The organism is Kineococcus sp. NPDC059986 (genome assembly GCF_040702905.1).
Classification (GTDB): domain Bacteria; phylum Actinomycetota; class Actinomycetes; order Actinomycetales; family Kineococcaceae; genus Kineococcus.
In genome coordinates this window covers 1-57671 of sequence record NZ_JBFBND010000011.1, presented here as the reverse complement: position 1 = coordinate 57671, position 57671 = coordinate 1, and the positions used below count along the sequence as shown (strand labels likewise).

Annotated in this window: 50 protein-coding genes and 1 pseudogene (1 of these 51 running past the window's edge); 29 read left to right on the top strand and 22 right to left on the bottom strand. The window is 74.2% G+C overall.

Translation table 11 applies throughout. The annotated features are described in order from the left end of the window. The 9 genes and pseudogenes from AB0637_RS10595 to AB0637_RS10555 form a co-directional block, all read left to right on the top strand. Window positions 1–273: the end of a hypothetical protein gene (locus AB0637_RS10595; protein WP_366172013.1), read on the top strand. Its footprint begins 492 nt before the window's first position; 273 of the gene's 765 nt are visible here — the last part of the coding sequence; the start codon falls outside the window, past its left edge; it ends in the stop codon at window positions 271–273. Between the two features lie 59 nt (window positions 274–332). Next, on the top strand, window positions 333–1139 hold the full coding sequence (locus tag AB0637_RS10590; protein ID WP_366172012.1) for an AIM24 family protein: 807 nt from the start codon (window positions 333–335) through the stop codon (window positions 1137–1139). A 70-nt stretch (window positions 1140–1209) separates the two neighbouring features. Further along, a complete protein-coding gene (locus AB0637_RS10585) occupies window positions 1210–1785 on the top strand; it encodes a TerD family protein (protein WP_366172011.1) in 576 nt (191 codons plus the stop codon). A gap of 130 nt (window positions 1786–1915) precedes the next feature. Beyond that, a complete protein-coding gene (locus tag AB0637_RS10580) occupies window positions 1916–3064 on the top strand; it encodes a DUF475 domain-containing protein (RefSeq protein ID WP_366172010.1) in 1149 nt (382 codons plus the stop codon). Window positions 3065–3118: 54 nt separating this feature from the next. Further along, window positions 3119–4018: a hypothetical protein gene (locus AB0637_RS10575; protein WP_366172009.1), complete on the top strand. Its 900-nt coding sequence runs from the start codon at window positions 3119–3121 to the stop codon at window positions 4016–4018. Between the two features lie 74 nt (window positions 4019–4092). Continuing rightward, window positions 4093–4671 carry a TerD family protein gene (locus AB0637_RS10570; protein ID WP_366172008.1) on the top strand — a complete coding sequence of 193 codons (579 nt, stop codon included), beginning with the start codon at window positions 4093–4095 and terminating at the stop codon, window positions 4669–4671. 8 nt (window positions 4672–4679) lie between these two features. Continuing rightward, a complete protein-coding gene (locus AB0637_RS10565) occupies window positions 4680–5888 on the top strand; it encodes an HpcH/HpaI aldolase/citrate lyase family protein (protein ID WP_366172007.1) in 1209 nt (402 codons plus the stop codon). Between the two features lie 20 nt (window positions 5889–5908). Beyond that, window positions 5909–8412, top strand: a pseudogene (locus tag AB0637_RS10560) (phosphoribosyltransferase). Further along, the gene (locus AB0637_RS10555; protein ID WP_366172006.1) at window positions 8409–9227 is read left to right on the top strand and encodes an HAD family hydrolase; all 819 of its coding nucleotides are present in this window, start codon (window positions 8409–8411) and stop codon (window positions 9225–9227) included. The pseudogene AB0637_RS10560 and the gene AB0637_RS10555 overlap by 4 nt, the downstream one beginning before the upstream one ends. A 2-nt stretch (window positions 9228–9229) precedes the next feature. On the opposite strand, the gene AB0637_RS10550 is transcribed toward AB0637_RS10555, so the two are convergent. The 3 genes from AB0637_RS10550 to AB0637_RS10540 are packed head-to-tail and all read right to left on the bottom strand — an operon-like array spanning window position 9230 to window position 11563. Beyond that, a complete protein-coding gene (locus AB0637_RS10550) occupies window positions 9230–9745 on the bottom strand; it encodes a hypothetical protein (protein WP_366172005.1) in 516 nt (171 codons plus the stop codon). Window positions 9746–9794: 49 nt separating this feature from the next. Then, window positions 9795–10538: an alpha/beta hydrolase gene (locus AB0637_RS10545; RefSeq protein WP_366172004.1), complete on the bottom strand. Its 744-nt coding sequence runs from the start codon at window positions 10536–10538 to the stop codon at window positions 9795–9797. Continuing rightward, window positions 10535–11563: a PLP-dependent cysteine synthase family protein gene (locus tag AB0637_RS10540; protein ID WP_366172161.1), complete on the bottom strand. Its 1029-nt coding sequence runs from the start codon at window positions 11561–11563 to the stop codon at window positions 10535–10537. The genes AB0637_RS10545 and AB0637_RS10540 overlap by 4 nt, the downstream gene beginning before the upstream one ends. A 137-nt stretch (window positions 11564–11700) precedes the next feature. Between AB0637_RS10540 and AB0637_RS10535 the strand changes: the two genes are divergently transcribed. Next, complete coding sequence (locus tag AB0637_RS10535; protein WP_366172002.1) at window positions 11701–12216, top strand: hypothetical protein; 516 nt, start codon at window positions 11701–11703, stop codon at window positions 12214–12216. After that, window positions 12213–12770, top strand: coding sequence for a hypothetical protein (locus tag AB0637_RS10530; RefSeq protein WP_366172001.1), 558 nt, complete (start codon window positions 12213–12215; stop codon window positions 12768–12770). Before AB0637_RS10535 ends, AB0637_RS10530 begins: the two co-directional genes overlap by 4 nt. Window positions 12771–12850: 80 nt before the next feature. Here AB0637_RS10530 and AB0637_RS10525 read toward each other — a convergent pair whose 3' ends face one another. Beyond that, on the bottom strand, window positions 12851–14479 hold the full coding sequence (locus AB0637_RS10525; RefSeq protein ID WP_366172000.1) for a glycoside hydrolase family 13 protein: 1629 nt from the start codon (window positions 14477–14479) through the stop codon (window positions 12851–12853). Between the two features lie 83 nt (window positions 14480–14562). Here AB0637_RS10525 and AB0637_RS10520 point away from each other — a divergent pair, with 83 nt between their 5' ends. After that, a complete protein-coding gene (locus tag AB0637_RS10520; RefSeq protein ID WP_366171999.1) occupies window positions 14563–15777 on the top strand; it encodes an ROK family protein in 1215 nt (404 codons plus the stop codon). A 5-nt stretch (window positions 15778–15782) separates the two neighbouring features. Here AB0637_RS10520 and panB read toward each other — a convergent pair whose 3' ends face one another. Next, entirely contained in the window at window positions 15783–16610 is an 828-nt protein-coding gene (gene panB / locus AB0637_RS10515; RefSeq protein ID WP_366171998.1) for a 3-methyl-2-oxobutanoate hydroxymethyltransferase, read from the bottom strand. 1 nt (window position 16611) lies between these two features. Then, window positions 16612–18381, bottom strand: a complete 1770-nt coding sequence (locus AB0637_RS10510; RefSeq protein WP_366171997.1) for an NAD+ synthase — start codon at window positions 18379–18381, stop codon at window positions 16612–16614. A gap of 271 nt (window positions 18382–18652) precedes the next feature. On the opposite strand from AB0637_RS10510, the gene AB0637_RS10505 reads away from it, so the two are divergent. The 3 genes from AB0637_RS10505 (at window position 18653) to AB0637_RS10495 (ending at window position 24395) form a co-directional block, all read left to right on the top strand. Next, a complete protein-coding gene (locus AB0637_RS10505) occupies window positions 18653–19606 on the top strand; it encodes a hypothetical protein (RefSeq protein WP_366171996.1) in 954 nt (317 codons plus the stop codon). Between the two features lie 258 nt (window positions 19607–19864). Then, on the top strand, window positions 19865–21208 hold the full coding sequence (locus tag AB0637_RS10500) for a glutamine synthetase family protein (protein WP_366171995.1): 1344 nt from the start codon (window positions 19865–19867) through the stop codon (window positions 21206–21208). Window positions 21209–21257: 49 nt separating this feature from the next. Then, entirely contained in the window at window positions 21258–24395 is a 3138-nt protein-coding gene (locus AB0637_RS10495) for a bifunctional [glutamine synthetase] adenylyltransferase/[glutamine synthetase]-adenylyl-L-tyrosine phosphorylase (protein ID WP_366171994.1), read from the top strand. Between the two features lie 13 nt (window positions 24396–24408). Here AB0637_RS10495 and fgd read toward each other — a convergent pair whose 3' ends face one another. Continuing rightward, window positions 24409–25425: a glucose-6-phosphate dehydrogenase (coenzyme-F420) gene (gene fgd / locus AB0637_RS10490; RefSeq protein ID WP_366171993.1), complete on the bottom strand. Its 1017-nt coding sequence runs from the start codon at window positions 25423–25425 to the stop codon at window positions 24409–24411. Between the two features lie 181 nt (window positions 25426–25606). Here fgd and AB0637_RS10485 point away from each other — a divergent pair, with 181 nt between their 5' ends. The 3 genes from AB0637_RS10485 (at window position 25607) to AB0637_RS10475 (ending at window position 27869) form a co-directional block, all read left to right on the top strand. Then, on the top strand, window positions 25607–25993 hold the full coding sequence (locus tag AB0637_RS10485) for a PLDc N-terminal domain-containing protein (RefSeq protein ID WP_366171992.1): 387 nt from the start codon (window positions 25607–25609) through the stop codon (window positions 25991–25993). Window positions 25994–26068: 75 nt separating this feature from the next. Further along, the gene (locus tag AB0637_RS10480) at window positions 26069–27079 is read left to right on the top strand and encodes an acetamidase/formamidase family protein (protein WP_366171991.1); all 1011 of its coding nucleotides are present in this window, start codon (window positions 26069–26071) and stop codon (window positions 27077–27079) included. Window positions 27080–27110: 31 nt separating this feature from the next. After that, window positions 27111–27869 carry an SDR family oxidoreductase gene (locus AB0637_RS10475; protein ID WP_366171990.1) on the top strand — a complete coding sequence of 253 codons (759 nt, stop codon included), beginning with the start codon at window positions 27111–27113 and terminating at the stop codon, window positions 27867–27869. Here AB0637_RS10475 and AB0637_RS10470 read toward each other — a convergent pair. Further along, a complete protein-coding gene (locus tag AB0637_RS10470; protein ID WP_366171989.1) occupies window positions 27866–28747 on the bottom strand; it encodes a hypothetical protein in 882 nt (293 codons plus the stop codon). The two genes, AB0637_RS10475 and AB0637_RS10470, sit on opposite strands and share 4 nt — an antisense overlap. A gap of 167 nt (window positions 28748–28914) precedes the next feature. After that, window positions 28915–30339 (bottom strand): type I glutamate--ammonia ligase, encoded by a 1425-nt coding sequence (glnA, locus tag AB0637_RS10465; RefSeq protein WP_366171988.1) that lies wholly within the window; start codon window positions 30337–30339, stop codon window positions 28915–28917. Between the two features lie 195 nt (window positions 30340–30534). Here glnA and AB0637_RS10460 point away from each other — a divergent pair, with 195 nt between their 5' ends. Next, window positions 30535–30975, top strand: a complete 441-nt coding sequence (locus AB0637_RS10460) for an RDD family protein (RefSeq protein WP_366171987.1) — start codon at window positions 30535–30537, stop codon at window positions 30973–30975. 81 nt (window positions 30976–31056) lie between these two features. On the opposite strand, the gene AB0637_RS10455 is transcribed toward AB0637_RS10460, so the two are convergent. From AB0637_RS10455 to AB0637_RS10445, 3 genes are all read right to left on the bottom strand, one after another. Continuing rightward, window positions 31057–31791 (bottom strand): DUF4191 domain-containing protein, encoded by a 735-nt coding sequence (locus AB0637_RS10455; protein ID WP_366171986.1) that lies wholly within the window; start codon window positions 31789–31791, stop codon window positions 31057–31059. A gap of 35 nt (window positions 31792–31826) precedes the next feature. Beyond that, window positions 31827–32831 carry a lipoyl synthase gene (lipA, locus tag AB0637_RS10450; RefSeq protein WP_366171985.1) on the bottom strand — a complete coding sequence of 335 codons (1005 nt, stop codon included), beginning with the start codon at window positions 32829–32831 and terminating at the stop codon, window positions 31827–31829. Between the two features lie 147 nt (window positions 32832–32978). Next, window positions 32979–34427 carry a serine hydrolase domain-containing protein gene (locus tag AB0637_RS10445; RefSeq protein ID WP_366171984.1) on the bottom strand — a complete coding sequence of 483 codons (1449 nt, stop codon included), beginning with the start codon at window positions 34425–34427 and terminating at the stop codon, window positions 32979–32981. Window positions 34428–34476: 49 nt separating this feature from the next. Here AB0637_RS10445 and AB0637_RS10440 point away from each other — a divergent pair, with 49 nt between their 5' ends. Together AB0637_RS10440 and AB0637_RS10435 are read left to right on the top strand one after the other, a co-directional pair. After that, window positions 34477–35400 (top strand): LLM class F420-dependent oxidoreductase, encoded by a 924-nt coding sequence (locus AB0637_RS10440; RefSeq protein WP_366171983.1) that lies wholly within the window; start codon window positions 34477–34479, stop codon window positions 35398–35400. A 133-nt stretch (window positions 35401–35533) separates the two neighbouring features. Continuing rightward, complete coding sequence (locus AB0637_RS10435) at window positions 35534–36421, top strand: glycosyltransferase family 2 protein (protein WP_366171981.1); 888 nt, start codon at window positions 35534–35536, stop codon at window positions 36419–36421. A gap of 7 nt (window positions 36422–36428) precedes the next feature. On the opposite strand, the gene lipB is transcribed toward AB0637_RS10435, so the two are convergent. The 4 genes from lipB to AB0637_RS10415 form a co-directional block, all read right to left on the bottom strand. Further along, a complete protein-coding gene (gene lipB, locus AB0637_RS10430; protein WP_366172159.1) occupies window positions 36429–37076 on the bottom strand; it encodes a lipoyl(octanoyl) transferase LipB in 648 nt (215 codons plus the stop codon). 104 nt (window positions 37077–37180) lie between these two features. Beyond that, a complete protein-coding gene (locus AB0637_RS10425) occupies window positions 37181–37738 on the bottom strand; it encodes a hypothetical protein (RefSeq protein ID WP_366171980.1) in 558 nt (185 codons plus the stop codon). Between the two features lie 104 nt (window positions 37739–37842). Next, window positions 37843–38577: a peptidase E gene (locus AB0637_RS10420; protein ID WP_366171979.1), complete on the bottom strand. Its 735-nt coding sequence runs from the start codon at window positions 38575–38577 to the stop codon at window positions 37843–37845. Next, on the bottom strand, window positions 38567–39895 hold the full coding sequence (locus AB0637_RS10415; RefSeq protein WP_366171978.1) for an NAD(P)/FAD-dependent oxidoreductase: 1329 nt from the start codon (window positions 39893–39895) through the stop codon (window positions 38567–38569). Before AB0637_RS10415 ends, AB0637_RS10420 begins: the two co-directional genes overlap by 11 nt. Window positions 39896–39963: 68 nt before the next feature. Between AB0637_RS10415 and AB0637_RS10410 the strand changes: the two genes are divergently transcribed. Further along, window positions 39964–41763, top strand: a complete 1800-nt coding sequence (locus AB0637_RS10410) for a serine/threonine-protein kinase (RefSeq protein WP_366171977.1) — start codon at window positions 39964–39966, stop codon at window positions 41761–41763. Window positions 41764–41878: 115 nt separating this feature from the next. On the opposite strand, the gene AB0637_RS10405 is transcribed toward AB0637_RS10410, so the two are convergent. The 5 genes from AB0637_RS10405 to AB0637_RS10385 form a co-directional block, all read right to left on the bottom strand. Next, window positions 41879–42769 carry a TIGR01777 family oxidoreductase gene (locus AB0637_RS10405; RefSeq protein ID WP_366171976.1) on the bottom strand — a complete coding sequence of 297 codons (891 nt, stop codon included), beginning with the start codon at window positions 42767–42769 and terminating at the stop codon, window positions 41879–41881. A 79-nt stretch (window positions 42770–42848) separates the two neighbouring features. Beyond that, complete coding sequence (gene sucB, locus AB0637_RS10400; protein WP_366172157.1) at window positions 42849–44702, bottom strand: 2-oxoglutarate dehydrogenase, E2 component, dihydrolipoamide succinyltransferase; 1854 nt, start codon at window positions 44700–44702, stop codon at window positions 42849–42851. A gap of 67 nt (window positions 44703–44769) precedes the next feature. After that, window positions 44770–46149 carry a dihydrolipoyl dehydrogenase gene (gene lpdA, locus AB0637_RS10395; RefSeq protein ID WP_366171975.1) on the bottom strand — a complete coding sequence of 460 codons (1380 nt, stop codon included), beginning with the start codon at window positions 46147–46149 and terminating at the stop codon, window positions 44770–44772. 216 nt (window positions 46150–46365) lie between these two features. Continuing rightward, window positions 46366–46746 (bottom strand): hypothetical protein, encoded by a 381-nt coding sequence (locus AB0637_RS10390; protein ID WP_366171974.1) that lies wholly within the window; start codon window positions 46744–46746, stop codon window positions 46366–46368. Window positions 46747–47078: 332 nt separating this feature from the next. Continuing rightward, window positions 47079–48581 carry a leucyl aminopeptidase gene (locus AB0637_RS10385; RefSeq protein WP_366171973.1) on the bottom strand — a complete coding sequence of 501 codons (1503 nt, stop codon included), beginning with the start codon at window positions 48579–48581 and terminating at the stop codon, window positions 47079–47081. A gap of 22 nt (window positions 48582–48603) precedes the next feature. Between AB0637_RS10385 and AB0637_RS10380 the strand changes: the two genes are divergently transcribed. After that, window positions 48604–49308 (top strand): GNAT family N-acetyltransferase, encoded by a 705-nt coding sequence (locus tag AB0637_RS10380; protein WP_366171972.1) that lies wholly within the window; start codon window positions 48604–48606, stop codon window positions 49306–49308. Here AB0637_RS10380 and AB0637_RS10375 read toward each other — a convergent pair. Further along, the gene (locus tag AB0637_RS10375; protein ID WP_366171971.1) at window positions 49248–50468 is read right to left on the bottom strand and encodes a nicotinate-nucleotide--dimethylbenzimidazole phosphoribosyltransferase; all 1221 of its coding nucleotides are present in this window, start codon (window positions 50466–50468) and stop codon (window positions 49248–49250) included. The two genes, AB0637_RS10380 and AB0637_RS10375, sit on opposite strands and share 61 nt — an antisense overlap. A gap of 200 nt (window positions 50469–50668) precedes the next feature. Here AB0637_RS10375 and AB0637_RS10370 point away from each other — a divergent pair, with 200 nt between their 5' ends. The 6 genes from AB0637_RS10370 to AB0637_RS10345 all read left to right on the top strand — a co-directional run bounded on the left by AB0637_RS10370 (window position 50669) and on the right by AB0637_RS10345 (window position 57580). Further along, window positions 50669–51931 (top strand): GAF domain-containing protein, encoded by a 1263-nt coding sequence (locus AB0637_RS10370; protein ID WP_366171970.1) that lies wholly within the window; start codon window positions 50669–50671, stop codon window positions 51929–51931. A gap of 108 nt (window positions 51932–52039) precedes the next feature. Further along, complete coding sequence (gene adh / locus AB0637_RS10365) at window positions 52040–53563, top strand: aldehyde dehydrogenase (protein ID WP_366171969.1); 1524 nt, start codon at window positions 52040–52042, stop codon at window positions 53561–53563. 1 nt (window position 53564) lies between these two features. Next, window positions 53565–53933, top strand: a complete 369-nt coding sequence (locus tag AB0637_RS10360) for a DUF779 domain-containing protein (protein WP_366171968.1) — start codon at window positions 53565–53567, stop codon at window positions 53931–53933. Window positions 53934–53969: 36 nt separating this feature from the next. Next, window positions 53970–55004, top strand: a complete 1035-nt coding sequence (locus AB0637_RS10355; RefSeq protein ID WP_366171967.1) for a Gfo/Idh/MocA family oxidoreductase — start codon at window positions 53970–53972, stop codon at window positions 55002–55004. 157 nt (window positions 55005–55161) lie between these two features. Further along, window positions 55162–56472, top strand: coding sequence for an MFS transporter (locus AB0637_RS10350; RefSeq protein WP_366171966.1), 1311 nt, complete (start codon window positions 55162–55164; stop codon window positions 56470–56472). Between the two features lie 19 nt (window positions 56473–56491). Continuing rightward, window positions 56492–57580 (top strand): quinone-dependent dihydroorotate dehydrogenase, encoded by a 1089-nt coding sequence (locus AB0637_RS10345; protein ID WP_366171965.1) that lies wholly within the window; start codon window positions 56492–56494, stop codon window positions 57578–57580. The last annotated feature ends 91 nt before the right edge of the window (window positions 57581–57671 follow it).

The following is a 57671-nucleotide window of genomic DNA, read 5'->3' as shown; positions in this document are numbered from 1 at the left end:
GACCCGCAGGTGCGGCACGACCTCGAGACCCTCGCCGTCGAGCACCTTCCGCGGACCGTCGACGACTTCCTCTCCCTCCCCGACGACGTCGCCCGCGGGCACCGCGACGGCCGGGGGCTGACGCCCGCGGACGAGCTGCGCAACCAGCTGCTGCTGCTCGTCGAGGGGTGCCGGCGGCTGCGCGAGGCCGTCCTGGCCGCCGACGTCGACCGGCAGCGGCAGCAGAGCCGCTTCCTGGAGACGAAGTTCCGCAGCAGCGACCTGGACCTGTAGGTGACCGGGACCTCCGCGGTGATCCGCACGGGCACCGGCCGGTGCGGTAGGAAGGGATCATGACGCTCGACGTCCAGCTCGTGGGTTCCACCACCCAGATGGCCGTGGTGACCCTGCGCCCCGGCCAGACCGCGTACTGCGAGGCCGGCAAGTTCCTCTTCTCCTCCGGCGACGTCGTCATGGAGACGAAGCTGTCGGCGCCCAGCGACCCGCACGGCAAGGACTCCGGAGGGGGCGGCTTCGGCGGCCTCCTGCGCGGTGCGGCCAACGCGGGCAAGCGGATGCTGGCGGGGGAGTCCTTCGCCTTCCAGCACTTCCACACCCCCGGCGGGGACGGTCTGCTGGGTCTGGCGGGCGTCCTGCCCGGCGAGATGCGCCACCTCGAACTCGACGGGTCGACGACCTGGTTCGCCGAGAAGGACGCGTTCGTGGCCGCCGAGGCCGGCGTCCACTTCGACATCGCCTTCTCCGGGCTCGGGCAGGGCGCCATGGGCGGGGAGGGGTTCATCCTCGAGAAGTTCACCGGCCGGGGCTCGCTGCTCATCGCCGGGGCCGGGGACTTCATCGACATCAATCCCGCCGACTACGGCGGCACGATCCGCGTCGACACCGGCTGCATCGTCGCGTGGGACGACCGGATCACCTACGGCGTCGAGACCGTCGGCCGGCTCAACCGGCAGGGGATCATGAGCGCCGTCTTCGGCGGTGAGGGCCTGACCCTCGCCACGTTGCGCGGCAACGGTCGCGTCATCCTGCAGTCCGTGACCATCGAGGCGTTCGCCAAGGCCCTCGTCAAGAACAGCACCAAGCCCGACCAGCAGGGGCTCGGCGCGATCGGTGGTCTGTTCGGCGGATCGCGCGACTAGAACGGGCACTTCCCGGGGCCGGTGATCGTTGGCCCACCGTCAGCACTACTCGCAGAAGGAGCGACACACCATGGGCGTCAGCCTCAGCAAGGGCGGCAACGTCTCCCTGTCCAAGGAAGCGCCGGGCATGACCAAGGCGGTCGTCGGGCTCGGCTGGGACGCGAACTCCTTCACGGGCTCGGAGTTCGACCTCGACGCGCAGGCCATCATGGTCGGCGCGAACGGCAAGGTCCCCAACGACGGCTTCTTCGTCTTCTTCAACCAGCTGAAGTCCCCGGAGGGCTCCGTCGAGCACACCGGTGACAACCGCACCGGTGAGGGCGACGGCGACGACGAGGCGATCAACGTCAACCTCGCGACCGTGCCGGCCGAGATCGAGAAGATCGTCTTCACCGTCGCGATCTACGACGCGGACACCCGCAAGCAGTCCTTCGGCCAGGTCCGCAACGCCTACGTGCGCGTCGTGAACGCCGAGGGTGGCACCGAGGTCGCGCGCTACGACCTGTCCGAGGACGCCTCCACCGAGACCGCGATGGTCTTCGGCGAGCTGTACCGCAACGGCAGCGACTGGAAGTTCCGCGCCGTCGGCCAGGGCTACGCGAACGGCCTGCGCGGCATCGCGTCGGACTTCGGCGTCAGCGTCTGAGGACCCTCCGTGGCACCGCGCGTCCCGCCCGGGACGCGCGGTGCTCTGGTGTGCGCGCTGTGAGCGGCTCGTGAGAGCCTGTCGCGTCCGGCCCTGCCCGTGGGGCTCCGCTCGAACAGGAAGCTGACTGGTGATCCTCAAGACCTACCGCTGGTCGTTCGTCGTGACGGCCGTGGGCCTCGTGCTCGCCGCCCTGTACGGCCTCTCGGCCCACCTGGGGGTCTTCCAGGCCATCGCTCTCGTGCTGATCCTCTCGGTCCTCGAGATCAGCCTGTCCTTCGACAACGCCGTCGTGAACGCCACCATCCTGGAACGGATGAGCGACTTCTGGCGGAAGATCTTCCTGTCCGTCGGCATCATCATCGCCGTCTTCGGCATGCGGCTCGTCTTCCCGATCGTCCTCGTCAGCGTCACCGCGGGACTGGGGCCGATCGAGGTCGTGCAGCTCGCGCTGCGCGGCGGGAACCCCGACGACCCGGGCACCTACGGGTACGAGCTGAACCAGGCGCACCCCACGATCGCCTCCTTCGGCGGGATGTTCCTGCTGATGCTCTTCCTGAACTTCATCTTCGGGGAGAAGGAGCACCACTGGCTCGGGCCGGTCGAGCGCGTCCTGGAGAAGGTCGGCAAGCTCGAGTACGTCCAGGTCATCGTCGCCGGTGCCGTCCTGCTCGTCGTCGCCGAGACCTTCGCCACCGACCACGGCCGCACCGTCCTGGCCTCCGGCCTCGCGGGCGTCGTCACGTACCTGCTGGTCAACGGCCTCGGTGAGCTGTTCAACGTCGAGGAGCACCTCGACCACGGCGAGCACCCCGACGGGGCCGACGCGGGGTCCGAGCCGGCTGAGGGCCGCCGGGGTCCGAGCGGTGCGGCGAAGGCCACCGGCAAGGCGGCGTTCTTCCTCTTCCTCTACCTCGAGGTCCTCGACGCGTCGTTCTCCTTCGACGGCGTCATCGGCGCGTTCGCCATCACGTCCGACCCGGTCATCATCGCCATCGGCCTGGGCGTCGGTGCCATGTACATCCGGTCCATGACGGTCCACCTCGTCGAGGAGGGGACGCTCGCGCAGTACCCCTACCTCGAGAACGGTGCCCTGTGGGCGATCGGTGCGCTGGCGACGATCCTGCTGCTGAGCATCGAGATCCACATCCCCGAGGTCGTCACCGGCCTCATCGGCCTGGCCTTCATCGTGGCCTCGCTCATCAGCTCCATCCGGTACAACCGGGCCCACCCCGAGGCCGCGCACGTCGAGACCGAGGCGACCGCACAGGCCGGCTGAGAACGGTTGGGCGCGGGAGCGGGGGAGGACGGCGGAGCGGGACCAGGAGGCACGGTGGGCGGGACGCACGGGCGGCCGGACGAGGCGGTGCACAACTTCCTCGGGCATCCCGTTCCGCGGCGGAGCACGCGCACCTTCGCCGACCACCTGAACCCCACCCGCCGCCCGACCCCCGCCCCCACGCCGGCGGTCGCACCCCGTCCGGCGCCGGTTCCGCGCCCCGAACCCCGGCCCGAACCCCGGCCCGAACCCCGGCCCGAACCCCGGCCCGAACCCCGGCCCGAACCCCGGCCCCAACCCCGGCCCGTGGCCCCGCCGCCGGACGCCGTCGTGGGCCAGGCCCGGGCCAGCGAACGCCGCGTCGTCCTCGACGACGAACGCCCGAGCCTCACGGTCCCGGCCGCCGAGCGGGGCTCGGGTGCCCTTCGCTTCACGTTGCAGTGGGAGCAGCAGGTCACGTCCACGGGGTTGCACCGTTCGTCCGACGTCCACCTGGGGTGCTTCTGGGAGACGCGCGACCGTCACTCGGGTGCGTTGCAGTCCCTGGGTGAACTGCTCGCGGCCCCCGGGTTCGGCGCACGGCAGGTCCTGCGCCTGGGGGCGCGCAGCGAACAGGCCGGCGAGGAGGTCCTCGCCGACGCCGCGCACCTGGACCTGCTGCGCCGGATGGTCTTCTACGTGTACGCGCAGGGACCCACGGCGCCCGACTGGGGGGCGCTGGCGCCGCGCCTGACGATCACCCGTCGCGGCGCCGGCACGGTCCAGCTGTGGGCGCAGGACGCTCCCGCCGGAGCCCGGACGTGCGCCCTGGCCTCCATCCACGACGTGGCCGGCGACCTCGTCCTGCGCCGTGAGAACGAGTTCTTCGCGGGCACCACGCGCGAGGTCGCGCTGGCCTACGGTTTCGACGACCTCGACTGGAACGCCGAGGGCACCGTGCCCCGCCCGTCCTGACCCGGAACGACCCGGAACGAGCCGGACCGACCCGCACGACCCCCGAACCACCCCGAAGCACCGGAGGAACCACCATGGCCGTCAGCCTCACCAAGGGTCAGACGCTGTCGCTGACCAAGTCCGGCGGCGGCGCGCTCACCCGCGTCTTCATGGGCCTGGGCTGGGACGCCGTGGCGAAGGGCCTGTTCCGCAAGAAGTCCGTCGACGTCGACCTCGACGCGAGCGTCCTGCTCTTCGACGGCCGCGGCAAGCTCGTCGACGAGGTGTGGTTCCAGCACCTGCGCAGCAAGGACGGGTCGGTCGTCCACAGCGGCGACAACCTCACGGGAGAGGGCGACGGCGACGACGAGGTGGTCCACCTCGACCTGCCGGCCGTGCCCGCCGCCGTGCAGACCCTCGTGTTCACCGTCTCCAGCTTCACGGGCCAGAACTTCCGCCAGGTGCAGAACGCGGTGTGCCGCCTCGTCGACGCGGCCGGCCCCACCGAGGTCGAGCTGGCGCGCTACGAACTGTCCGAGGCCGGTCCGCACACCGCGCTCGTCATGGCCAAGCTGACGCGCGAGGGTTCGGGCTGGGCCATGACCGCCATCGGCGCCCCGGCCGAGGGCCGGCACGTCCGCGAACTGCGCGACGCCGTCGCGTCCCACCTCTGAGCCACGGCGTGCGCCACTTCGCCACCCTCGACGGGGAGCAGACGCAGCGGTTGTTCCTGCACCCGCCGCAGCCGGTCGACGTCACGGCCGGCCGGGACGAGCTCGCCGTCACCCTCGGCGCGACGCTGTACTGCCCGGCGACCCGCGAACGGCTCGCCGGTGACCTCCTGCAGCTCGCGCGCCGGGGGGTCCTGTCGGCCGTGGCCTGCCTGGAGGACTCCGTCCCGGACGACAAGGTCGCCCAGGCCGAGGAGATCCTCGTGCGGGAGCTGGCCGGACTGGCCCGCACCCCGGAGTGGGCGGACGGGCAGCCGCTCATGCTCTTCCTGCGCGCCCGCACGCCCCGTCAGCTCCTCGACGTCGTCGACCGCGCCGGCGTCGGGCTGGACTGCCTGCTCGGCTTCGTCGTCCCCAAGTTCGGCGGCGCCGGGCAACCCGACCCCACGGAGTGGCTCGAGGCCGTCGCGACGGCCTCCGAGCGCGCGGGGCGCCGGCTGTGGGCGATGCCCGTCCTGGAGAGCCGGGACGTCGCGCACCTCGACACCCGGCACGAGGCCCTCTTCCGCATCCGCGCGGTGCTCGACGCCCACCGCGACGTCGTCCTCGCCGTCCGGACCGGCGCGACGGACCTGTCGTCGGCCTACGGGCTGCGGCGCCCGCGCGGGTCGACCGTCTGGGACGTGCGCGTCGTCGCCGACGTCCTCGGCGACGTCATCAACGTCCTCGGGCGCGCCGACGGCAGCGGGTACCCCATCACCGCGCCGGTCTGGGAGCACTTCAGCTCCGGGGAGCGCGTCTTCCGCACGTCGCTGGCGGCGAGCCCCTTCGCCGAGGGCGCCGAGGAGCTGCGCGAGCAGCTCATCGCCGACGACCTCGACGGCCTCGTCCGCGAGCTCGTCCTGGACCAGGTCAACGGCCTGCAGGGCAAGACCGTCATCCACCCCTCGCACGTCGCCGTCGTGCACGCCATGTCCGTCGTCACGCACGAGGACTTCTGCGACGCCACCGACATCGTGGCCCAGTCCGGCGGCGGGGCGATGGCCTCCGCGTACCGGAACAAGATGAACGAGGCCGGCCCGCACCGGGCGTGGGCCGAGCGGGTCCTGCTGCGGGCGCGCGCCTTCGGCGTCGTCCGCGAGGACGTCACCTACGCCCACGTCCTGCAGGCCCAGGACGAGGTGTGGCGCCGGGTCCGTGCCGGCGGGCCGCGCCCGTGACGACCACCCCGCGGGACTGGGTGGGGCACCGGCTCGGCGTGCGGGTCGAGGGCCCGCCCGGGGTCGACGGTCTCGACGTGCACGACCTGCTGGGGCTGGCGCTGCGGCGCAACCCCCGTCGCGCCCACCTCCTCGTGAGCACCGTGCTGGGCAAGCACGTCCCCACCGACCCGCGTCTCGTGCGCGCCGCCGGGCTGCGCCTCGGGGCGCGGGTCGCGGTCGCTCTGGGAGGCCCCGACGCCCCCGGCGTGCCGACGGCGACGTGGCGGGAAGCACTGGCCGGAGACGCGCAGGCCGCCCGCGCGGTCCTGGCCGGTTCCCGAGGGACCGCCCGCCGGCCCGACGCCGTGGTCCTCGGGTACGCCGAGACCGCGACCGGCCTCGGGCACGCCGTGGCCCAGGCCCTCGGGGCGGCGGGGCTGCACTCGACCCGCCGGGACGTGCCCGGGGCCGTGGACTGGGCCGGGTTCGAGGAGGAGCACTCCCACGCGACCGGGCACCGGCTGCTGCCGACCGACCCCGCCGTCCGCGCCCGCCTCGCCGACCCCGCCGCGCCCGTCGTGCTCGTGGACGACGAGCTGTCGACGGGACGCACGGTGGCCAACACGCTGCGCGCCGTCCACGCCCTCGTCCCGCACGGGCACTACGTCGTCGCCGGTCTCGTCGACCTGCGCTCGGCCGCGGACCGGAACCGGATGGACGCCCTCGCCGTCGAGCTCGGCGCCCGGATCGACGTCGTCGCCCTCGCCGCCGGCGGCGTCACGCTGCCCGCCGGCGTCCTGGACCGCGGCGCCGAACTCGCCGCGGGCGTCGACCCCGTCACTCCGCAGGGACGCCCGGTGCCCGACGTCACCTCCGTGCCGCTCGACCTGCCCGCGGGGCTGCCGACGACGGCCCGGTTCGGGACGCCTCCCGGGCACGAGGACGCCCTCGACGCCCACCTCGTCGTCGACGGCGTCCTCGACGGGCTGCTCGCTGCGCTGCCCGCCGGCGGGGACGTCCTCGTGCTCGGCACCGAGGAACTGCTGCACGCACCCCTCGCCGTCGCGACGGCGCTCGCGGACCGGGGGAACGGCCGGGTCCGGTCCTCCTCCACGACGCGCTCGCCCGTCCTCGCCGTCGACGACCCCGGGTACGCCGTCCGCAGTTCCGTCGCGTTCGCCTCCCACGACCCGGCCCAGGACGGACCGGGGATCCGCTACGCGCACAACGTGGCCCGGCCCGGCGGCTGGGACGCGGTCGTGCTCGTCGTCGACGGCGCCTCGGACCCGGCCGCGCTGCACGCCCCCGACGGCGTGCTGGCTGCGCTCGCCCCGTGCACCGACCGACTGCTGCTGCTCACCCTGCCCGCCGACACCTGGAGTGACCCCGCGTGAACCTCCCGACCCCGCTGTCCGGGCCCCGGTTCGGCAGTTACCGGCCGGACGAGGTGAGCTGGTTGCTCACCGACCTGTCCGACGTCGAGCTGGAGGCCCCCGCCGAGGAGCGCGAGGAGGCCATCCAGAGCGGCGGCGCGCACTACGCCGAGTCGCTGCCGGTGGAGTACCAGCCCAGCGAGGAGTACCAGCGGCTGTTCCTCGACGCCCTGGGGCGCGGCGCGCGCCGCGTCGCGCTCGGGGTGGCCGTCGTCGCCGAACTCCTGCGCGCCGAGCGGGGCCCGGACCTCGTGCTCGCCTCCCTGGCCCGCGCCGGGACCCCCGTGGGGATCCTGTTGCGGCGCTGGGCGTCCCGGCAGGGGCTGCACTGGCCGCACGTCGCGGTGTCCATCGTGCGGGGCAAGGGGATCGACGAGGTGGCGCTGCGCTGGGCGGCCGCCCACCACGACCCGTCGACGGTCGTGTTCGTCGACGGCTGGACGGGCAAGGGCGCGATCGTCCGGGAACTGTCCGCCGCGCTGGCGGCGCTGGGCGTGGGGTTCAGCGACGACCTCGCCGTGCTGGCCGACCCGGGGCGGTGCGTGCGGACGTTCGGCACCCGCGAGGACTACCTCGTCCCGTCCGCGTGCCTGAACTCCACGGTCTCCGGACTCGTGTCGCGCACGGTCCTCAACGAGCGGCTCCTGCGGCCCGGGCAGTTCCACGGCGCGAAGTTCTACGCCGAACTCGCGCCCGTCGACCTGTCCGGCCGGTTCCTCGACGAGGTGACCGCCTGCTTCGACGACGTGGCCGGCGAGGTGCCCGCCGCGGTCGAGGCCGTGCGCGCCGGGGACCGGCAGGCGTCCTTCACCGGCTGGGCCGAGGTGGAACGCGTCAGCGAGCACTACGGCATCGGGGACGTGAACCTCGTCAAACCCGGGGTGGGGGAGACGACCCGCGTCCTGCTGCGTCGCGTCCCGTGGCGCGTCCTCGTGCGGCCGGAGGCGGAACTGTCGCACCCCGACGACCTCGCCCACGTGCGGTTGCTCGCCGACCAGCGCGGGGTGCTCGTCGAGGAGGTGCCAGGGTTGTCGTACTCGGCCATCGGCCTCATCCACCCGCGGTACACCCGCGGGGCGACGGGGGCCGACGGGCGGGCGGTGTCGTGACCGGACTGCTGGCGGCGAGCGACCTGGACCAGACGCTCGTGTTCTCCTCGCGGTCGGCCCAGGCCGACGTCGCGGACCTCGTGCCCGTCGAGGAGTACCGCGGCGGGACGATCTCGTGGGTGACCCCGGGGGCGTGGGCGACGCTCGCGGACCTCGTCGCGTCGGGGGGTTTCGTGCCCGTCACCACCCGGACCGTGGAGCAGTACCAGCGGATCCGCTGGCCGGAAGGACCGCCGCGGTACGCGGTGTGCGCCAACGGAGGTGTCGTCCTCGTCGACGGCGTCCCCGACCCCGGGTGGGACGCCGCGGTGCGTGGGCGGCTGGCCGGGTGCGCACCGGTGGCCGACGTCGTCACCGCGCTGGGGCGGCTCGCGGCCGAACTGGTCACGGTCGTCCCCGGGTCGGAGGACCCGGCCGTGCGCGAGGTCCCGGGGTTGTTCGGGTACGTCGTGCTGCGCGACAGGCAGCGCGCCGCGCTCGAGGGACCCCGGCTCGGCGAGCTCACGGCCCGCCTCGACGCGTGGGGTTTCACGGTGTCCCTTCAGGGCCGCAAGCTCTACGCCGTCCCGCGTCCCCTGACGAAGTCCGCGGCCGTCGCCGAGGTCGTCTCCCGCTGCGGTGCCGAGGGTTTCGTCGCCGCCGGGGACTCCCTGCTCGACGTCGACCTGCTCGTCGCGGCCCGCGCGGCCCGCCGGCCGCGGCACGGGGAACTCCTGCGGACCGGGTGGGAGCACCCTGGCGTCGGACTCACGGAGTCGGTGGGGGCGGCGGCGGGAGAGGAGATCGCCCGCTGGCTGCTGGCCGCCACCAGCTGACGTCACGGTGCCGGGGTGCGGCGCAGCACGAACGCGGCGGCCGCCATCCCCAGGAACCCCAGCGCCCACCGGACCCCGGGTCCGCCGGGCGGGTGCAGCAGGGCCTCCGCCACCGCGCCGGACGGGACGACGAGCCGGGCGAGCAGCCCCACGGGCCCCGGCCGGTGCAGCAGCGTCCCGACGAACCCCAGGGGGGCGCAGCAGACCAGGGCGACCGCCCACCAGAACGCGATCCGCGGGGCGTACGCCGCCAGCGGCAGGTCGTGCAGGACCGCGGCGACGACGTAGAAGGCGGACAAGCCCACCGTGCCGCCGAGCCAGCCGGCGACGACCGCCCGGCGCGGGGTGCCGACGACGGCACCGGCGGCCACGGCGAGACCGGCCCAGGCCGTCCCGGCGTTCAGCAGGGCTCCCGCGAACCGGACGGGGGCCGCGGACCCGCTGTCCAGCAGGGCGTTCAGGGCCCCGAAGCCGGCGGCCGCGAACAGCACGAGGAGCAGGCGCCGGGAGGGACTCACCCGCCGACCGTAGGTGGGGGCGGGGTCCGCACCGGCCGCCTGCGCCGGATCACCCGGGGGTGCGCGTCAGACCTCCACGGGCGTCGAGGTGCTCCAGGACGGACAGGTGGCCCGCACCGGGGACGGTCACGAGCTCGGCGGCCGGGACGAGGCGGGCGAGCCGGTGGGCGTGCCCGACCGGCACCATGCGGTCGGCCTCGCCGTGGACGATCCGCACCGGGACCGCCACCGTGGAGGGGTCGAAACCCCAGTCCCCGGCGTGGGCGCGTTCGTCGTCGTCGAACCCGGGCGACCCGGACGCCTCGGCGACGACCGTCTCGAACCAGTGCCAGGGTCCGGCGAGGGCGGCCCAGTCCTCGGCGGTGAAGGGGACCTCGTCCCCGGTGTCCGGGGTCTCCAGCGGTTCCCCGGGGCTGAGCCCGGACAGGCACAGGGCCTGCTGGATCCGGTCGGGGAGCAGGGCGCCGCAGGCCAGGGCGTGCGAGGCGCCGCCGGAGTGCCCGACCGTGCGGCAGGTGGCGATCCCGAGGTGGTCCAGGACGGCGCGCACGTCGGCCGCGACGTCCGCGACCGTGCGCCCGGGCAGGCGGGTGGAGCGGCCGTAGCCCGGGCGGTCGACGCCGATCCAACGGTCGCCGTCGGTGCGCCACGGGCCCGGTGGTTCCCCCGTGTTCGGGCTGCCCCCGTGCCAGAGCACGACGTCCGCGCCCCGCGGACCGGTGTCGTGGATCCCCAGGACCCGGCCGTCCGGCAGGGCGAGTTCGGTGCGGCGCACGTCGTCCGTCGAGGTCACGGGAACAAGGGTTCCACCGCACGGCGGCCGGCGTCGAGGTCGAACCCCTTGGCGAGCAGCCACTCGTCGGACCAGTACGTGTCGAGGTAGCGGTCGCCGTCGTCGCACACGAGCGTCACGACCGAGCCCGCGCGGCCCGCGTCGCGCATCCGGTGCACCAGGCGCAGCGCGAGGCACAGGTTCGTCCCCGTCGAGGCGCCCGCGCGGATCCCGCTGCGCTCGTACAGCATCCGCATCGCGGCCACGGACTCGTCGTCCGGCACGGTGGCCACCTCGTCGATGACGGAGGGGACGAAGGACGGTTCCACGCGGGGCCGGCCGATCCCCTCGACGCGCGATCCGCGGGCCGTCACCGCCCGCGAGCCGGTCCGCCACGCCGGCGCGAACGCCGACCCCTCCGGGTCGGCCACGGCGAGCTTCGTCGGGAGCTTGGCGTACCGGCAGTACCGCCCGATCGTCGCGCTCGTCCCGCCCGTGCCGGCCCCGACGACGATCCACTCCGGGACGGGGTGCGGTTCGAGGGCGAGCTGCTCGAAGATCGAGCAGGCGATGTTGTTGTTGCCCCGCCAGTCCGTCACGGTCGAGGCCATCGCGAACTGGTCGAGGTAGAAGAACCCCGGCTGCGCCCCGAGCTCCTCGGCAGCGGCGTAGACGTGACCCGGGTCCTCCACGAGGTGCAGCCGCCCGCCCTCGCGGCGGATGAGGTCGAGCTTCGCCGTCGACGTCGTGGCCGGGACGACGGCGACGAACTCCAGGCCGAGCAACCGCGCGAAGTACGCCTCCGACACCGCGGTCGACCCACTCGAGGCCTCGACGAGGGTCGTGCCCGGGCCGATGTCGCCGTTGCTGAGGCCGAAGAGGAACAACGAGCGCGCCAGCCGGTGCTTGAGGGACCCGGTGGGGTGCGTCGACTCGTCCTTGAGGTACAGTCGGACGCCCCAGTCCGCGGGCAGGTCGAGGACCCGCAGGTGGGTGTCGGCGCTGCGGTTGGCGTCCGCCTCGACGATGCGGACGGCGGCGTGCACCCAGTCGCGGTCACCGGCCGTGGGGAGGTCGGATCCGGGACCGGGAGTGACGGGCGGAGTGACGGGCGCTGGGCTCACCGGAGGACGGTACCGGCGAACCGGCACCCGGGAAGATCACCGGACGCCACGATGGTCCTGTGCCCGAACCGTCCGCCCCTCCCGTCCCTCCCCACCGATCCGCGACGCTCCTGGCCACCGGCGCCCTGATCGGGGCAGCCCTGCCGGTCGTCCTGCTCGTCGTCGACCTCGTCCCGGTGTTCACCGAGACCTACGAGGACTTCGACCTCCCCGGGTTCACGCCGCCGGGGCGGACGGAACGGCTGGCCCAGGCGGTGACGACGACGGCGTGGTCACCCGCCCTGCTGACCTCGGTGTTCGGGCTCGCGGTCCTCGCCGTGCTCGTGGTCGCGGGACGACGGGTGCCGGCGGTGCTGCGTGTCCTCGGTGCGGTCGTCGCCGCCGCCGTCGTGGCGCTGGCCGCCGTCGCCGCTGTCGGGACCGCCGTCGGGGCACGCTCCGGGTTCGGGGCCGGACTGGGTCTGGACCCCTCCTCGGCGGTCCAGGACGCCCCGACGATCGGTCCCCTCCTGGCCGTCACGGTCTTCGCCGCCCTGGCCGGGGTGGCCCTGCTCGGCCGGACGAGGGCGTCGTGAGGCCCCTGCCCTGGGCGCTCCTCGTCGCGACGGCCGCCCCCGTCGGGGTCGTCCTCGTCGCCGCAGCCCGAGTCCTGCGGGGTGACCTCGACGCCACCTACGGCTCGGGTCCGGAGCCCGGGGCGATCACCGCCGGTCCTGTCCTGGTGGACCGGCTGGGCTGGCTGACGTACGCCGTCGGCTGGGACTGGGCGCTCGCCGCGGCGACCCTCGGATGCGTCCTGCTCGCCGCCTGCCGCTGGGCCCCCGGCCCGTGGCGGGTCACCGGGCCGGCACGGGGTGCTTCCGCAGTCGTGGCCGGGGTGTCGGGCCTCGTGGGCCTCGCCGCTGCGGCGGTCGTCCTCGTCGTCACCTGCGCGCCGCTCACACCCCTCCAGACCCAGCTGTCGGCTCCACGGGAACCGGAGCCGGGCACGATGGTCGCGACCATCGTGAGCCTCGGCACCCCGTTCAGCGACGCAGCTGTTCCCGCCGTCCTCGGGGGGACTGCGCTGGTGGCCGCGTGGTTCCTGACCCGGCGGGGAGCGGAGCCCCACCGCGTCGGAGGTTCGTGATGCCGCCCGGCCGCCGCGCTGGTCCTTGCGCGGCGGCCGCGTGGGTGCTGTCCCGCCGCGAGGGCTGACAGCGCCTGGGCTCAGGCGGTCGCCTCGACCCAGACCGTCGTGTCCGCCGGAACCCGGCCGTCGGTGAGCTCACCGCTGGCCAGCACGACCCGGCCCGCGGGCAGGTCGACCGGCTCGTCGCCGAAGTTCGTCAGGCACGTCCAGCCGCCGGGACGGGTGAAGGCCACGACGTGGGCGGGGGTCTCGAGCCACTCCAGGTCCTCGGCGCCCTGCAGGCGGCGCCGGGTGGCGAGAGCCTGCGGGTACAGCTCGAGCGTAGAGCCCTCGACACCGTCCTGCCGGTCCGCCGCGACGTCGGCGAACCACGACGGCTGCGGCAGGTGCGCGCCGCCGGGGCCGAAACCGTACGACGGTCCCGCCGCCGTCCACGGCACCGGGACGCGGCAGCCGTCGCGGCCCTTCTGCTCCCCGCCGGAGCGCAGCCACGTCGGGTCCTGCAGGTCGGCCGCGGGGATGTCCGCGACCTCGGCCAGCCCGAGTTCCTCACCCTGGTAGAGGTACGTGCTGCCGGGCAGGGCGAGGATGAACGTCGTCGCGGCCCGCGCGCGGCGCAGCCCACCGACGGTGTCGGGTTCGGGGTCCTCGCCGTCGGAGAGCAGCCACGCGTTCTGGTCGGCACCGGCCGGCAGCGCGTAGCGGCTGGCGTGCCGGACGACGTCGTGGTTGGACAGCACCCACGTCGAGGAACTGCCGGCCTCGCGGGCGAACGCGAGGTTCTCGGTGACGGTCGTCCGGAACGCGGTGGCGTCGAAGTCCGCCTGCAGCAGGTCGAAGTTGAACGCCTGGCCCAGCCCCTCGGGGGAGGCGTAGCGGGCGCGACGGTGGGCGGGCACCCAGGCCTCGGCGACGGCCGTGCGCGGCGGGTCGTACTCGTCGAACAGCTTGCGCCACTCGACGTAGACGTCGTGCACCTCGTCGCGGTCGAAGAAGCGGTGGGCCCCGTCGACGAGGTCGGCGAGTTCGGCCTGGGTCGGCAGGGGTTCGGAGAGGTCCTTCGCCAGGGAGTTCGCGACGTCGATGCGGAACCCGTCGACCCCGCGGTCGGCCCAGAACCGCAGGGTGCGCAGGTGGTCCTCGCGCACGTCGGGGTGGTTCCAGTTCCAGTCCGGCTGCTCGGGGGCGAACAGGTGCAGGTACCACTCGCCGTCGCCGACGGGTTCCCACGTCGACCCGCCGAACATCGCCGTCCAGTCCGAGGGCGGCAGTTCGCCGTGCTCGCCACGGCCGTGCCGGAACACGTAGCGCTCCCGCTCGGGGGACCCGGGCCCCGCGGCGAGCGCCTGCTGGAACCACACGTGCCGGTTCGAGGAGTGGTTGGGGACGATGTCGACGACGAGCTTGATGCCCGCGGCGTGCAGGGCGGCGACCATCTCGTCGAACTGCTCGAGGGTCCCGATCTTGGGGTCGACGTCGCGGTGGTCGTCGACGTCGTACCCGCCGTCGGCCAGGGCCGAGGGGTAGAAGGGGCTGAGCCAGACGGCGTCGACGCCGAGGGCCGCGAGGTGCGGCACGCGCGAGGTGATGCCGGGCAGGTCGCCGATCCCGTCACCGTTCGAGTCGGCGAAGCTGCGCGGGTAGACCTGGTAGACGACGGCCTGGCGCCACCAGTCGCGGTCCAGGCGGTCGGGGGGCTGGGTCAACGGGATCTCCGGTGATCGTGGGTGGAGGGTCTAGATTCAGGCCCTGAATCAAGTGTGTGTGAGAGCGGTGGGAGGGTCAAGGGGTGACACGGGACGGGGCGGTGACGCGCGAGGCCTCGGTGACGCGGCGGCTGCGGGACGACAACGCCCTCGCCGTCCTGCACCACGTCTGGGACCTGCCCGGCACGGCGGGGGACGGTTCCGGCGGTGTGACGGGCTCGGACCTCATGGCGGCCACGGGTCTGTCGCGGGCGACGGTGCACGACGTCTGCGACGAGCTCATCGACCGTGGCTGGCTGCGGGAGCTGGCGAACGGGCGGTCCGCCGAGGGGTACGTGAAGGGGCGGCCGGCGCGCCGCTACGCCTTCGACGCGCTCGCCGGCGTCGTCGTCGGGGTCGACGCCGGTCAGCACCGGATCTCCGCCCGCGTCGCCGACCTGCGGGGACAGGCTCTCGCCGACGTGGCCGTCCGCGTCGACCACGACCCGGACCGCACCCCCGTCGCCGACCGTGTGGAGGCCGTCGTGCGGACGGTGGAGGCCGCGGTGCAGGAGGCCACGGGGAGCGCCCGTGGTCCCGGGGTCCTGGCGGTCGCGGTGGGCGTGCCGGCCCCCGTCGGCCCGTCGGGCACCACCGAGTTCAGCGGGAACCCGTACTGGGAGTTCGCGAACCCCGACCTGGCCGGTGCGCTGGCCCGCCGCCACGGGTGGCGGGTCCTCGCCGACAACGACGCGAACCTCGCCGCGCTCGCCGAGAGCTGGCAGGGCAGCGGCACCGGCGTCCGCCACCAGGTGACGCTGCTCGCCGGGGAGCGGATCGGCGCCGGCGTCGTCGAGGACGGCCGGTTGCTGCGGGGCGCGCGCGGTGGGGTCGGGGAGATGCGCTACCTCGACCTCGTCGAGGGCGTCGGGTCCTCCGACGGTCTGGGGAAGGTGCTGCGCGACCTGCGGCGCGCCGCGGGCGGGACGGGCGCGGCCGAGGACGTCGTCGCGGCCGCCGACGCGGGGGAGGAACTCGCGGGTGCGCTGCTGGACACCGCCGCCGAGCGGCTCACGCGCGTCGTCGTCACCCTCGTCAGCCTCTTCGACCCCGACCGGGTCGTGGTGGCCGGCGGGGTGGCCTCGGCCACCGGGTTCGTCGAGCGGGTCAACGCCGGGCTGCCCCGGTTCCTCGACCCGCCCCGGCCGCCCGTCGTGGCCTCGACGCTCGGGCGGGACGTCGTCGTCCTGGGGGCGTTGCGCCGGGCGCTGGACGAGGTGCGCGCCGACGCGCTCGCGCTGTCCCCGGGCCGGGCCTGAGGCCGTCAGAACGAGTGCTCGTCCCCCGGGAAGGAACCGTCGCGGACCTCGGAGGCGTACGTCCGCGCCGCGTCGGCGAGCGTCGAGCGGACGTCGGCGAACTTCTTGACGAACCGGCCCGTGCGCTCGCTCAGACCCGCGAAGTCCTGCCACACGAGCACCTGCGCGTCGCAGTCGGCGCCCGCCCCGATCCCGACGGTGGGGATCGCGAGCGTCGACGTCACCTGCCGGGCGACGTCGGCCGGGACCATCTCCAGGACGACCGAGAACGCGCCCGCCTCGGCGACGGCCTTCGCGTCCGCGACCACCTGCGCCGCAGCATCTCCGCGGCCCTGCACGCGGTACCCGCCGAGGGCGTGCTCGGCCTGCGGGGTGAACCCCACGTGCCCCATGACGGGGATGCCGGCGGCGACCACGGCCCGGATGCGGGAGGCGCGCGCGACCCCGCCCTCGAGCTTCACGGCGTGCGCGCCGCCCTCCTTCATGAGCCGGACCGCGGAGTGCACGGCCTGTTCGTCGGAGGCCTCGTAGGACCCGAACACGAGGTCGGCGACGACGAGGGCGTGCGGTGCGCCGGCGACGACGGCGCGGACCAGCGGCACCATGTGGTCGAGGGTGACGGGCACCGTCGTCGGCATGCCGAAGACGGTGTTCGCGGCGGAGTCCCCGACCAGCAGCGCGGGGATCCCCGCCTCGTCGAACACGGCGGCCGTCATGGCGTCGTAGCTCGTGAGCATCGCCCACCGCTCGCCCGCGTCCTTCCACTGCTGCAGGTGGTGGACGCGGGTGCGCCGCCGGTTCGCGGGCGTGGGCTCCTCGGTCGCGTACGCCACGTCAGCCCTCCGTGACGGGGGAGTCGGTCTTCACGTCGACGGGCGGGGCCAGGGAGTCCGACGCCTGCGGTTCGCGCCACCGGTTCGTGATGGGCAACCGGCGGTCGCGGCCGAACGCCTTGAAGGAGATCTTCGGGCCCGGCGCGAACTGCCGGCGCTTCCACTCCGCGCGGTCGACGAGGGTCAGGACGGAGTCGACGAGCGTGCCGTCGAAACCCGCCTCCAGCATCTCGGCGCGGCCCCGGTCGCCTTCGACGTAGTCCTCGAGGATCGCGTCGAGGACTTCGTACGGGGGCAGGGAGTCCTGGTCGGTCTGGTCCGGGCGCAACTCCGCCGACGGCGGTTTGCTGATGGTGTTCTCGGGGATCGGCGGCTGTTCCCCGCGGCGCACGGCCTCGGCGTTGCGCCAGCGGGACAGGTCCCACACGAGGGTCTTGGGGACGTCCTTCAGCGGGGCGTACCCGCCGACCGAGTCGCCGTACAACGTCGAGTACCCGACGGCGAGCTCGCTCTTGTTGCTCGTCGCCAGGGTGAGGTGGCCCTCCTGGTTCGCCAGGCCCATGAGCGTCGTCCCGCGCACGCGGGCCTGCAGGTTCTCCTCCGCGACACCGCGCAGCGGCACCGTCGCGAGGAACGCGTCGACCATCGGGGCGATCGCGTACTGCCGGTACTCGAAACCGCAGCGCGTCGCGAGCTCCTCGGCGTCGTCCTTGGAGTGCTGGCTGGAGTAGCCCGAGGGCAGCGAGATGCCGACGACGTTCTCGGGGCCGATCGCGTCGCAGGCCAGGCTCGCGACGAGGGCGGAGTCGATCCCGCCGGAGACGGCGATGACGACGGAGCGGAACCCGTTCTTGCGCACGTAGTCCCGCAACCCCAGGACGATCGCGGCGTGGACGTCGGCGACGTCCGGCAGGGGTTCGTGGACCTCGCTGGCCCGCGCGGTGAACGCCGGGACGGGCTCCTCGGAGACGGTGATCCGCTGCACGCCCTCCTCCCAGCCGGGGGTGCGCGCCGCGGGTAGGTCGAGGTCGGTGACGACGAGGGCCTCGCGGAACTGCGGCCCGCGCGAGAGGACCGTCCCGTCCTGGCCGACGACGAGGGAGTCGCCGTCGAAGACGAGTTCGTCCTGCCCGCCGACGGCGTTGACGTAGGCGATGGGGCACCCGGCCTCCGCGGCGCGGCGCGCGACGAGTTCGAGGCGGACGTCGTCCTTGTTGCGCTCGTAGGGGGAGCCGTTGATGACGGCGAGCAACCCGGCCCCGGCCTCGTCGGCCGTCTGCACCGGCCCGCCGTCCTGCCACAGGTCCTCGCAGATCGCGATGGCCACGTCCACCCCGCGCACGCGCGCCACCAGCAGGTCGTCGCCCGGGGTGAAGATGCGGTACTCGTCGAAGACGCCGTAGTTCGGCAGGTGGTGCTTGGCGTACCGCCCGACGACGCGCCCGCCGTGCAGGACCGCCGCGCAGTTCTGCGGTCGCCCCCGCCCCTCGTGCTGGTCGACGTAGCCCACGACCACGGCGACGTCGCCGTTCCCGTCGTCCGCGATCTCCGCCGCCAGCCGCCCCACCGCCTGCCGCGAGGCCGCCACGAACGAGCGCCGCAGCGCCAGGTCCTCCACCGGGTACCCCGTCACCGCCGTCTCGGGGAAGAGCACCAGGTGCGCCTCGTCCGCCGCCGCCCGCGCCGTCCACTCGCGGATCGCCGCCACGTTCCCGTCGAGGTCGCCGACGGTCGTGTCGATCTGGGCCATGGCCACGCGCAGCTGGGGCATGGGGTCAGCGTAGTGAGCGGCCGGCAGGGGGCCCGGGGCGGTGCGGGGCCCCACCCCGGTCCCACGCCCGGCCCCACGCCCGGCCCCACGCCCGGCCCCACGCCCGGCCCCACGCCCGGTCCCGTTGCCGCACCCACGGCCGGTCCGACACTCGTGCGGGCCGGGGCCACGGGTGTCGACCCGGGCTCCACAGACGCGCACGAGCCTCGGCTGTCCACAGGGACGCGCGGCGAGCGCCTGGACGACCTGGGATCCGGTCGACGCTGGCGCCGTGCTCACCCTCCCCGACACCGTCCGCCACGCCGCGCACGACCAGCAGGGACTCGTCACCCGCCAGCAGTTGTACGACGCGGGTGTCACCAGTGGTCAGACTCGGTGGGCCGTCCAACGCGATTGGCGGCTGGTCCACCGGAACGTCTTCAGCCTCACCACGGGGCGTCTCGACCCGGCGCAGCAGCTGCTCGCGGCGCAGCTGTTCGCCGGTCCGGACGCACACCTCGCCTCGTTGTCGGCGGCCCGGTGGTTCGGCCTGACCTCGGCGCCGGACGACGGCGTCCGACGCTTCCTGGTGCCGTGGCGCTGTGCCGCCAGGAACGCCCCCGGAGTCGCTGTTCGACGGACCCGGCGGATGGAGACCCGGCCGTGGTTCCGGGGCGCTCTCACCCTCACGTCGCCGGCACGAGCGGTGGTCGACGCGGCACGGCTCCTGCGGGGTGACGACGTGCGGGCGTTGGTGTTCGAGGCGGTACAACGTCGGATCGTCCGCCTCGAGCAGCTGGTCGAGGAGGTGGAGGCCGGTGCCATCCGCGGGTCGGCCGGTGTCCGGGCGGCCGTCGACGAGGTGGCAGGAGGGGCGTGGTCGTTGCCGGAGAGCGAGCTCGCCGACCTCTTCGCGACGAGCCGCGTGCTTCCCACGCCGCTCGTCAACCCCGTGCTCACCGCGCCGGATGGATCGGCGCTGCCCAGCCCGGACGCCCTCTTCGTCCGCGCCGTCCTCGCGGTGCAGGTCCACTCCCGCAAGCACCACCTCTTCGAGGACGACTGGGAGCGGACCCTGCGGGCCGACACAGCCCTCGGCGAGGCCGGCATCCCCGTGCTGGCCTTCTCGCCCCACACCATCCGGACGGAGGGGCGACGCGTCCTGAGATCCGTCGAGCGTGCGTACCTCGCCAGGGAGGGTGTCGTCCCGCCGTCGGGGGTGACGTGGACGCGTCGACCGACGTGACGGCCCCACCGCAGCCCGTCCTGCGGTGCCTGCGCTCATGGGACCGGGCGTGGGAACGGCGCCGAGGTCGCTCCAGCGACCGGCTCGCCGGTCCCACGGCTGTTCCCGCGTGGGACCGGGCATGGGACCGGGCGTGGGACCGGGCGTGGGACCGGGCGCGGCGGGGCGGCGGGGGTGCGGGGAGGTGGGGGCGGTGATGCGCGATGATGACCGGGACGGCCGCCGGCGCCCGGCGGAGGGACGACGGGAAGGGTGGACATGGACCGCCAGCAGGAGTTCGTGCTGCGGACGCTGGAGGAGCGGGACATCCGCTTCGTCCGGCTCTGGTTCACCGACGTCATCGGGACGTTGAAGTCCGTGGCGATCGCGCCGGCGGAGCTCGAGGGCGCCTTCGGGGAGGGCATCGGCTTCGACGGGTCGGCCATCGAAGGCCTGTCCCGCGTGTCGGAGTCGGACATGCTGCTGAAGCCGGAGCCGTCGACGTTCCAGGTCCTGCCGTGGCGCAACACCGACGAGCACCAGGGCACGGCGCGCATCTTCTGCGACATCCTCACCCCGGACGGGCAGCCGGCGCGGTCGGACCCGCGGTTCGTCCTCAAGCGCGCGCTCGACAAGGCCGCGCAGGCGGGCTACACGTTCTACACGCACCCCGAGATCGAGTTCTACCTCTTCAAGGGGCCGCTGGAGCGGGGCGCGACACCCGAACCGGTCGACTACGTCGGTTACTTCGACAACCACCCCGGCAGCACGACGACGGACTTCCGCCGCACGGCCATCTCCACCCTGGAGAGCATGGGCATCTCGGTGGAGTTCAGCCACCACGAGGGCGGACCGGGCCAGAACGAGATCGACCTGCGCTACGCCGACGCACTGACGACCGCGGACAACATCATGACGTTCCGCACGGTCCTCAAGGAGGTCGCGCGCGACCAGGGCGTCTACGCCAGCTTCATGCCCAAACCCCTGGCGGGGGAGCCGGGTTCGGGCATGCACACGCACCTGTCCCTCTTCGACGGCGACGCCAACGCGTTCTACGAGGCGGGGGCGGAGTACCAGCTCTCCCGCACCGGCCGGCAGTTCATCGCCGGGGTGCTGCGGCACGCCGCGGAGATCACCGCCGTCACGAACCAGTTCGTCAACTCCTACAAGCGGTTGTGGGCCGGCGGCGAGGCGCCCAGCTACATCTGCTGGGGCCACAACAACCGCTCCGCGCTCGTCCGCGTCCCCATGTACAAGCCGTCCAAGGGGCAGTCGGTGCGCATCGAGTACCGGGCGCTGGACTCCGCGGCGAACCCGTACCTGGCGTTCGCGCTGCTGCTGTCGGCGGGCCTGAAGGGCATCGAGGAGGGCTACGACCTGCCCGACGGCGCCGAGGACGACGTCTGGTCGCTCACCGACTCCGAGCGCCGCTCGATGGGCATCGAACCGCTGCCCCAGAGCCTGGAGCACGCCATCGCCGTCATGGAGAAGTCCGAACTCGTCGCCGAGACCCTCGGCGAGGGCGTCTTCGACTACTTCCTGCGCAACAAGCGCCAGGAGTGGGCGGACTACCGCGCCCAGGTGACGCCGTTCGAGCTCCAGCGGTACCTGCCGCTGCTGTGACCGCAGCGGGAACGCGCAGGGGGTCGACGAGCAGGAGGTCGTGGTGGCCGTGAGCACCCAGGGGCGCCGCGCGAGCGCGACCGCCCAGCTGGTCCGGGCCGGGTTCGCCGACCCGGACCGCTCGCTGCGGCTCCTGCGCGACCCCGCCCTGCACGGGGTCGTGCGCGCCGAGGGCGACGCGGAGCTGACCGACGGCACGGCAGCGCTCGTGCGGGCCCTGGGCCGGACGGCCGACCCCGACCAGGCGCTGCTCGGCCTCGTCCGCTGGGCCGAGTCCCTCACCGCCGGGCTGGACCGCGAGTCCTCGCCCGGCGACGTGGAGGGCGTCGCGGCCGCGCTGAACCTGCTGCGCGGCGGGGACGTCGCGGAGGTCGTCGGCACCCTCGCGCGGCTGCTCGGCGTCCTCGGCGGGTCGATGGCGCTCGCCGACCACCTCGTGCGCCACCCGCGGCACTGGACCGTCCTCGCCTCCGCCGTCCCGCCGGACCCGGCCGAGCTGCGCGCCGAACTCCTCGTCGCCGTCGGCGCCGACCCCGACGCGCCCGACCCCGTCGCGACGCAGGGCCGGTCCGGGCGCTCGCCCGATGACGCGCTGCGGGTCGCCTACCGCCGCCGCCTCGTCGGCCTCGCCGGTCGCGACCTCGCCGCCGCCGACCCCCTCGCCGTCCTGCACCTCACCTCCGCCGAACTCGCCGACCTCGCCGCCGCCGCGCTCGAGGCGGCCCTGGCGATCGCGCGGTCGGAACTTCCCGACCACGACCCGGCGACGGGTCCGGGGTCGTGGCGGGCGTGCCGGCTCGCCGTCATCGGCATGGGCAAGACCGGCGGCCGCGAGCTGAACTACCTCTCCGACGTCGACGTCGTCTACGTCGCCGAACCCGGCCGGGGGGCCGCCGAGGACGACGCACTGGCCGTGGGGACCAAGCTCGCCGCTGCACTGCAGCGCATCTGCTCGGCCCCGACCGGCGAGGGCTCCCTCTGGGAGGTCGACGCGGCGCTGCGCCCGGAGGGCAAGTCCGGCCCGCTCGTGCGGACCCTCGACAGCCACCTGCAGTACTACCGCCGCTGGGCCAAGACGTGGGAGTTCCAGGCCCTGCTCAAGGCCCGCCCCGTCGCGGGGGACCCCCAGCTCGGCTGGGACTACCTGACGTCCATCGCGCCCATGGTGTGGGAGGCGAGCGCCCGGGAGGGGTTCGTCGCCGAGGTCCAGGCCATGCGCCGGCGCGTGGAGTCCCTCATCCCCTCCAAGGAGGCCGACCGCCAGCTCAAGCTCGGCGTCGGCGGCCTGCGCGACGTCGAGTTCAGCATCCAGCTGCTGCAGATGGTCCACGGCCGCAGCGACGAACGGTTGCGGCGCACCGCCAACACGCTCGAGGCGCTGGAGGCGCTCGCCGCCTACGGGTACGTCGGGCGCAGCGACGCGGGGGAGCTCGACCGCGACTACCGGCTGCTGCGGTCCCTGGAGCACCGCATCCAGGTGCACCGCATGCGCCGCACCCACGTGCTGCCGACGTCGGAGAACGACCTGCGTCGCCTCGGCCGCTCACTGGGTCTGCGCAAGGACCCCGTCGCGGCGCTCGACGAGGTCTGGCGCGGCACCCGGCGCGACGTGCGCCGCCTGCACGAGAAGTTGTTCTACCGACCGCTGCTGACCGCCGTCGCCAAGCTGCCCGCCGCGGACGCCCGCATCGACGCCGCGTTGTCGGCCGAGGCCGCACGCGAACGGCTGGCCGCACTGGGCTACCGTGACCCCGCCGGCGCCCTGCGCCACCTCGAGGCGCTCACGGGAGGTGTCAGCCGCCGCGCGAGCATCCAGCGCACGCTGCTGCCCGTCATGCTCGGCTGGTTCGCCGACGGCGCGGACCCCGACGCCGGCCTGCTCGCCTTCCGGCAGGTGTCCGAGGCGCTCGCGGGCACCCAGTGGTACCTGACGATGCTGCGCGACGCGGGGGCCGCGGCGGAACGGCTGGCTTCCGTCCTGTCCGCGGCGCGGATGCCGACGGAACTGCTGCTGCGCTCACCCGAGGCCGTGTCCGTCTTCGCCGACGACGAACGCCTGGCCCCCGAGGACGTCGACGAGGTCATCGCCGACGCCGAGGCGGCCGCGGCACGCCGTGACGACCTCGCCGCCGCGGTCCTGGCCGCCCGGGGGGTGCGCCGGCGCGAGCAGTTCCGCACCGTCGTCGCCGACCTCGTGGGGGTCCGCGACCTCGCCGGGGTGGGGCGGGCCCTCGCCGACGCCGACCAGGCCGTCCTCGACGTCGTCCTGCGCCGCGTCGTGGCCGACGTCGAACGCCGCACGGGGGCGCCGCTGCCCACGCGGGTCCTCGTCGTCGGCATGGGCCGGCTCGGGGCGGGGGAGACGGGGTACGGCAGCGACGCCGACGTGCTGTTCGTCCACGACCCGCTGCCCGGCGCCGACGAGACCCACGCCCAGCAGGCCGCGACGGAGGTCGTGGGGGAGCTGCGCCGCCAGCTCGGGGCGGCCGGTCCCGAACCGGCGCTCGAGGTCGACGCGGACCTGCGCCCGGAGGGTCGCAACGGTCCGCTCGTGCGGTCGCTGGCCAGCTACCGCGCGTACTACGAGCGGTGGTCGCTGTCGTGGGAGGCGCAGGCGCTGCTGCGGGCCCGGCCCGTCGCCGGGGATGCCGACCTCGGGGAGCGGTTCCTGGCCCTCGTGGACCCGTTGCGCTGGCCTGCAGGGGGTCTGGCGGAGGCGGACCTGCGCGAGGTGCGACGCATCAAGGCCCGGGTGGAGGCTGAACGGCTGCCGCGCGGGGCCGACCCGGCCCGTCACCTCAAGCTCGGTCGCGGGGCGATCTCCGACGTGGAGTGGACGGCGCAGCTGCTGCAGCTGCAGCACGCCGCCGAGCACGAGGGCCTGCGGTCGCTGTCCACCCCCAGCGTGCTGCGGGCGGCGGCCAGCGCTGGCCTGCTCGCCGAGGAGGACGCGCAGACGCTGCTCACGGCGTGGGACCTGGCCTCCCGGGCCCGCAACGCCGTGGCCCTGTGGCGCGGCAAGTCCGGGGACTCCCTGCCCACCCAGGCCCGTGACCTCGACGGGGTGGCGCGCATGTTCGGCTTCGAACCCGGCAGCTCACGGGAGTTCGAGGAGCTGTACCTGCGCACCACCCGCCGCTGCCGCGCCGTCGTCGAGCGCGTCTTCTACGGCCGGACCGAGGAGTAGTCCTCGCCGGGGCTCAGGGCCGCAACAGGGGGACGACGTCCTGGGTGAACTGGGTGAGGAACCGCGACTGGTCGTGGCCGGGACCGTGGAACACCAGGTGGGTGAACCCGGCGTCGACGTACCCCTGGACGGCCTTCGCCACCTCGGCCGGGTCGGAGGACACGATCCACCGCTTCGCGACCTGCTCGATGGGCAGTTCGTCGGCCAACCGGGCCATCTCGACGGGGTCGTGGACCTGCGACTTCTGCTCCGCCGACAGCGACAGCGGCGCCCAGAACCGCGTGTTCTCCAGGGCCACGGCGGGGTCCTCGTCGAAGGACAGCTTGATCTCGATGGTCCGGTCGATCTGCTGCTCGGTGCGGCCCGAGGCCTCCAGCCCCTCGCGCAGCGCCGGCAGCAGCGTCTCGGAGTACAGCTCCATGCCCTTGCCGGACGTGCAGATGTACCCGTCCCCGGCGCGGCCGGCGTACTTCGTCACCCCGGGGCCCCCGGCGGCGACGTAGATCGGCACGGGCTGCTCGGGCCGGTCGTAGACCGTCGCGTCGTGCAGGCGGTAGTAGTCGCCCTCGAACGTCACCCGCTCCTCGGACCACAGCTTCTTGATGAGCCGCACGGCCTCGCGCAGCCGGGCGAACCGTTCGCGGGTCTCGGGGAAGTCGACGCCGACCGCGGTCTCGTTGAGCGCCTCGCCCGTGCCGATGCCGAGGATGGCGCGGCCGGGGGCCAGGACGCCGAGCGTCGCGAACGCCTGGGCGATGACGGCGGGGTTGTACCGCAGCGTGGGGGTCAGGACCGACGTGCCGAGCTGGACGCGCGACGTCTTCGCCGCGACCCACGGCAGCCACACGAGCGCCGACGGCGCGTGCCCGTCGACGTGCCGCCACGGCTGGAAGTGGTCGGAGATCCACACCGAGTCCAGCCCCTGCTCCTCGGCCTGCACCGCGAAGTCGGCCAGTTCCGCAGGGGCGAACTGCTCCGCGGACGCCTTGTAGCCCAGCTTCAGCGGCTGACCGTGCGTGTCGACGCTCACGACACTCCCACCTTCCTCGACGGACGGATCCTCGCGCTCAACCTACGTCGCCGCGCCCGGAGCGCCCGTCCGGGTGGTGCGGGTCGCCGACCGGGTCCCGAATCTGCCGAAGCGCCCCGGGGCCCCTGGGGCCGCCGCTAGCGTCCTGCGCGCACGCACAGCCGACCCACCGGGGAGTCCCGTGATCCGCATCCTGCCCGTCGTCGTCGAGCTGGCTCTGCTCGTCTTCTGCCTCGTCGACTGCCTCCAGACCGACACCCACCGGGTGCGGAACCTGCCCAAGCTCGTGTGGGTGCTCCTCATCGTCGTGCTCCCCGTGATCGGTGGCATCGCGTGGCTCGTGGCGGGCCGTCCCGGGCGCGTGGCCCACCGGCCCGAGGTCTGGTACTCCTCCACGCCCGGGTTCCCCGAGCACGAGCGTCCCGCGGGCTGGGCCGGCGCCGAACGGGGCCGGGTCGACGAGCGGGTCGCGCAGGAGCAGGCCCGGGTCGACGCCGAGTTCGAGGCCGCGGTGCGCCGCGCGCAGGCGCGGGGCGACGTCCCGCCCGCCGGGAACGGCGGCGCCTGAGGTCTTCCGCGGTGCGCGGTCGCTGGGGTACAAGGGCGGGACACGTCACGTGATCACCGTCCCCCGAGGAGCACCGTGCGATCCCTGGACCCCGCCGTCGAGGTCGTCGAGTTCACCCCCACGCCCGAGCAGTACGCGTGGACCTTCGGCGGGGCCGGTCCCGTCGCGAGAGTCCGTCCCGGCACGGCCCTGAAGCTGTGGAGCGACGACGCGTTCTGCGGTCGGCTCCGCTCGGTGGCCGACCTGCCGTCCAGCGCGCTGAACATGCCGTTCGTGAACCCGCAGACCGGTCCCTTCTTCGTCGAGGGTGCCGCACCGGGGGACACCCTCGTGCTGCACGTCGTCGACCTCGAACCGGCCCGCGACTGGGGTGCGTCGGCGCTCATCCCGTTCTTCGGGGGCCTGACCTCCACCGACCGCACGGCGACGCTCCAACCTCCGCTGCCGGAACGGACGTGGATCTACCACCTGGACTCCGCGCGCGGGACCGTCGGCCTGGACCTCGGGGACCTGCACCTCGACCTGCCCCTGGAACCCATGCTCGGGACGGTCGGCGTCGCCCCGGCCGCGGGGGAGGTCCGCTCGGCCCTCGTGCCCGACGTGTTCGGCGGGAACATGGACACCCCCGAACTGCGCGCCGGCACGACCGTGTACCTGCGCGTCAACGTCGAGGGCGCGTTGTTCTCGTTGGGGGACGGGCACTTCCGGCAGGGTGAGGGCGAGTCCTGCGGCACCGCCGTCGAAGGGGCGATGAACTCCCTCGTCCTCGTCGACCTGCTGAAGACGCCCGGCCCGGCGTGGCCGCGGCTGGAGAGCGACACCCACTGGACGGTCGTCGGGTCCGCGCGCCCGCTCGAGGACGCCTGGCGCGCAGGGCAGGTCGACGCGGTGTCGTGGATCAGCGAGCTCACGGGGCTCGACACCCTCGACGCCTACCAGGTGCTGTCCCAGGTCAGCGAGGTGCCGTTGGCCAACGCCGTCGACGTGAACTACAGCGTCGCCACGAAGGTGCCCAAGCGGCTGGTTCCCGTCCACCGCCAGGCCTACGACGGCGTGCACGACCGGCTCCGCGCCCTCGTGCGCTGACCCCACCCCCGAACGAGAACGAGGAGAACCCATGGACCTGCAGCTCGAAGGTGCCCGCGTGCTCGTCACGGGCGGGACCCGCGGCATCGGCCGCGCAATCGTCGCGGAGTTCCTCGCCGAGGGCGCCGACGTCGCGACGTGCGCGCGCACGGCCGCCGACGTCGAGGCCTTCGTGGAGTCGGCCACCGGGCCGGGGACGTTGCGCGGCAGCGTCGTCGACGTCGCCCGGCGCGAGGAGGTGAGCGCGTGGGTGGAGGAGTCCGCGGCCGACCTCGGTGGCATCGACGTCGTCGTCGCGAACGTCAGCGCCATCGCCGCCGCCAACGACCTGGAGTCCTGGAAGCTGTCGCTCGACGTGGACCTCATGGGCACGGTCGCCCTCGTCGACGCGGCCCTGCCGCACCTGCGGCGCGCCGGCGCCGGCGCGATCGTGACGATCGGCAGCGTCTCGGGCCGCGAGGTCGACGCGTTCGCCGGGCCGTACGGCACCGTCAAGGCCGCCCTCGTCGCGTACACGCAGGGACTCGCGCACCAGCTCGCGGCGGAGGGGATCCGGGCCAACACCGTCTCGCCGGGGAACACGTACTTCGAGGGCGGGGTGTGGCAGCTGACCGAGCGCAACGACCCCGAGTTCTTCGCCGAGGCCCTCGCCCTGAACCCCACGGGGCGGATGGCCACCCCGGAGGAGGTGGCCCGTCCCGTCGTGTTCCTCGCCAGCCCCGCCGCCAGCTTCGTCACCGGGACGAACCTCGTCGTCGACGGGGCGCTGACCCGGGGGATCCAGCTCTAGCTGTTGAGGAATTCCACGTCGCTGACGGCCGTGCGGTCGAACCGGCCGCCCGCCCCCGGGCGGGTGGTCCGGTCGATCGTCAGGTCCACCTCGGTCACCTCGACGGGGGCCACGGCGGTGGTCTGCATCCGGCGGTCGCCGTCGCGCAGGCTCTGCTGCACCGTCACGGGACCGGTCGCCGTCCGGAACGTCCACGTGACCGCGGTGATGCGCCGACCCTGCTCGTAGCGGTCCGTGCCGTCGTAGGGGTCCACCTTCGCGAACCCGTTCACCAGGCCGACCTCGGTGAGGCGGACGGGCGCGTCGAACGTGAAGACGAGCGTGTCCCCGCTCGCGTCGCCCTCGGCGCGCCAGGCCGTGGAGGGTTTGCCGTCGAGGACGTTCGCGACGGTGTAGCTCGTCGTGCGCCCACCGGCGTCGGTGCTGTCCGGCGCCGTGCTCGGCGCGCTCGCGCGGGCCGGGACGACCGGCCCGACGGGGAACGCGGGGGAGGGGGTCGCCGCCACGGTCGGGGTCGGGCTGGGGGTGGCGGACACCGCGGCGCTGGGGGTCGTGCTGGGGGTGGCGCTGGGGATCTCGCTGGGGGTGGTCGCGGTCGGCGACGGGGCGGGCGACGGCGCCGACGTCTGGACGGTGTCGTCGTCGGACCGCGTGAGGTACCAGGTCGAGAGCGCCACGGCCGCCACGACGAGGACCGCGAACCCGGCGACGACGGGTGCCCCCACGCGGCGGCGCCGGGCGCCGCCGGCGGCCGGTGCGGGGACGACCGCGAGGCGGTCGGGCGCCTCACCCTCGCGCGGTGCCCCGCACGTCCAGCAGAACCGGTCGCCCTCGCGCATCGCTGCGCGGCAGGCGGAGCAGGTGGTGGTCGTCGGCACGTGGGCCCCCGTCCTCGGGTCGTGTCGTCGGAGCGCGGCGACGTCCTGTCACCGGAGGTGCACAACCTACTGGGGGAACGGAACGAGCCGCACCCAGGCCCGGAACGCGGAGGACCCCCGTCCCAGCAGGGACGGGGGTCCTCGTCACGACGGACCGAGCGGGTGGCTCAGATGTCGTAGTAGAGCTCGAACTCGTGCGGGTGCGGACGCAGCCGGATCGGGTCGATCTCGTTGCTGCGCTTGTAGTCGATCCACGTCTCGATGAGGTCGGGCGTGAACACGCCGCCCTCGAGGAGGTAGTCGTGGTCGGCCTCGAGCGCGTCGAGCACGGAACCCAGGTCGTAGGGGACCGTCTTGATGTTCGCGTGCTCCTCGGGCGGGAGCTCGTAGAGGTCCTTGTCGACCGGGTCGGCGGGCTCGATGCGGTTCTTGATGCCGTCCAGGCCTGCCATGAGCTGGGCCGCGAACGCCAGGTACGGGTTCGCCGACGGGTCCGGCACGCGGAACTCGATGCGCTTGGCCTTCGGCGAGTTCCCGGTGATCGGGATGCGGATGCACGCCGAGCGGTTGCGGGCCGAGTAGACCAGGTTGACCGGAGCCTCGTAGCCCGGAACCAGACGGTGGTAGGAGTTCACCGTCGGGTTCGTGAAGGCCAGCAGCGACGGCGCGTGGTGCAGCAGACCGCCGATGTACCAGCGAGCGAGGTCGGACAGGCCGCCGTAGCCCTTCTCGTCGTAGAAGAGCGGCTCGCCGTTCTTCCACAGCGACTGGTGGCAGTGCATGCCGGAGCCGTTGTCACCGAACAGCGGCTTGGGCATGAAGGTCACGGTGTGACCGTTGCGCAGGGCCACGTTCTTGATGATGTACTTGAAGAGCAGCAGCTGGTCGCCGGCGTTCTTCAGGGTGTCGAACTTGTAGTTGATCTCGGCCTGGCCGGCGGTGCCCACCTCGTGGTGCGCGCGCTCGACGGTCAGACCGGCCTTCTCCAGCTCGACGACCATCTCGTCGCGCAGGTCGGAGAAGTGGTCGATCGGGGCGACCGGGAAGTACCCACCCTTGTAGCGGGTCTTGTACCCGAGGTTCCCGCCCTCCTCCTTGCGGCCTGTGTTCCACGCCGCCTCGATGGAGTCGATGTGGTAGTAGGACTCGCGCTGGTTCGTCTCGAACCGGACGTCGTCGAAGATGTAGAACTCGGCCTCGGGGCCGAAGAAGACGGTGTCGGCGATGCCGGTCGTCGTCAGGTACGCCTCGGCCTTGGCCGCGATGTTCCGCGGGTCGCGGCTGTACGCCTCGTTCGTGAACGGGTCCACGATCGAGTGGTTGATGACGAGCGTCTTCTCCTTCCGGAACGGGTCCAGGAAGGCCGACGTCGGGTCCGCGATGAGCTTCATGTCGGACTCGTGGATGGCCTGGAAGCCGCGGATCGAGGATCCGTCGAACATCTGGCCCTCGGACAGGGCGTCGACGTCCACCGTGCTGGCGGGGACGGTGAAGTGCTGCATGACACCGGGCAGGTCGCAGAAACGGATGTCGACGAACTTCACGTCTTCGCGCGCGATGAAGTCGATGACCTCTTGGGCGTTGCTGAACATCCAACCTCCAGGAACGGAACCGGCCCGGGTGTCGAGCCGCCGCGGACGCGCCGACCGTAGGGGCACGATGTTTCGCACTCGTTACGGCAGCGTTTCCGCAACCTTACCGACGCCCCGAGGGCGGCGACAGTGCCCCCGGGAGTCGCCGACGGCTGCGCTACGGCGCGCGTCGTAGACGCCCCGTAGGCTGGGGTGGTGGCCGACCGGACGACGCGCAAGAGCTCCGCCCCCGACCCATCGGAACCGCCCGTCCTGCCGCCTGGGGTCCGCCTGGGGCTGCCCGCCACGGGTCCGGGCTCCGTCGCCGGTTGGGGTCGGCGCATCCTCGGGCTCGTCGTGGACTGGGTGATCGCCACCCTCGTGGCCCGTACCGTCCTGGAGGGGCTGGGGCGCGACCTCGGCCCCCTGCTGGTCTTCTTCGCGATGCACCTGCTGCTCGTCTCCACGATCGGCATGAGCATCGGCCACGCCGTCGTCGGGATCGCGGTGCGCCGCCTCGACGGCCGCCCCGTCGGGCTCGCCATGGGGGCGCTGCGCGCGCTGCTGCTGACCCTCGTCATCCCCGCCGTCGTCTTCGACGGCGACCGGCGGGGTCTGCACGACAAGGTCGCCGCCGTGGTCGTCGTGCGCCGCTGAGGGAACGTGAGGAGGGCCCGGCCCCGCCGTGGTGGCGGGACCGGGCCCTCGTCGTCTGCCGTGTGGTGACTGGCGTGCGCGTCAGCGCCCGCGCATGGCGCGGCGGTCGGGGCGCGCGCGCATCGGGTCGATGCCCTGGGGGACCGGCGGACGGATGCCGCCGATCGCCTTGAGGCGCTTCTGCACCGCGGCGACCTCCTGCTTGGTCAGCTGCGGCTTGAGGCGCTGGACACGGGAGGCCAGCTTGCGCAGCGGGACCTCGCCCTCGGAGCCGCCGTCGCCGACCGTGAAGACGTGCACGGGCACGTTCGGAGCGACGCGGGCGATCTTGCGGCGCTCGGACTCCAGCAGCTTGCGGACCCGGGAGGGCGGGCCGTCACCGACGAGGACGATGCCCGCGCGCCCGATGGCCCGGAAGACCATGTCCTGGGTGCGGGCCTCGGCGGCGACCGGTTCCTGCTCGATCGTCCAGCCGCGGCGGATGGAGGACAGCGCGGCGCCGGCGGCGCCCTTCTGACCCTCGAGGTTCATGTACGCGGCGCGCTCGGCCCGGCGGCCCAGCAGGAACATCCCGGCCAGGACGCCCAGCAGGACACCGAGGATCGTGAAGTAGATCGGGTGCCCGGTGAGCAGACCGACGACGAGGCCGAGGACGATCGGGCCCGCGAAGGACAGGAGCAGCCACCACCGGGTCGACGGGTCGACCCGGACGGTCATGTCGTAGACCTGCTTCAGCTGACGGGTCCGCGCCCACCGCTTCTTCTTCGGCTTGGGTGCGGCTGCCGCGCCGCCGTCGCTGGATCCTCGTCGTGCCATGGCGGCAAGGATACGTGCCCGCGAGGGGCCCCGGGTCAGCTCCGGGCGAGCAGGCTCGACGCCTCCTGGGCGGCGGGGGTGTCGCGGTCCAGGTGCGCGAGGTGCTCGGGGATGGCGACGCCCCGCTTGCGCATCGCCCCGGCCCAGAGCCGACCGGCGCGGTAGGAGGACCGGACGAGCGGACCGGCCATGACCCCGCTGAACCCCATCTCCTCGGCGGCCCGGGAGAACTCCACGAACACCTCGGGCTTCACCCACCGCTCCACGGGGTGGTGGCGCGGTGTGGGCCGCAGGTACTGGGTGATCGTGATGATGTCGCAGCCGGCGTCGTGCAGGTCCTGCAACGCCTCCAGGACCTCCTCGTCGGTCTCGCCCATGCCGAGGATGAGGTTCGACTTGGTGACGAGCCCCGCCTCGCGGCCGGCCGTGATGACGTCGAGGGACCGCTGGTAGCGGAACGCCGGGCGGATGCTCTTGAAGATCCGCGGCACCGTCTCGACGTTGTGCGCGAACACCTCCGGCGCCGCGTCGAAGACCTGCTGCAGCAGGTCGGGGCGGCCGTTGAAGTCCGGGACGAGGATCTCCACGCCCGTGCCCTCGTTGTGCTCGTGCGTCTGCCGGATCGTCTCGGCGTACAGCCACGCGCCGCCGTCGGCGAGGTCGTCACGCGCGACGCCCGTGATCGTGGCGTAGCGCAGCCCCATCGTGCGGATGCTCTCGGCGACGCGACGGGGTTCGTCCCGGTCCAGCGGGGACGGCTTGCCCGTGTCGATCTGGCAGAAGTCGCACCGGCGGGTGCACTCGGAACCGCCGATGAGGAACGTGGCCTCGCGGTCCTCCCAGCACTCGTAGATGTTGGGGCAGCCCGCCTCCTCGCACACCGTGTGCAGGCCGCCGGACTTCACCAGGCCCTTGAGCTCCTTGTACTCCGGACCGGTGCGGGCCGTGGTGCGGATCCACGACGGCTTCCGCTCGATCGGCGTCTCGGCGTTGCGCGCCTCGATGCGCAGCATCCGGCGTCCTTCCGGGGCGATCGTCACCGGTCCAGCCTACGTCGCGCCCCGTCCCGCGCAGGACGGGGCGTCCGGAGGGGGTGTCGGGAGGGGGCGTCAGGAGGGGGTGTCGGGAGGGGGTGTCGGGAGGGGGTGTCGGGAGGGGGTGTCGGGAGGGGGTGTCGGGAGGGGGCGTCAGGGGGTGGCCGTCCAGCCGCCGTCGTCGACACCGCCCGGGACGTCCGCTGCCGGGTCGTAGGGGGTGCGGGTCAGGCGGAAGCTCGCCAGGTCCAGGTGCGAGACCGACCCGTCGGCCCCGGTCACCGGACGCAGCAGCTCACCCGCGTAGTACTCGTCCAGCCCCCGCCACGCGCCCGGCACGCCCTCGGCCCGGACGAAGCGGGAACCACGCCCCCGACCGGCCAGCCCCGCCAGCTCCAGACCTTCCTGGGACCCCACGCGCACCGCCCGCAGCGACAGGGGCGCCGGGCCCCAGTACCAGGGCCCCACGAGGGCCAGGACGTCGGCGGCGACGTCGTGGGGCACCCACGCCTGCGGGGCGTGCGGTTCGGCCTCGACCAGGGTCTGCAGCAGGCGCAGCGGCAGGTCGCCGAACCCGGTGGTGGAGTTCGTCATCGCCACGACCCCGTCGCCGGTCTCGACGTCGACCCGCAGCATCGCGACGAAGCCCGGCATCGACCCGGAGTGCCCCGCGTGCCGGCGGCCGCCGGTGTTCCACAGCTGCAGGCCCAGGCCGTACCCGGCCGCCCAGCCCGCCCCGCGCGCGTCGTCCACGCTCTGCGGCTGCCACATCGCCTCGACCGTGCTGCGCCGCAGCACCTGCGAGCGCCCGCCGACGACCCCGGCCCAGCGGGCGAGGTCGAGCACCGTGGACCAGACCTGCCCGGCGGGGGCCATCGCGCCGGCGTCGTGCTCGGGTTCGGGCAGCACGACGTCCGCCCACGGGTGCACGGCCAGACCGCGCGCGGCGGGCGCGACGGGGCGCATCGTCGTGCGGTCCATGCCGAGGGGTTCCAGGAACTGCGTGCGGACGACGTCGCGCCAGGTCGCCTGCCGGACGCGGCCCACGAGCTCGCCCAGCACGCCGAAGCCGACGTTGCTGTAGTGGAAGCGCGTCCCCGGCCGGTGCCGCACCGCGCTCCCCCCGAGCAGGGGGACCAGGGACTCCCAGTCGCCGCCGGCCGTGCGCTCCCACCAGGGACCGTCCGTCTCGGCCTGCACCCCACCGGCCTGGCCGAGGAGCTGGCCCACCGTGACGCGGCCGACGCCGTCGGTCAGTTCGGGCAGGTGGGCGCGCAGGGGGTCCTCCAGGCCCACGAGCTCGTCCTCGACGGCGCGCAGGACCGCGGCGGCCACGAACGTCTTGGTGATCGACCCGACGCGGTACTGGGTGTCCGGCCCGGGCCGCCCGGCGTCCCCGGTCCCCGCGTCCACCCCCGTCGTGCCCACCCCACCGCTCCAGACGAGCGCCCCGTCGCGCACGAGCCCGGCCACGACCGACGGCAGCCGGGAGGCGACCTGCCCGGCGGCGAGGAGGTGGTCCAGCCGGCGGTGGGTGCTGGGCAGCAGAGCCTGCGGGTTGCCCGGGGAGGACGAGGGGGTGGGGGAGGGGACCGCGGTCATGCCCCGACCCTGCCAGAGCCCTGCGCCGCCCGTGGGTGAGGATGACGGCGTGGACCTGCGCATCTTCACCGAGCCCCAGCAGGGGGCCACCTACGAGACCCTCCGCCGCGTCGCCGTGACGGCCGAGGAGGCGGGTTTCTCCGCCTTCTTCCGCTCCGACCACTACCTGACGATGGGCGGCGACGGGTTGCCCGGGCCGACGGACGCGTGGACGACGCTGGCCGGGCTGGCCCGCGACACCAGCACCATCCGCCTCGGCACGCTCGTCTCCTCCGCCACCTTCCGGTACCCGGGGTTGCTGGCGATCCAGGTCGCCCAGGTCGACGAGATGTCCGGCGGCCGCGTCGAACTCGGGCTGGGGTCGGGCTGGTACGAGGAGGAGCACACCGCCTACGGCATCCCGTTCCCGTCGGTGGGCGAGCGCTTCGACCGCTTCGAGGAGCAGCTCGCCGTCGTCACCGGGTTGTGGGGCACCCCGCCCGGTGAGCGGTTCTCCTTCGAGGGCGAGCACTACCGGCTCACCGACTCCCCGGCCCTGCCCAAACCCGTGCAGGACCCGGTGCCGGTCGTCCTCGGCGGGTCGGCGAGGAAGCGCGGGGCGGCGCTCGCGGCCCGGTACGCGCACGAGTTCAACGCCCCGTTCTCCTCCCCGGCCGAGACGGCGGAGCGCTTCGAGCGGGTTCGCGCCGCGTGCTCCGCGGTGGGCCGCGACCCCGGCACCATGACGTTCTCCGCAGCGCTGCTCCTGGTCTGCGGTCGGGACGAGGCCGAGTTCACGCGCCGCGCCGAGGCCATCGGTCGCGCTCCGGAGGAGGTGCGGGAGAACGGGATCGCGGGGACGGTGTCCGAGGTCGTCGACGCCGTCGGCCGGTACGCGGAGGCCGGGGTGGAACGGCTCTACCTGCAGGTCATGGACCTGTCGGACCTGGCCCACCTCGAACTCGTCGCCGCCGAGGTGGCGCCCCAGCTCTGACGGACCCGCGGTGGTCACGGACCGTTCCCGGAGGTGACGCTGTCACCTGAGGGGAGAGTTGAACCGTCACGTCCTCCGGTGCACGCTCCTCGCAGCCGGCACCGCCAGGGTGCCGCCCGTCCCGGGAGCGTCCGTGACCGACCGCAGGCCCGGGGGCACCCCGCTCGTCAGCGTGGGTGTGCCCGTCCACAACGGCGAGGCCTACCTCGAGCAGACGCTGACGGCGCTGCTGGACCAGACGTTCGCCGACTTCGAACTCATCGTCTGCGACAACGCCTCGACCGACCGGACCCCGCGCATCGTCGAGGAGTTCGCGGCGGCGGACCCGCGGGTCCGTTCGGCTCGCAACCCCACGAACATCGGCCTGGCCCGGAACTTCAACCGCGTCTTCCAGCTGTCCCAGGGGCGGTACTTCCGGTGGGCGATGGCCGACGACCTCGTCGACCCCACCAACCTCGAGGACTGCGTCGCGGCGCTCGAGGCGGACCCGGGGGCCGTCCTGGCCGTGCCCTCCTGGGACCTCATCGACGCCGTCGGCGGGCCGGCGCGCGGGGGAGGTGAACCGGCGTCCTTCACGTGGGACACCGCGGCCGGCCGCCGCATGGAGCAGTTCATCGACATGATCAACGGGCCGTCGTCGATCGCGGTCCTCGCCTACCTGTCGGGTCTGGTCCGCAGCGAGGTGCTGTGGGCGACCGACCAGCTCGGCAGCTACCCCTCCTCCGACCAGGTCCTGCTCGGGCAGCTGCTGCTGCAGGGCCGGTTCGTCGAGGTCCCGCGCCGTTCGCTGCACGTCCGTTTGCACGAGGCCTCGGCCGGCCACGGGATCGGGGCGGGCGACTACGCCGCGGTGCACCGGACGTTCTTCCCCGACGCGCCCCCGCGGCACCTGTTGCGCTGGAGGGCGACGCGCTACCGCAAGATGTGGGACGTCCTCGACCGCGCGTCGGCCACGCCCGCCGAACGACGCTCGTTGCGCGTCCGGTACGCCCGCAGTTCGGCGCTGGAACTCCTGCCCTGAGGGCCGTTCAGCCGGGCAGACCCGCGCCGGGCAGCAGGTCCTCGACCACGTCCGCGGCCGCGAGCACGTCGATCCGTCGGCCCGTCCGGGCGCTCAGCGACGTCGCCCCCGCGTCGGGCAGCCCGCACGGCACGATGTGGGAGAACCCCTGCAGGTCCGTGTCGCAGTTCAGGGCGAACCCGTGCATCGTGACGCCCCGGGCGACCCGCACGCCGATGGCGGCCAGCTTGTTCTCCGCGCGCCACCCCGGCGCGAGCGGCGCGTCGGCCGTCCAGACGCCCGTGCGGTCCTCGACCCGGTAGCCGGCCACCCCGAACCGCGCGGCGACGGCGATGAGGAGTTCCTCCAGCCGCCGCACGTACCCCACGACGTCCAGCGCTCCGCGCAACCGGACGACCGGGTACCCCACGAGCTGCCCCGGACCGTGCCAGGTGATCCGCCCGCCGCGGTCCACGTCGACGACCGGGGTGCCGTCGTCGGGGCGCTCCCAGGAGTTCGTGCGCCGACCCGCGGTGTAGACGGGTTCGTGCTCCAGCAGCAGCACGGTGTCCGGGGCGTCGCCCGCGACCACCGCGGCGTGCAGCCGCCGTTGGGCCTCCCACGCCTCCTCGTACGGCACGCGCCGTTCGCCGAGCCCGTACCGCTCGACGCGCAGCGACGTCGTGGCGTCGCCGACGGGGGCGGCGGGGGTGCCGGGGGGCGCGGGGGCCTGCGTCACCCCGGCAGCCTACGTCGCCGCCGTGGCCGGGTCGGGCGCCGTCAGGTGGTCGTCGTGGAGCCCGTCGTGCCAGTGCCGGAGCCGGTGCCGGAGTCGCTACCGGTGCCGGAGCCGTCCTGGCCGAGCTGCCCCTGCTGGCCCAGCTGGCTCTGGTCCTGACCGCCCGTCCCGCCGTCCCGGCGGCCGCCGAACCCACCGAACCCGCCGTCGGTGCCCGCTCCGGGCCCCGTGCCGTCGCCCGGGACGAGCTGCCCCACCTGCCCGGCACCTCCGGTGGCCCCGCCCGTCCCCGCCGTGGCCTGCCCGACCGCGAAACCGCCGGCGCCACCCCCGAGCAGCAGCACGATCCCGGCACCGGCGAGCGCCGCCGGCAGCCAACGACGCCGCGGCGCGACGTGGGCCGCGGGGATTCCGGACCAGGCCACGGCGCCGGGCGGTGGGGTGAGCGTGGCCCAGACGGGCCCGGGCACGGCCTGCTGCTGGAGCTGGTGGGGCTGCGGGGCACCGGGCCCGGTGAACCCCACCGTGCTCTCGACCCTGCCCACGACCTGGCCCTCGAGCGGGCCGGTCGGGGGTTGCTGGGGGTGTGGTGCGTCCACGGGGTCCTCCCTCGTCGTGTGCTGACCCCACGACGATCGGTCCCGCGCCCCGCAGCGGGCCCAGAAAGACCTGTGCCCCCGGTGTGGACGTCGCGGGGCTCGCGTCAGCGGGCGAGGAGGCGTGGTTCGAGCCGGGTCTCCGTCACGCCCGTGGCGTCCCGGCGCACGACGTACGCACCCTTGCCGGCCACCTCGGTGACGGCCTCGACGAGGTCGGTGCCCGCGTAGACGAGGCCGACACCGTCGTCGCTGCAGTGCGTCTCACCCAGGACTCCGGCGCCGACGAGCTCGTGGACCAGCGGTCGGCGGGCCGCTTCGGAGTCGTGGTGGACGCCGTTGCCGTAGGGCAGCAGACCCAGCCCGTCGGTGACCGGGCGCAGCCGGGGTCCGAAGGAGTCGGTGGTGCCGCCCTGGAACCAGCAGATCGAGCCCGCGCTGACGCCGCCGAGGACGACCCCGGCCTCCCAGGCCGCGCGGAAGGCGGCGTCGAGGCCGTGCAGGCGCCAGAGGGCCAGGAGGTTGGCGACGGACCCGCCCCCGACCCAGACGACGTCGGAGGCGAGCAGTTCGGCCGCGGGGTCGTCGACGCTGGGCATCGGGAAGAGGTCCAGGACGGTCGTGCGGAAGCCGGCGCGGGTGCCCGCGGCGTGCACCTCGGCCGCCCAGGACCGTTGGTCACCGCCTGCCGTCCCGAGGTACGTCAGGCGCGGGGCCCGGCCCGTCGGGACGCGGGCCAGGGCGACCGCGAGGTGCGCGGTCCCGGCCCAGTCCACCCCGCCGCGGGCGCGACGGGTCCAGCCGCCGGACGTGGCGACGATCGTCGGCCGCTCAGCTGGCACGCGCGGAACCGGTGCGCCCGAACGTCTTGGTCAGCACGGCGTCGGCGGCGCGGCGGCCCGAGACGAGCGCACCCTGCAGGGACGCGTTCTCGCGGTGGTCGCCCGCGACGAAGACGCCGTCGCCCACGTCGACCGGCTGCGAACCCTCGAACGGGGGTGCCACGACGGGCAGCGCGTGCGGGAGGGAGTGCGCCGCCACGCGGGTCCACTCGGCGGTGTGCGCGCCGTAGACGCGGGCGAGCTGCTCGCGGACGCGCTGCTCCACGTCGGCGCCCGTGTCGGCCCCGAGGACCTGGGCGCTGACGAGGGCGCGGTGCTCCGAACCCGGCTGCAGGTACGACGGGGCGACGGCGGACACCACGGCGGTGTTGACGACCGGACCGCGGCGGTCGCCGTCCAGGTGCAGCAGCTTCGCGCGCGAGTCCGGGGCGGGCGAGCTGGCTGCGCCGAACCAGAAGGTCGACAGGGCCCGGCTGTCCGGGACGTCGAGCACGGGCACGAGGTGGCCCGCGGTGTGCGCGTCCGTGGCGACGACGATGGCGTCGCAGTTGACGCCGCCACCGGCCGTCTCCACCACGAGCGAGCGCGGGGCCAACCCGATGTGCTTCACGGAGACACCCGTCGCGAGCGACCCCGCGGGCAGGCCCGCGGCGAGCTGGTCCGGCACGGCCTGCATGCCGTTCGCGGGCAGCCCGGGCGTGCCGCGCAGGAAGGTGCGCACCAGGAGGTCCACGAAGCGGCGGGACGTCGTGCCCTCGACCTCGCCGAGGACACCGGCGAGGAACGGTTCGAGGACGGACCAGCGCAGTTCACCGTGGACCTCGGCGGCGTCCAGGCCGTCCGACCAGCCCGAGTCCGGGTCCTTGAGGTCCCCGGCGGAGGTGACCTTCAGCAGCCAGCGCGCCACGGCCGCCTTCTCCTTGGCCGTGCCGAGGGGGAACCGCAGGGCCTGCAGGACGGCGGTGGGGTGCCGGCGCGGGTCGCGCAGCGCCGCCACCTGGCCGCCGCGGTGGACCGCGACCCCGGCGTCGAAGGTCTGCAGGTCGAGCGCGTCGACGTCGAGGACCTTCCCGACCTCCGGGTACGCGGGGTTGAGCAGCTGGAACCCGCGGTCGACGCGGAAGCTCCCGACCGTCTCGGACCGCACGCGGCCGCCGACGGTGTCGGCGGCCTCCACGACCAGGACGTCGACGCCGGCCGCATGCAGGTGGCGCGCGCAGACGAGGCCGGCCAGGCCAGCGCCCACGACGACCACCTCCGCGGACGTGCGCAGCGCGACGGGCGGGTGGGCGGTGTCGAGGGAGGTGCTGACGGTCACGCCCCTGAGCGTATCGACCCTGTGGACAACGAGCGCGGCAGTCCCCGCAGGTGCGCCACCCTGTCCGGGTGACCCTCTCCGAACCCCTCACCGGGCCCCTGGGACCGCGCGCCACCGCGGCCGGACCGGGGCGGCAGTGGCGCCGTGAAGCGCTGTCGGCCCTCGGGGACGACCCGCGCCGCCGGCCACCGGTCGTCGACGGGTACGAGGTCGGCCGGCTGCTCGGGGCCGGCGGGTCGAGCGTGGTCTGGGCGGGGACGGGGGCCGACGGCGTCGACCGCGCGCTGAAGGTGCTGGCCGTCGCGGGCGACGCCCCCGGGCCGGACCTGCTGCGCGAGCTGACCCTGCTGCGGCGGGTGCGGCACCCGCGCGTGGTCGCGGTGCACGACATCTCCACCGACGAGCGGGGCCGACCCGTGCTCGTGCTCGACCTGGCGGCGGGCGGCTCCCTCGCCGGGGTGCTCGCGCAGCGCCGGCGGCTGTCGGCGGGGGAGGTCAGCGGGCTGCTGCACGCGCTCGGCCCCGCGCTGGAGGACCTGCACGCCGCGGACGTCGTCCACGGGGACGTCGCCCCCGGCAACGTGCTCCTCGACGCGCGGGGGGAACCGCTGCTCGCCGACCTCGGCGTCTCCCGGGCGCTGGGACGGCGGCACGGCAGCGTCCTGGGCACCCCCGGCTTCGCCGACCCGGCCGCGCTGGCGGGGGAGGGCGTCGGGGCCGCTGCCGACGTCTACGGCCTCGCCGCCCTGGGCTGGTGCGCGCTGACCGGCGAGCCGCCCACGGCCGTCGGGCCCCTCGGTGCCCGGCAGGCGCAGCGCCGTGCGGCCGCCGACCTGCCGGCCGGTGCCTCGGTGGCGGTGCTGGCCGCGCTGCGGGAGGGGTTGCACCGCAAGCCGTCCCGGCGGCCGACCCCCGGTGAGCTCGCCACCGCCGTCGCGGCCGCCGCGCGGCCGCGCCCGGTGCGGGGGCTCGCTGTGCCGCGGGCGGCGGCCGCGCCACCGCCGGGGGCCGAACCGCCGCCCGGGGTGACCCGGCGGCTGGGCGGGGGTGTCGCCGGTGGAGCGGGGCCCGTGGTCGACCTCCGCGACGAACCCGTCGAGCCGGTCGTGCCCCCGGGGACCAGCGGACCCGTCGTGCCGGGCGGACCGGGCGGGTCCGTCGGGGACACCGGCTCCCGTCCGGCTCCCGAGCGGCTGCGTCCCCGGTCCCGTCCAGGCCGCCGGCCCCAGCCCCGGCGCGAGCGTGGGGGTTCCCGGCGTCCGGCCCGGCCCGCGCGCTCCCGGCGGTTGCTGCTCGTCGCGGCCACCCTGCCCGTGGTCTGCGGCGGCGCCCTCGTCCTCGCCCTGCACAGTCCGGCCGCCGAGCCCGCCGGGAAGGTCGTGAGCGACACCCCGGCGGCCTCGGCGCCGACGGTCGCGCCGCCGGCCACGCCCGTGGCGCCGGACGCCGAGGCGTGGGGTGGCGGACCCGCGACCGGCGACGAGGCGGTGCTGACCGGGGACGACGCCGCCGCCGTGGTCGCCGTCCTCGCCGCCCGGCGGGCCGCCGCGCTCACCGCCGGGACGCCCGACGCGCTCGACGCCGTCGACGTGGCCGGGTCCGCGGCCCGGGCCGCCGACGAGGCCCTCCTCGCCGACCTCACGGCCCGGGGCGCGACCTTCGACGGCCTCGCCTTCCACGTCGAGGCGGTGCGCGAGGTGACCCGTGCGCCAGACCGCTGGGTGCTCGAGGCCGACGTCACGACGGGTGCGCACGTCGTCGTCGGGGCCGACGGGTCCCGCAGCTCCGTCCCGGCCGGTCAGCCGCGGACGTCCCGGCTGACCCTGGACCGCGTCGAGGGCCAGTGGCGGGTCGGTGCCGTGGGCTGATCCGACCCCCGCGGGCCCGCGACGGGGCGGAGAACACTCCTTCCGCCCTGGCGTCAGGCTTCTGAGGGCGGCGAGCACGAGATCGGCCCGATGTCCTTGGCCCCGGGGTGCGCGGTCAGGCGCGGGCGAGCCAGCCCATGACCGACGCGACGTCCGGGTGGCGGAAGGTGAACCCGTGCTCCAGCAGCACCGAGGGCACGACGCGCTGGCTGGCGAGCACCTGGCCGGCGAACTCGCCCAGCACCGCGTGCAGCGCGAACCCGGGGACCGGCACGAGGGTGGGCCGGTGCAGGGCCGCCCCGAGGGCCGCCGTCACCGCGGTGTTCGTCGCCGGTTCGGGGCAGGTGAGGTTGACGGGGCCGGACACCGGCTGCGTCAGGAGGAACTCCAGGGCCGCGAGCTCGTCCGGCATCGAGATGGTGCTCCACCACTGGCGCCCGCCGCCGAGCGGACCGCCCAGCCCGAGCTTGAACAGCGTCAGCAGCTGGCCGAAGGCGCCGCCGACGGGGTTGGCCAGCAGCCCGGTCCGGGCCGTCGCGACCCGGATCCCCGCGGCTGCGGCCGGTTCCGTCGCCCCCTCCCACTGCGCGACGACGTCGGCGAGGAAGTCGTCACCACGGGGGGCGTCCTCGGTGAGGACGGTGCCACCGCCGTCGCCGTAGGCGCCGATGGCGGAGGCGTTGACGAGGACCTGCGGCGCCTCCTCGAGCCGCAGCAGCGCCCCGACGAGGGTGGACGTGGAGTCCAGGCGGGACGACAGGATCGTGCGCTTGTAGGCGTCGTTCCAGCGGTGGTCCCCGACGCCGGCCCCCGAGAGGTTGACGGCGCCGTCGACGTGGCCGAGGTCGCGCGGGTCGAGGGTGCCGTGCGCGGGGTCCCACGTCACCTCGTCGGGTTCGCGGGCCGGGCGGCGCACCAGGGTCACGACGTCGTGGCCCGCCCCCCGCAGGTGGGCGACGAGCTGCTGACCGATGAGACCGCTGGCCCCGCTGACGACGACGCGCACGTGAACACTCCAAGGTGGTGGTGGGAGAACGGGAGCAGCCCCGCTCCTGCAGGAGGAACGGGGCTGCTGACGATCGGGTTCAGAGACCGAGGTCGCCCTCGAACTCGCCGGCCTCGATGCGCTTCTTGATGGTCTGCAGGAAGCGTGCCGCGTCGGCCCCGTCGACGATCTGGTGGTCGTAGGACAGGGCGAGGTACATCATCGAGCGGACCGCGATCGTGTCCTGGCCGTCGGCGTCGGTGAGGACGACGGGCCGCTTGACGAGCGCGCCGGTGCCGAGGATGGCGACCTGCGGGGCGTTGAGGATCGGGGTGTCGAACAGGGCCCCGATGCTGCCCGTGTTGGTGATGGTGAACGTGCCACCGGACAGGTCGTCCGGGGTGATCTTGCTGGCGCGGGTGCGGGCCGCCAGGTCGGAGATCTTGCGCGCCAGCCCGCCGAGGTTCAGGTCGCCCGCGTCCTTGATGACGGGGGTGATGAGGCCCTTGGGGGTGTCCACGGCGAGAGAGATGTTCTCGCTGCCGTGGTACACGATGTTCTCGCCGTCGATGCTGGCGTTGAGCGAGGGGTGCTGCTTGAGCGCCTCGACCGCGGCCTTGACGAAGAACGGCAGGAACGTGAGCTTCGCGCCCTCGGTGGCCGCGAAGTTGTCCTTCGCGCGGGCGCGAAGGCGCGCCACCTTGGTGACGTCGACCTCGATGACGGTCGTCAGCTGCGCGGAGTTCTGCAGTGACTCCTTCATGCGCTGGGCGATGACCTTGCGCAGGCGCGACATCTTCTCGGTCGTCCCGCGCTTGGGGGAGACCTCGACGGCCGGCGACTTCGCCGCCGGGGCGGCGGGGGCGGCCGCGGGGGCCGACGCCTGCTGCTGCGCAGCCTTGGCAGCCTCGGCCGCCTTGTCCGCGGCCTCCTGCACGTCCTGCTTGCGGACGCGGCCGCCGACGCCCGTCCCCGTCAGGGAGGACAGGTCCACCCCGAGGTCCTTGGCGAGCTTGCGCACCAGGGGGGTCACGTAGGTGCTGCCACCGGTCGCCTCCGCCGCGGGCGAGGCCTGCGGGGCGGGAGCCGACGGGGCGGGGGCGGACGGCGACTGCTGGGCCGGCTGGGCCGGGGCCGCGGCGGGCTCAGCGGAGGAGCCGGACGACGGCTGGGTCGCCTTCTCGGCCTCCTCCTCGGCGGCCTTGCGCTGCTCGACCTCGTCGGCCAGCGTCTCCTCCTGGGCGGGGGCCTCCTGGGCGGGGGCCTCCTGGGCGGGGGCGTCCTGCGGGGCGGGGGCGCTCTGGGCGGAGGCGTCGCCGATGCGCGCCAGGTCGGCGCCCACCTCGGCGGTCTCGTCCTCGCCCACGAGGATCTCCAGCAACGTGCCGGCGACCGGGGACGGGATCTCGGTGTCGACCTTGTCGGTCGAGACCTCCAGGAGCGGTTCGTCGACCTCGACGCTGTCGCCGACGGCCTTGAGCCAGCGCGTCACGGTGCCCTCGGTGACCGACTCGCCCAGGGCCGGCATCTGCACGGCCTGGCCGGCACCGGACCCGCCGGAGCTGGGCGCGGCGGCCGCCGCGGGGGGCTGCTCGGGGTCGGGCTCCTGCTGCGACTCGGGCGCAGCCTGCGCGTCCTGGGTCGACGGCGGGGCGGGCGCCTCCTCCTGCTGCGGTGCGGCGTCACCGGAACCGCCGGCGGACCCGCCCTGCTCGGACTCCTCGCCGATGCGGGCGAGGTCGGCGCCCACCTCGGCGGTCTCGTCCTCGGGGACGAGGATCTCCAGCAGCACGCCAGCCACGGGGGAGGGGATCTCGGTGTCGACCTTGTCGGTGGACACCTCCAGCAGCGGCTCGTCCACGGCGACGGTGTCGCCGACCTGCTTCAGCCACCGCGTGACGGTGCCCTCGGTCACGCTCTCGCCGAGAGCGGGCATCTGCACCGAGTTCGACATCTGGTTGGTTCTCCTCACGGACGGTCTCCGGCGCCTGGGAGACGCCGCGGGTTCAGGGGTCGGTCGACTACGCGTGCGAGTGCAGGGGCTTGCCGGCCAGGGCCAGGAAGGCCTCGCCGACGGCTTCGTTCTGCGTCGGGTGCGTGTGGACGAGGTTCGCCACGTCCTGCGGGTACGCCTCCCAGTTCACGATGAGCTGCGCCTCGCCGACCTGCTCGCTCATGCGGGAGCCGACCATGTGGACGCCCACGACCGGGCCGTCCTTCTGCCGCACCAGCTTCACGAAGCCGGTCGTGCCGAGGATCTGGCTCTTTCCGTTGCCGCCGAGGTTGTACTCGAGGACGTCGACGTCGCCGTACTTCTCGCGCGCCTTGGCCTCGGTGAGGCCGACGGACGCCACCTCGGGCTCGCAGTAGGTGACCTTGGGGATGCCCAGTTCGTCGATCGGCTGCGGGTCCAGGCCCGCGATGTCCTCGGCGACGAAGATGCCCTGCGCGAAACCGCGGTGGGCCAGCTGCAGGCCGGGGACGATGTCGCCGACGGCGTAGACGCCCTCCACGTTGGTGCGCAGGCGCTCGTCCGTGAGGACGAAGCCGCGGTCCATCGTGATGCCCTGCTCCTCGTAGCCCAGGCCCGCGGTGTTCGGACCGCGCCCGACCGCGACGAGCATGAGGTCGGCCTCGAAGGTCTTGCCGTCCTCGAGCGTGACGACGACCCCGTTGTCGGACTGCTCGACACCGGCGAAACGGACGCCCAGGGAGAACGTGATGCCGCGCTTGCGGAAGGCGCGCTCGAGCGCCTTGCTGGCGGCCTCGTCCTCGAGGGGGACGAGGTGCGGGAGGGCCTCGACGATCGTCACGTCGGCGCCGAAGGAGCGCCAGACGCTCGCGAACTCCACGCCGATGACGCCGCCGCCGAGGACGATGACCCGCTCGGGGACGGTGTCGAGGGCCAGGGCCTGCTCGCTCGTCATGACGCGGCCGCCGATCTCGAGGCCCGGCAGGCTGCGGGAGTAGGACCCCGAGGCCAGGACCACGTGCTTGCCGACGTAGCGGGTGCCGTCGACCTCGACGGTGTTCTTCGCGACGAGCTTGCCGGTGCCCGCGACCAGTTCGACCTTGCGGGACTTCACGAGCCCCTGCAGACCCTTGTACAGGCGGGCGATGATCCCGTCCTTGTACTTGTTGACGCCCGCCATGTCGACGGAGTCGAAGGTGGCGCGCACGCCGAACGTCTCCGACTCACGGGCCGTGTCCGCGACCTCGGCGGCGTGCAGGAGGGCCTTGGTGGGGATGCACCCGCGGTGCAGGCAGGTCCCCCCCAGCAGGTCCTTCTCCACGAGGGCCACCGAGAGGCCCAGCTCGGCGGCGCGCAGGGCGGCGGCGTAGCCCCCACTGCCTCCCCCGAGGATGACGACGTCGTACTCCTGCCCGGCGGCACCTGCCACGAAATGCTCCTGAGGTCGGCTTGTGCTGGTGACTGCTCCGTCGTCGATCCTCTCACCACGCCCCCGACGCAGCGCGAGGGGGTCGTCCCTGCGCGTCACCGTGGGGGCAGGGGTGCTCGACAGGCTCCCGACGCACGAACGGCACCGCCCCGGGTGGGGCGGTGCCGTCCGACCAGCTCGCGTCGGGGGGGTCGAGCTCCGGTTCCGGGAGGTCGCTCAGCGCTCCTTCTCGGCGGTGGTCGACTCCTTGCGCTCGACGGTGCTCTCCTTGCGGGCCACCGTCGACTCCTTGCGGTTCGTCGAGCTCTCCTTGCGGTCGGTCGAGCTCTCCTTGCGCGTGACCGTCGACTCCTTGCGGTTCGTCGAGCTCTCCTTGCGGTCGGTCGAGCTCTCCTTCCGCTGGGTGTCGGAGGAGCCCTTGAGGCCGGGGGCCGTCTTGGTGACGGTCGTGCCCGTCGTCGTGGCGGCGGAGGCCGACGCGGCCGCACCGAGACCGCCACCGGCGATGACGGCGGCCGCGGTCAGCGACAGGGCCGCGGTGCGGGCGAACCGACGCAGCGGGCCGCGCGCGGAAGAGGTGGTCTGACGCGTGGACATGGTGCCTCCGTGACGTGTGCCCCGGTGCACACCGGGGATGTCTGGTTGAGAGAACCGAACCGGTCGGAAGTGACGCCCCCGAACTAGGCCGTCACGGTGAGCATATAGCCAGTTGCTCACGGTGCAGGACCTCCGAGGAAACAGGATCACCCGTCTGGAGCAGGCCCGCCACCGTTCTTCGAAGAATGCTCGATGAACACTCTGCAACGCAACGCTTCGGCGTCGGGAAACGATCCCAGGTGATCATCCACCGCGAATGTCCCCGCCGTTCCCACGGGAAAAGGGCGCCCCCCATCCGGGGGACGCCCGTTCCCCGACCTGCGACGGGCCCGTCAGCGGCGGGCGTGGTCCTCGGCGAGGGCGACCAGCGTGCGAACGGCCACACCGGTCCCGCCGCGGTGCGTGTACCCCCACGGCTGGCCCGTCGCGAAGGCCGGACCGGCGATGTCCAGGTGCGCCCAGGGGATGGGGGACCCGCTGGGCGTGGTCCCGACGAACTCGCGCAGGAAGACCGCGGCGACGAGCATCCCGCCCGCCCGGTCGCCGATGTTGGCGAGGTCGGCCACGGGGGAGTCCAGCGTCGCGCGCAGCTCGTCGGGCAGCGGCATGGGCCAGAACGACTCCCCGGCCCGCTCGGCCGCGGCGAGCACCGCGGTGCGGAAGTCCTCGTCGTTGCCCATGACGCCCGAGACGCGGTTGCCGAGCGCGACGACCTGGGCGCCCGTCAACGTGGCGACGTCGACGATCGCGTCCGGCTGCTCGGCCGAGGCGGCCACGAGCGCGTCGCCGAGCACGAGGCGACCCTCGGCGTCGGTGTTGAGCACCTCGACGGTGGTCCCGCCGAACATCGTCAGCACGTCCGAGGGGCGGATGGCGGTGCCCGACGGCATGTTCTCGGCCACGGCCAGCCACCCGGTCACCTTCACCGGCAGGTCGAGCTCGGCCGCCGCGCGGACGGCCGCGAGCACGGCCGCGGCGCCCGACATGTCGCTCTTCATGGTCTCCATGCCGGCCGCCGGCTTGATGGACAGACCGCCGGAGTCGAACGTGATGCCCTTGCCGACGAACGCCAGGTGACCCTTGGCCCGGGCCGGGGAGTGCTCCAGCACGACGAGGCGCGGCGGGCGGGAGGAGCCCTGCCCGACACCCAGGATGCCGCCGTAGCCGCCCGCCGCGAGGGCGTCCTCGTCCAGGACGCGCACCGTCATCCCCGTACCCGCGGCGGCCTGCACGGCCGCCTCGGCGAGGTCGGCGGGGGCCAGGTCGGCGGGGGCGGTGTTGATGAGGTCACGGGCCGTGTGGACGGCGGCTGCGACGACACCGGCGCGGTCGACGGCCGCGCGCAGGGCCTTGTCGCGCGGCTTGTCGACGAGCAGCGTGACCTCGGCCACGGGTTCGCGGGTCGCGGCCTTGTAGCGGGTGAAGGCGTAGGCGCCCAGCGCGGCGCCCTCGGCGAGGGCCGCGGCGGTGGCGGCGTCCGGCACGGGCAGGGCCAGCGCGACGCGGCGGTGCCCGGCCAGGGCCCGCACCGCCGACCCGGCGGCCCGTCGCAGCGCCTCGGCGTCGGCCCCGGCGCCCGTGCCCGCGAGGGCGACGAGCCCCGTCCCCAGACCGGTCACCCCCGGCACGAGGTGCACCTGGCCCGCGGCGCCCGTGGCACCGAGGGAGACGGCGGCGTCGACGAGACCCGCACGGGTCGCCCGGGGGAGGTCCTCACCCCCCAGCAGGACGGGCGCGGTGGCCTTCCCGCCCGCGGCGGCGGGCGACAGCCCGAGCACCAGGGCGTCCACCGACACGCTCTTGACCGACTTGCTGCTGAGGAGGAGACGCGGCACCCGGGCACCCTAACGTGACGGTGTGCGAGCAGTCGGGGACGAGGGTGGGATCGGGCAGCCGGGGACCGAGGAGGTCGTCCCCGGCGTGCGGTGGCGGGCCGTCGAGCCGGCGGACGCCCCGGTGCTGTCGGTCCTGTGCCGGCTGACGGGGGACTCCGGCGCCGACGCGACCGACCGCACGGCGTTCCCCGACCTGCTCGGCGACGTCTACGCGACCCCCTACGCGCACGCCTACGGCGTCGACGGTCGGTCGTTCGGCACCCTCGTCCTCGACGACGACGGCCCCGCCGGGTACGTCCTGGGCTGCCTCGACACCGCGCGCTTCGAGGCGTGGCGCGAGGAGCACTGGTGGCCGACGTTGCGCGAGCGCTACCCGCGCCCGGAGGACGGCCACGTCGGGACGTACGACGAGTGGCTGCTGCGGATCGTGCACGAGGGCGTGCGACCCGACCCGCTCTGGGCGCAGTACCCCTCGCACCTGCACGTCGACCTGCTGCCGCGGCGGCAGGGCGGCGGCCTCGGCCGGCGGCTCCTCGAGCGGCTGTGCGCGCAGCTGGCCGCGGCCGGGTCCCCGGGGGTTCACCTGGGGGTCTCGGCCGCCAACCCCGGTGCGGTGGCGTTCTACCGCCGCACCGGGTTCACCGAGCTCGACCGGTCGGCGACCGCTCACACGTTCGGGCGGGTGCTGTCCCCCTCGGGGGTCTCCTCGGGAGCGGTCGCGGGCTGATCGGTCCCGGGCTGATCGGTCCCGGGCTGATCGGTCCCGGGCTCAGCCGTGTCGCTCGGAACCTCGGGCTCCGGCTCGGGCTCCGGCTCCGGCTCCGGCGCGGGTTCCGGCAGCGGGGGCAGCTCGGCCTCGTCGGCCGCGGCCAGGACCTGCGCGGCACGCAGCAGACCCACCGCGAACAGCGCGCCCGCCCCGCCACCGCGCCCGGCGCCGAGCTCGACGAGCGGCCGCAGCGTGAGCCGGTCGGCGGCCAGCGTCTGCGCGGGCTCGGCCGTCGCGGCGCCCAGCTGCCACCACTTCTCGGCGCCCGGGACGCCGCGCGAGGCCAGCAGCGCCGCCGCGACGCCCAGGCTGCCGTCGAGGACGACCGGGGTGCGACGTGCCGCCGAGCGCAGCAGGAAGCCCACGGCCGCCGCGACGTCCGCGCTGCCCACGGCCTGCAGGACGGCGGTCGGCCGCGTCGCGAGCTTGCGGGCCCGCCGGGTCGCGTCGCGCACGGCCGCGGTCTTGCGCATCCAGCTGTCGTCGTCGATGCCGCTGCCGCGGCCGACGACGTCGACGGCGCCCTTGCGCAGGCACACCGCGACCAGGGTCGAGGCGACCGCGGTCGCGCCCACGCCGAGGTCGCCCAGCAGCAGCAGGTCCACCCCCGCGTCGACGGCGGCGTCGGCCACGGCGGCGCCCGTGCGGACGGCCTCCTCGACCTCGGCCTCGGTGAGCGCGTCGGCCACGGCGATGTCCCCGGCGGGGTGCAGCGCCCCGGCCAGGACGGCGGCGGGCACGTCGACGGGTCCCTCGACGCCCCAGTCCACGCCGACCGCGTGCACCTCGACCTCCACCCCCGTCTGCGCCGCGAGCGCGGCGACCGGTCCCCGGCCCGCGACCAGGTCGCGCACGGCCGTGGCGGTCCAGCCCGGTGCGAGGCGGGAGATCCCGCGGCCGGCGACGCCGTGGTCGCCGGCGAAGACGACGAGCCGCACCCGGTCCAGCGGCCGGGCCACGTCCCGGTCCTGGGTCCCGGCCAGCCACCGGGCGAGCTCGTCGGCGCGGGAGGCGGGCAGCAACGGCGCCACCCGGCGCGGCCGCGCCTCCGAGGTGTGCGGGGACCGCAGGCCCTCCGCGATCTCGCGCAGGTTCAACGGCCGGGGGCCGTCGGTCATCGGGACTCCTCGTGGGACGGGGGTGGGACGGGGGTGGTTCGGGGACACCGGGGTGCCCGGGCATGGTCCCACCCGCCCGGCCCCCGGGACCGTCCGCCACCCGACCGGCGGGTCGCGGCGGCGCCGGGTTGTCGGGGCCGGACCGCCCCGCCTACCGTGGCCGCACCGGTCCCGAGGACGGCGCCGGGGGGAGGTCGAGGATGACGTCGGGGGAGCTCTCCAGGGCGCGCGAGGACTGGCTGGTCCAGAGCGCCGACGCCGCCGCGGGCACGCCCCTGCCCGGTGCCCGGGAACTCGTCTCCTCGTCCTGGTGGCGCGCCCGCCGCACGGGCCTGGACCCCGACCGCGTCGCCCCGCCCGTCGTGGCGGACCCCTCGGACCTGCGGGCCCGACGCGAGGCGCACCCGCTCGCCGCGGTGCTGCCGACGGCGCGCCGGCTGCTGCTGGCCGAACCCCTGGGCGTCCCGGTCCTCATGGCCGTCAGCGACGTCGACGGCACGCTGCTGTGGGTGGAGGGGGACGCCGGTCTGCGCCGCGCCGCCGACCGGATGGCCTTCACCGAGGGCGCCCGCTGGAGCGAGGACGTCGCCGGGACGAACGCGCCGGGCACGGCCCTCGCGCTCGGACGCCCCGTCCGCGTGCGCCAGGGCGAGCACTTCGCCACCGCCGTGTCCGGCTGGAGCTGTTCGGCCGCCCCGGTGCGGGACCCGCTGACCGGCGACGTCCTCGGCGTCCTGGACCTCACGGGCGGGGACGACCTCGGCCGGGAGCGGGCCCTGGAGTTCGTCCGCGCCGCCGTGGGTGCCGTCGAGGCCGAACTGCGCGTCGCGGCGCTGCGCAGACGCATCGTGCCCGGGGTCACCACCCCGGTGCCCGGAGCGCCCCGGCTGCGCGTCCTCGGGCCCGCCCCGACGCTGGAGGTGGGCGGGCAGCCCCGGCCGTTGTCGTTGCGCCACAGCGAGGTGCTGCTGCTCCTCGCGCTGGCGCCCGAGGGGGGACTGTCGGCGGCCCAGCTCGCCGCCGAGCTCGACGAGCGCGACCTGGCACCCGTCTCGGTCCGGTCCGAGGTGCACCGGCTGCGCGCCGTCCTGCGCGACCGCACGCACGGTGGGCTCGACCTGTCGCCGGCGCCCTACCGGCTCCTGGGGGACCTGCGCTGCGACGCCCTCGACGTGCGCCGGGCGCTGCGCGAGGGCCGGTTGCGCGAGGCCGTCGCCGGCTGGACCGGGGACCTCCTGCCCGGCTCCGACGCCCCCGGGGTGCGGGACCTGGGCGAGGAGCTGCTGCTGGAGCTGCGCACGGCCGTGCTCGAGGGCGACGACGACCGCGCCCTGCTGGAGTTCTCCCGCACCGAGGCGGGCCGCCGCGACGTCGTCGTGGCCCGCGACCTCGTCACGCGGCTCGGCCCCGGTGACCCCGGGCGGGCCGAGGCCGTGGCGCGCTGGGAGCGGGTGCGCGGCTGACCCTGCGGGCCGACGGTCGGCGGGTGCAACGGCGTTGCAACGCCGCCGGGCGCACGCTGGGGTCACGGCGACGGAGCAGTCGCCGTTCCCTCACCGTGGAGGCCTGACATGACGGTCTACGAGGCACCCGGACGCGCCAGCAGCGTCGTCGAGTACGCCGACCGCTACGACCACTGGATCGGCGGCGAACGCGTACCGCCCGCCGAGGGCCAGTACTTCGAGAACCCCAGCCCGGTGAACGGCCAGACCTTCACCGAGATCGCCCGCGGCACGGCCGCCGACATCGAGCGCGCCCTCGACGCCGCGCACGCCGCCGCCCCGGCCTGGGGCCGCACGTCGGTCGCCGAGCGCGCCCTCGTCCTGAACCGCATCGCCGACCGCATCGAGGCCAACCTCGAGAAGCTGGCCGTCGCCGAGTCCTGGGACAACGGCAAACCCGTCCGCGAGTGCCTCGCGGCCGACCTCCCCCTCGTCGTGGACCACCTGCGCTACTTCGCCGGGGTCGTCCGCGCCCAGGAGGGCGGGATCTCCCAGATCGACGACGACACCGTCGCCTACCACTTCCACGAACCCCTCGGTGTCGTGGGGCAGATCATCCCCTGGAACTTCCCGCTGCTCATGGCGATCTGGAAGCTCGCCCCGGCGCTCGCGGCCGGCAACGCCGTCGTCCTCAAGCCCGCCGAGCAGACCCCGGCCTCGATCATGCTGCTCATGGACGTCATCGGTGACCTGCTGCCGCCGGGTGTGCTGAACGTCGTCAACGGGTTCGGTGCCGAGGCCGGCAAACCCCTGGCGAGCAACCCGCGCATCCGCAAGATCGCGTTCACGGGTGAGACCACGACCGGCCGGCTGATCATGCAGTACGCCAGCCAGAACCTCATCCCCGTCACCCTGGAACTGGGCGGCAAGAGCCCGAACGTCTTCTTCGACGACGTCGCCTCCGCCCGCGACGACTTCTACGACAAGGCGCTCGAGGGGTTCACGATGTTCGCCCTCAACCAGGGCGAGGTCTGCACGTGCCCGTCGCGCGCCCTGATCCAGGGCGGCATCTACGACTCGTTCATGGCCGACGCCCTCGAGCGCACGAAGGCCGTCAAGCAGGGCAACCCCCTCGACACCGAGACGATGATCGGCGCGCAGGCGAGCAACGACCAGCTCGAGAAGATCCTGTCCTACATCGACATCGGCAAGAAGGAGGGCGCCAAGCTGCTGACGGGCGGGGAGCGCGCCGACCTCGGTGGCGAACTGTCGGGCGGGTACTACGTGAACCCGACGGTGTTCGAGGGCGACAACTCGATGCGCATCTTCCAGGAGGAGATCTTCGGGCCGGTCGTCTCGGTCACCCGGTTCGACAGCCCGGACGACGCCCTCAAGATCGCCAACGACACGCTCTACGGCCTCGGGGCCGGTGTGTGGTCGCGCGACATCCACCTCGCCTACCGCATGGGCCGCGGGATCCAGGCCGGGCGCGTGTGGACGAACAACTACCACGCCTACCCCGCGCACGCGGCCTTCGGCGGGTACAAGAGCTCGGGCATCGGCCGCGAGAACCACGCCATGATGCTCGACCACTACCAGCAGACGAAGAACCTGCTGGTCAGCTACTCGACGTCCAAGCTCGGTTTCTTCTGAGGTGGCCGTCGGTCTGACCCCGGAGGCTGCGGCGGAGCTCCGCAGCCTCCGGGCCCGGCACGGGGACCTGATGTTCCACCAGTCCGGGGGCTGCTGCGACGGCAGTTCCCCCATGTGCTTCGCGGACGGCGAGTTCATCCTCTCGGACGCGGACGAGTTCCTCGGGAACGTCGAGGTCCCACCGGTCGACGGTGCGGACGGACGGACCGAGGGCTTCGCGGTGGGCGTGTGGATGTCGAAGGAGCAGTACCGGGTGTGGTCGCACACGGAACTGACCATCGACCTGGTCCCCGGCCGGGGGTCGGGGTTCTCCCTCGAAGCCCCCGACGGGGTGCGGTTCCTCGTCCGCTCCGACGTCTGCCGCGTCTGAGTCCCGTCGGGGGGTGCTGCTCGCTACGGTGGCGCCATGAGCTCCCGTGACGTCGTCTTCGCGCTCGTCGGCTACGGCGGCGGCGGCCGGTTCTTCCACGCCCCCGTCGTCGAGGGTGCGGTGGGCACCCGGTTGGGGTTCGTCGTCACGAACAACCCCGACCGGGCGGCCCTCGCCCGTGCCGAGCACCCCGGGGTCGAGGTGGTCGCCTCGACCGTGCAGGCCGTCGCCGCCGGCGCCGAGGTCGTCGTCGTCTCGACCCCCGCTGCGACGCACACGGCGCTGACGGACGAGGCCCTCGACCTCGGCGCGCACGTCGTCTGCGACAAGCCGTTCGCCCTCGACGCGGCGACGGCCGCGGCGACCGTGGAACGCGCGGCGGCCGCCGGTCGGCTGCTCTCGCCCTACCAGAACCGTCGCTGGGACTCCGACCTGCTGACGCTGCGCCGCGTCCTGGCCGACGGCGAGCTCGGCGACGTCGTGCGCTTCGAGTCCGCCTTCGAGCGGTGGGAACCGACCGACCCGCCCGCGGCCGGCGGTGGCCTGCTGCGCGACTTCGGCGCCCACCTCGTCGACCAGGCGCTGCACCTGTTCGGGCCGGTCGCCGCCGTGACCGCGCAGACCCGCGGCGGGGACGGCACCGAGCTGGAGTTCCGCCTCCAGCTGGCGCACGCCGCCGGGGTGCGCAGCGAGCTGTCCGGGTCCTGGAAGCAACCCGTGCCCGGACCCCGGTTCCGCCTCACCGGCACGGCGGGCACCTTCGTCGTGGACTCGCCCATGGACGTCCAGGAGGAGCTGCTCGTCGCCGGGCGCACGCCCCGGGCCGACGGGGCGGCGTGGGGGAGCGAACCCCCGAGCCGGTGGGGTGCGCTGGTCCTCGGGGGCGGACCCTCGCGGCGGGTGCCGAGCGAGCAGGGCCGCTGGCCGGACTTCTACACGGCGTTCGCCGCGGCCGTGCGCGGTGAGGGGCCCGTCCCCGTCGAGGCCGCGGACGCCGTGCGCACGTGCCGCGTCGTCGACGCGGCACGCGAGGCCGCGAGGTCGGGCGAGGTCGTGCGTCTCACGGACTGAGACGGCCGTTCCGGGACTTGGACGCCTCACAGGCCGCGCGTAGGCTCCCGGGACACCCGGAGCGGCGACGGCGACCCCGGTGCGCAACGGGTGTCGACCGCCCGGCCAGGACGACCCCTGGGGGCCCCACCCGTCCCGATGCCCCGAAGGTTCCGTCATGTCCGCCACGTCAGGCCCCACGCAGACGACGCAGGCCGCGCCGCCCACCAACCCCGTCGGCAAGGTCGCCGCCGCCAGCCTCATCGGCACGACGATCGAGTTCTACGACTTCTACGTCTACGCCACCGCGGCCGTGCTGGTGTTCCCGGCGTTGTTCTTCCCCTCCGACAACGACACCGCGGCGACGCTCGCCTCGCTCGCGACCTTCGCCATCGCGTTCGTCGCCCGTCCCGTCGGGTCGGTGGTCTTCGGCCACTTCGGGGACCGGGTGGGGCGCAAGACGACCCTCGTCGCGGCCCTGCTCGTCATGGGGATCTCGACCGTCCTCATCGGCGTCCTGCCGACCCACGCCTCCGCCGGCAACCTCGCGCCGGCGCTGCTGTGCGTCCTGCGCTTCGGCCAGGGTTTCGGCCTCGGCGGTGAGTGGGGCGGGGCGGCCCTGCTCGCCACCGAGAACGCCCCGCCGAACCGGCGCGCCCTCTACGGCATGTTCCCCCAGCTCGGGGCGCCGTTCGGCTTCGTCCTGGCCAACACGCTCTTCATCCTGCTGGCCACGCAGATGGACGACGCGACCTTCCTGGCCTGGGGCTGGCGCGTCCCGTTCCTGCTGAGCGCGCTGCTCGTCGTCCTGGGGCTGTGGATCCGCTTGAGCCTGGCCGAGACGCCGGTGTTCGCCAAGGCCCTCGCCGAGGACCGCCCCGTGCGCGTCCCGGTGACGGAGACGTTCCGCCGCAGCGGGAAGGTCGTCGTCCTCGGCGCCTTCTCGGTCATGCTGACCTACACGCTCTTCTACCTCACCACGACGTGGTCGCTGAGCTACGGCACCAAGAGCCTGGGCTACTCGCGCCAGCAGTTCCTCCTCATGCTCTGCGTCGCCGTCCTCTTCATGGCCGCCGCGACCCCGCTGTCGGGCTGGCTCTCGGACCGCGTCGGGCGCCGTCCGGTGCTGGCGACGGCGATGGTCGGCGGGGCCGTCGTCGGCCTGCTCACCGGGCCGCTGCTCGGGTCGGGTCAGACGTCGCTCGTCATGGTCTGGCTGTGCGCCGGGCTGTTCTTCATGGGGCTCGTCTTCGGGCCCATCGGGGCCTACCTGCCGGAGTTGTTCCCCACGAACGTCCGCTACACGGGCGCTTCGCTGGCCTTCAACTCCGGGTCGATCCTCGGGGCCTCGCTCGCGCCGTACACCGCGGTCCAGCTCGCCGCCGCGCACGGTGTCAGCTGGGTCGGCTACTACCTCGCCGGGACCGCCGTCGTGAGCCTCGTCTCACTGGCCCTCCTGCGCGAGACCCGTACCGACTCGCTCGACTGAGCACGGTTAGGCTGCGGTCGTGGCCGGCGGACGCGCGTACAGGACCCTCTACCGGCACGTCCTGACCCGCGTCGACGCCGAGGTCGCGCACCGCTGGGCCTTCGCCGGGATGCGGCTCACCGGCCGCGTCCCGGTGGCCCCGGATGTGCTGCGCCGCAGCTTCACCACCGACGACGACCGGCTGCGGGTGAAGGCGCTCGGGATCGACTTCCCGACCCCGCTCGGCCTCGCCGCCGGCTTCGACAAGAACGCGACGGGCCTGGGCTCGCTGGGGAACTTCGGTTTCTCCTGCGTCGAGGTCGGGACGGTGACGGCGCTGCCGCAGCCGGGCAACCCCAAGCCCCGCCTGCACCGGCTCGTCGCCGACCGCGCAGTCGTCAACCGCATGGGGTTCAACAACGACGGCGCCGAGGTGGTCGCGAAGCGGTTGCGGCAGTACCGCGCCGTGCCGCCCGCCCACCCCGTCGTCGTCGGCGTGAACATCGGCAAGAGCAAGGTCGTGGCCGAGGCCGACGCGGCCGCCGACTACGCGACGTCCGCGCGGTTGCTCGCGCCCTACGCCGACTACCTCGTCGTCAACGTCTCCTCCCCGAACACCCCCGGCCTGCGGAACCTGCAGGCCGTCGAGAAGTTGCGGCCCGTCCTGTCCGCCGTCCGCGAGGCCGCCGACGGCGCCGCCCACCGCCACGTGCCGCTCCTGGTGAAGATCGCCCCGGACCTGTCCGACGACGACGTCGACGCGGTCGCCGACCTCGCTGTCGAGCTCGGCCTGGACGGCATCGTCGCCACGAACACGACCATCGGCCGCGACGGTCTGCGCACCCCGGCCGACGTCGTCGAGGCCGCCGGGGGAGGCGGGCTGTCCGGCGCCCCGCTCAAGCAGCGCTCGCTGGAGGTGCTGCGCCGGCTCGCCGCGCGCACCCACGGCTCCCTCGTCCTCGTCGGCGTCGGCGGCATCGAGACGGCGGCCGACGTCGCCGAACGCCTCGACGCGGGGGCCTCCCTCGTCCAGGCGTACACGGCGTTCATCTACGAGGGGCCGAGCTGGGCGCGCCGCGTCCTCGACGAGCTCGCGGCCAGCCGGACGCGGCGGGAGAGCGACCGCTAGTGTCGTGAGTCGTTAATTCCTTGTCGGCTTAGTAAGCTGGGGCGATGGCACGCGTACGCGGACCGAAACCACCAGAGATCCAGCTCACCGA

Bases quoted from the DNA above. Each gene is read 5' to 3' on its own strand.
- AB0637_RS10590 (WP_366172012.1), top strand. From the start codon at position 333: ATGACGCTCGACGTCCAGCTCGTGGGTTCCACCACCCAGATGGCCGTG.
- AB0637_RS10585 (WP_366172011.1), top strand. From the start codon at position 1,210: ATGGGCGTCAGCCTCAGCAAGGGCGGCAACGTCTCCCTGTCCAAGGAA.
- AB0637_RS10570 (WP_366172008.1), top strand. From the start codon at position 4,093: ATGGCCGTCAGCCTCACCAAGGGTCAGACGCTGTCGCTGACCAAGTCC.
- AB0637_RS10510 (WP_366171997.1), bottom strand. From the start codon at position 18,381: ATGCCCCAGCTGCGCGTGGCCATGGCCCAGATCGACACGACCGTCGGC.
- AB0637_RS10500 (WP_366171995.1), top strand. From the start codon at position 19,865: ATGGACCGCCAGCAGGAGTTCGTGCTGCGGACGCTGGAGGAGCGGGAC.
- AB0637_RS10475 (WP_366171990.1), top strand. From the start codon at position 27,111: ATGGACCTGCAGCTCGAAGGTGCCCGCGTGCTCGTCACGGGCGGGACC.
- glnA (WP_366171988.1), bottom strand. From the start codon at position 30,339: ATGTTCAGCAACGCCCAAGAGGTCATCGACTTCATCGCGCGCGAAGAC.
- AB0637_RS10455 (WP_366171986.1), bottom strand. From the start codon at position 31,791: ATGGCACGACGAGGATCCAGCGACGGCGGCGCGGCAGCCGCACCCAAG.
- AB0637_RS10445 (WP_366171984.1), bottom strand. From the start codon at position 34,427: ATGACCGCGGTCCCCTCCCCCACCCCCTCGTCCTCCCCGGGCAACCCG.
- sucB (WP_366172157.1), bottom strand. From the start codon at position 44,702: ATGTCGAACTCGGTGCAGATGCCCGCTCTCGGCGAGAGCGTGACCGAG.
- AB0637_RS10390 (WP_366171974.1), bottom strand. From the start codon at position 46,746: ATGTCCACGCGTCAGACCACCTCTTCCGCGCGCGGCCCGCTGCGTCGG.
- AB0637_RS10375 (WP_366171971.1), bottom strand. From the start codon at position 50,468: ATGACCGACGGCCCCCGGCCGTTGAACCTGCGCGAGATCGCGGAGGGC.
- AB0637_RS10370 (WP_366171970.1), top strand. From the start codon at position 50,669: ATGACGTCGGGGGAGCTCTCCAGGGCGCGCGAGGACTGGCTGGTCCAG.
- adh (WP_366171969.1), top strand. From the start codon at position 52,040: ATGACGGTCTACGAGGCACCCGGACGCGCCAGCAGCGTCGTCGAGTAC.
- AB0637_RS10355 (WP_366171967.1), top strand. From the start codon at position 53,970: ATGAGCTCCCGTGACGTCGTCTTCGCGCTCGTCGGCTACGGCGGCGGC.
- AB0637_RS10350 (WP_366171966.1), top strand. From the start codon at position 55,162: ATGTCCGCCACGTCAGGCCCCACGCAGACGACGCAGGCCGCGCCGCCC.